Raw genomic sequence first — 56,712 nt, 5'->3', positions numbered from 1 at the left:
TCCACCAGGCTGCTTCGGCGCAGCAGCACCAGCAGCTGCATAAACAGCATCTCGCGGGTGGCAATCGCGTGCGTCTCCTGCCCGTCCTCGCTCTGCTCCATCTGGCTCACCAGCTGACGCACCTGCTGTAACGTGGATTGATTCACCCGCCAGTGCGACGGGTAGTGGCCGTCCTTCTCCTGCGGCAACAGCTGATTCAACCCGGAGAGAAACTGGAACGCGTCCGGGGAACGATAGAGCACGTTGGTCAGACACAGGTTGTCGGTATGTTCATACAGGTGTCTGTCGTGGTCGCGCACGAAGCACACCGTACCGCCGCTGATGGTATACGGCTGACCGTTGAACACGTGGATGCCTGTTCCGTGCTCAACAATCACAATCTCATGAAAATCATGATGATGCTCCGGGAACGCAGCCTGAGGAAGCCGTGGCTCAATCGCGACGGGAGAAGCCCCCGAAGGAAAAAAATCGACGCTGTGCAGTACGGTCATAACGGCCCCCACCAATGAGAAAAGTTCTCAAAATAGTAATTAAGGCCCTCCACGCTCACCTTAAATTTTTGACAGTAAACCGCGCAAAAGCTGCCGATTTTTCAAGAAACAGGCGGAAAGATCGGGAAATGCGGTCAGCGTCACACTGCCTGCAAACCCCGTCATTACTGGAAACTGTGAACTCCCTCACGTTCACCTTTGCTTTCTTGCCAGCGCGAGATTTGGGCTGTCAGTGGAGAGAAGGTGGCTATTTCTTCCCTTTCTTACACTCATCGCTAATGACTTAAGAAAGGACCCGACCATGACTTTTCGCCATTGTGTGGCTGTCGATTTAGGCGCATCCAGCGGCCGTGTAATGCTCGCCACCTGGGACTGTGACCAGCACACCCTTACGCTTCGCGAAATGCACCGTTTCGCCAATTGTCTGCAAAAACAGGACGGTTTTGTGACCTGGGATATTGATGCGCTGGAGGCGGAGATCCGCACCGGACTTCACAACGTCTGCGAAGACGGTATCCGCATCGACAGTATCGGCATTGATACATGGGGCGTGGATTACGTGCTGCTGGACAGTCACGGCGAACGCGTTGGCCTGCCCGTCTCCTACCGCGACAGCCGCACCGATGGGCTGATGGCGCACGCCATCGCGCAGCTTGGCAAAGAGAACATCTATGGTCGCAGCGGCATTCAGTTTCTGCCGTTTAACACGCTGTACCAGCTGCGCGCGCTGGTGGAGCAACAGCCAGAGCTGGTTGAAAAGGTGGCGCATGCGCTGCTGATCCCGGACTACTTAAGCTATCGTCTGACCGGCAACATGAACTGGGAATACACCAACGCCACCACCACGCAGCTGGTCAATATCAACACCGATAACTGGGATGAACACCTGCTGGCATGGACGGGCGCCTCGCCGTCCTGGTTCGGCGCGCCAACCCATCCGGGCAATGTGATCGGCCAGTGGATTTGCCCGCAGGGGAATGAAATTCCCGTTGTCGCCGTCGCCAGTCACGACACCGCAAGCGCGGTCATTGCCTCGCCGCTCGCCAGCAAAGACGCGGCCTATCTCTCCTCCGGCACCTGGTCGCTGATGGGTTTTGAGAGCAAAACGCCTTACACCAGCGACGCCGCGCTGGCCGCCAATATCACCAACGAAGGCGGTGCCGAAGGACGCTACCGCGTGCTGAAGAACATCATGGGCCTGTGGCTGCTCCAGCGGGTGCTGAAAGAGCAGAACGTCACCGACCTGCCCGCACTTATTGCGGAAACCGAAAAGCTGAAGGCCTGCACCTTCCTGATTAACCCGAACGACGACCGCTTTATTAACCCGGTGCACATGAGCGCTGAGATCCAGGCCGCCTGTTTTGACGCGGGGCAGCCGGTACCTTCCCGCCCCGCCGAGCTGGCGCGCTGTATTTTTGACAGCCTCGCCCTGCTCTATGCCGACATCCTGAGCGAGCTGGCTGACCTTCGCGGTAAACCGTTCAGCCAGCTGCACATCGTGGGCGGCGGCTGCCAGAACCAGCTGCTGAACCAGCTCTGCGCCGATGCCTGCGGCATTACGGTGGTGGCAGGCCCCGTAGAGGCTTCCACGCTCGGCAACATTGGCATTCAGTTGATGACGCTGGACGAACTATCAAACGTCGACGATTTCCGTTCGGTGGTGACGGCGAATAACAGCCTGACCACCTTCACCCCCAATCCCTGCCATGACATTGCCCGCTACCGGGCGCAGTTTCAGCAAAAACGACTGACTAAGGAGCTTTGCGCATGACCACTCAACTTGAACAAGCCTGGGACCTGGCTAAACAGCGTTTCGCCGCCGTCGGCGTGGATGTCGAAGAGGCGCTGCGCCAGCTCGACCGTCTGCCCGTCTCCATGCACTGCTGGCAGGGTGATGACGTCGCCGGTTTCGAGAATCCGGGCGGTTCCCTGACGGGTGGCATTCAGGCAACGGGTAACTACCCGGGCAAAGCGCGCAACGCCACCGAACTGCGTGCGGATCTTGAAATAGCGTTGAGCCTGATCCCAGGGCCAAAACGCCTGAACCTGCACGCGATTTATCTCGAATCCGACGCGCCGGTCGCGCGTAACGAAATCAAACCGGAACACTTTAAGAACTGGGTGGAGTGGGCAAAGGCCAACCGGCTGGGACTGGATTTTAACCCGTCCTGCTTCTCGCACCCGCTGAGCGCGGACGGGTTTACCCTTGCGCACGCCAGCGACGAAATCCGGCAGTTCTGGATCGACCACGTCAAAGCCAGCCGACGCGTCTCGGCGTATTTCGGCGAACAGCTTGGCACGCCGTCGGTGATGAATATCTGGATCCCGGACGGCATGAAGGACATCACCGTAGACCGACTGGCGCCACGCCAGCGCCTGCTGGCCGCGCTGGATGAAGCCATCAGCGAGAAGCTGGATCCGGCGCACCATATCGACGCGGTGGAGAGCAAGCTGTTCGGCATTGGCGCAGAGAGCTACACCGTGGGCTCAAACGAGTTCTACATGGGTTACGCCACCAGCCGCCAGACCGCGCTGTGCCTGGATGCTGGCCACTTCCACCCAACGGAAGTCATCTCCGACAAAATTTCCGCCGCCATGCTCTACGTGCCGCGCCTGCTGCTGCACGTCAGCCGTCCTGTGCGCTGGGACAGCGACCACGTGGTCCTGCTGGACGACGAAACCCAGGCGATTGCCAGCGAGATCGTCCGTCACGATCTGTTTGACCGCGTGCACATCGGCCTCGACTTCTTTGACGCCTCCATCAACCGCATCGCGGCGTGGGTAATCGGCACCCGCAACATGAAGAAAGCGCTGCTGCGCGCCCTGCTGGAGCCGACTGCTGCGCTGAAACAGCTTGAAGAAAACGGCGACTACACCGCGCGTCTGGCGCTGCTGGAGGAGCAAAAATCCCTGCCGTGGCAGGCGGTATGGGAGATGTACTGCCAGCGTCACGATGCGCCTGCGGGCAGCCAGTGGCTGGACAACGTGCGGGCGTATGAAAAAGACGTGCTCGCCGCTCGTCAGTAAAAAATATCGCCCGGCGGCGCGTTGCTTGCCGGGCCTACAGGTAAAAGCAGGCCGGGTAAGCGTAACGCCACCCGGCATTTTCAAAGGAAACACTGTATGCAGACCATCACCACCTCCTGGTTCGTCCAGGGCATGATCAAAGCCACCTCCGACGCCTGGCTGAAGGGCTGGGACGAGCGCAACGGCGGCAACCTCACGCTGCGCCTGGACGATGCGGACATCGAGCCGTACGCCGCCGATTTTCACCAGAAGCCACGCTATATTGCCCTGAGTCAGCCGATGCCGCTGCTCGCCAACACGCCGTTTATCGTTACCGGTTCCGGCAAGTTCTTCCGTAACGTTCAGCTGGACCCGGAAGCCAATCTCGGCGTCGTGAGGGTAGACAGCGACGGCGCGGGCTACCACATTCTGTGGGGGCTTACGGACGACGCGGTGCCGACCTCTGAACTGCCGGCGCACTTCCTCTCCCACTGCGAACGCATCAAGGCGACTGACGGCAAAGACCGCGTCATCATGCACTGCCACGCCACTAACCTGATCGCCCTGACCTACGTGCTGGAAAATAATTCTGATTTCTTTACCCGCAAGCTGTGGGAAGGCAGTACCGAATGCCTGGTGGTCTTCCCGGACGGTGTCGGTATTCTGCCGTGGATGGTGCCGGGTACCGACGAAATCGGTCAGGCGACCGCGACGGATATGCAAAAGCACGCCCTGGTGCTGTGGCCGTTCCACGGCGTCTTCGGCAGCGGTCCGACTCTGGATGAAACCTTTGGCCTGATCGACACCGCCGAGAAATCCGCGGAGGTGCTGGTGAAGGTCTACTCCATGGGCGGCATGAAGCAGACCATCACCCGGGAAGAGCTGATCGCGCTGGGCAAACGTTTTGGCGTTACCCCGATGCAGTCGGCCCTGGATTTATACGCGTAACGCCACAGGCGATAGTTAAGGAGAATTATCATGAGCTTTATGTTGGCACTTCCCAAAATTAGCCTGCATGGCGCGGGTGCAATCGGCGATATGGTCAACCTGGTAGCGACCAGGCAGTGGGGCAAAGCGCTGGTTGTCACCGACGGCCAACTGGTGAAACTGGGCCTGCTCGACAGCCTGTTTACCGCGCTGGACGCCCATCAAATGTCATATCAACTGTTCGATGAGGTGTTTCCGAACCCGACGGAAGCGCTGGTGCAAAAAGGATTTGCGGCTTACCGGGACGCGGAGTGTGATTACATCATCGCCTTTGGCGGCGGCAGCCCGATTGATACCGCCAAGGCGATTAAAATCCTCACTGCTAATCCAGGCCCGTCTACCGATTACTCCGGCGTCGGCAAGGTGATAAACCCAGGCGTGCCGCTGGTGGCGATCAACACTACCGCAGGCACCGCGGCAGAGATGACCAGCAACGCGGTGATCATCGACTCCGCGCGTCAGGTGAAAGAGGTGATTATCGACCCGAACATCATCCCGGATATCGCGGTGGACGATGCCAGCGTGATGCTTGATATTCCGGCCCCGGTGACCGCCGCGACCGGTATGGATGCGTTAACGCACGCCATTGAAGCCTACGTGTCCGTTGGCGCGCACCCGCTGACCGATGCCAACGCGCTGGAAGCGATTCGCCTGATCAACCTCTGGCTGCCGAAAGCGGTCGACGACGGTCATAACCTGGAAGCGCGCGAGCAGATGGCGTTTGGTCAGTACCTGGCAGGTATGGCGTTTAACAGCGCAGGGCTGGGGCTGGTACACGCTCTGGCGCACCAGCCGGGCGCAACGCACAACCTGCCGCATGGCGTGTGTAACGCCATCCTGCTGCCGATCATCGAAAACTTTAACCGCCCGAACGCGGTCGCGCGTTTTGCCCGCGTGGCGCAGGCAATGGGCGTCGATACCCGCGGGATGAGCGATGAAGCCGCAAGCATGTCCGCCATTCAGGCGATTCGCGACCTGAGCGCCCGCGTCGGCATTCCGTCCGGCTTCAGCCAGCTCGGCGTCACCAAAGCCGATATCGAAGGCTGGCTGGATAAAGCCCTCGCCGATCCGTGTGCGCCGTGTAACCCACGCACCGCCAGCCGCGACGAGGTCCGCGAGCTGTACCTGGAGGCATTATGATCCGCAAAGCGTTTGTGATGCAGATAAACCCGGACGCGCACGAGGAGTACGCGCGTCGCCACAATCCGATTTGGCCCGAGCTTGCAGCGGTGTTGAAAGACCACGGCGCACACCACTACGCCATTTATCTCGACAGAGAACGCAACCTGCTGTTTGCGACGGTGGAGATTGAGTCGGAGGAGCGCTGGAACGCGGTGGCGAATACCGACGTGTGCCAGCGCTGGTGGAAATATATGGCTGACGTCATGCCGTCGAACCCGGATAACAGCCCGGTGAGCGCCGGGCTGAAAGAGGTGTTTTACCTGGAGTGATGCGTTAACGCTGCCGCCCCTGTGGTGGCAGCAATCTCCCGCCTGCTGCTCAGCGTAAACGCCGACACCACCGTAATCGCCAGCACGAAACAGCCCAGCATCAGATACGTCTCCTGGAAGCCGATCCGGTCATACATATTCCCGGCAAAGGCGGAGAGGAAAATCGCTGCCGACTGTTTGGCAAACTGAAAACCAATCAGATAGATGGTGGCCGACAGGCGCGTATCAAACACTCCGGTAATGTATTTGAATGCCCCCACCAGCAGGAACGGGACCTCCAGCGCGTGCAGCATCTTCAGGGCGATGACCTCCACGGCGGTGGTGGCAAACGACGAGCCGATAATGCGCGTCGCCATAATCACCCCGGCGATCAGCAACGTGTTCTTCGCGCCGATGCGGTTAATGATCCATGGCGAGCAGAACATGATGATGGCGTTACAAATCTCCCCCGCCGTGGTGGCAAAACCAAAGGCGCGGGTCCCTTCCTGCGGCGTGGCGAAGAAGGTTTTAAAGAAGGTGGCAAACTGCTGGTCGAAAACGTCATACACGCAGGCCACGCCAATCACGTACAGGATGAACATCCACATTCTGCGCTGGCGGAACAGGTTGAACACGGTTTTAGCGGTGATCTGCGGCTGGTTCGCGCCCAGGGCGTTCATCACCTGCGCCGTCTGGTTGGGCTTCGGTTTCGCGACCACCAGCAACAGCATCAGCAAAAGTGCCGCCGCCGATCCCATCCAGAAAACATACGACGGATCGATGCCGAACAGGATGCCGCCCGTTGAGGCGCACAGCCCCCAGCCGAGGCAGCCAAACATGCGCGCCTTACCATATTCAAAGAGGCTGTTGCGGCTCACGCGTTCAATGTAGGCCTCAATGGCCCCGGATCCGGCTGAAAAAACAAAGCCGATATACAGCCCGCCGCTCAGCGCGCCCAGCCAGATATTGGTTTTCAACAGTGGCGCGAAGACGTACAGGAAAAACGGCGCGAACAGAAACAGCAGCACCGAGATGATCCACAGCAGGTGTTTTTTCAGCCCCAGCTTGTCCGAAATGACGCCCAGCACCGGCTGGAACGCGATGGCCGACAGCGAGATGCAGGAGAAGACAATCCCGGTATGGGTTTTATTCAGGCCAATGATGTCCGACAGCCAAATCGGCAGGAACGGAAAGCAGGTGGCCATGATGAAGAAGTAGAGAAAGAAGAACAGCCCGAAGATCCAGAAATTGGGGTTGTCTTTGTGGGTACAGGTTGTTGTGTTCATTATTTTTATCCTCAACGGAGGGCCGGTTGCCCGGCCCGTCACCTTTACACGCGTTCTACGCCAATCAGAATGGCGGTTTCCGGATCCAGAATCGGCAGCGCAATACCCGCCCGCATCAGCCATTCGCCGCTTGCCGTTTGCGGGGCTTCCATCCACGCTGGCAGCTTGCGCATGGTGTGCCCGCCCTCGCCCGTGATCTGAATGTTCGGGTGATCCAGCAGCGTGATGCGGTACTGCGCGCTGGCGTCTAACCCCGGCATGCGCAGCGGCATCATCAGGGTGTAATCCGGCATCGCGAGCTGGCTGACCATAAACAGCCCCTGCGCTTTGTCTTCACTCACTATACCCTGCGCCAGCGTGGTGGCATCCGGCATGTCCACGCGCCACTGGGTACCGTGATGAATCACCTCACGCCACCGCTTATACAGCGCGGCATAATGGCGATAGCCCTCACGCTCCTGCGCATCGACGGTGAGCGGATCCAGCTCCAGCCCCATATGCCCAAACAGCGCCGTCAGCCCACGGAAAGCGATGCTATGCTGGCGGAAGGTGGCGTGACATTTATGATGACCGATATGCGCCCCCATCACCTCCGGCGGGAAGAAATAGCTCATGCCGCGCTGGATCGTGTTGCGCTCCAGCGCGTCGTTGTTGTCGGACGCCCAGAAGCGATGGCTGCGGGTCAGCACTTCATAATCGATTCGCCCCCCGCCGGAGGAGCAGGATTCTAATTCAATGTGCGGAAAACGCTCGCCCAGCACGTCCAGCAGGCGGTAAAACTGGCGGGTCTGCGCGTCGGCGGCGGCTTTACCGTTGTGCCCGGGCTGCACCAGCTCGCGGTTCATGTCCCATTTCACGTAGTCAACCGCATGCTCACCCAGCAGCCAGCTCATGCGCTCCACGAGATAATCAAAGGCCTCTGGGATGTTGAGATTAAGCACCAGCTGGTGCCGTCCGGTCGCCTGCGCGTAGCCCGGCAGCGCCAGCACCCAGTCAGGATGCGCGCGATACAGATCGGAATCCGGGTTAATCATCTCCGGCTCGATCCAGATGCCAAACTCCATGCCGAGCCGTTTAACGTGACTGATTACCGGCGTCAGGCCGTTCGGGTATTTTTTCTCATCCAGGTACCAGTCGCCCAGCGCGGCATGGTCGTCGTTGCGGCCTTTGAACCAGCCGTCGTCAATGATAAAGCGCTCCACGCCCAGCGCGGCGGCCTCATCGGCCATACGCATGATGTACTCCGGATCGTGGCTGAAGTAGATCCCCTCCCAGGTATTGAGGTGTACCGGGCGCGGTTTGTTTTCCGGGAAGCGGATGATGCTGTCTCGCAGGTAGCGGTGGAACTGCTGGCTCATGCCGTTCAGCCCGTGCGGGGAGTAGCTGGCATACAGGCGCGGCGTCCAGAGCGTTTCGCCCTCTTCAATCGCCATTTCACCCGGCAGGTAAAGCGCTTCGGCCTGTATATAACGGCGACCATCGGTTTTCGCTTCGGCGCGCAGGCGGTGGTTGCCGCTCCAGCCCAGATGCACGCCCCAGACGTCGCCCTGCATTTCGCTGAACGATGGCGTACCGGCGATTAGCGCCGGGAAATGTTCGTGGGACGTTTTACCCCGACGGTTTTCAATGATAAAGCTGTCGTGTTCAAGCGTGACGCGGTGCGGCTGAAATTCTCTGATCCAGCGTCCGTGAAAGGCCATTACCTCCTGCGCGCGCTCGGCCACCGGCAGCGTGACGGCGAATCGGTCCACCTGCCACGCCAGCGCTTTCAGGTTGGTTAACCCATGGCGCACCACCAGCACGCCGCTGGCCTCCAGCGTCAGCTCGCTGGTCAGACGCAGTCCCGCGCATTCATCTTCGGCGGTTATCGTCAGGGTGTTTACGTCCTGCTGCACCTGCGTGGTTTTAAACACCGGGGAACCGTCCAGCCCCTGGCGATGTCCCTCAATACCGGGCGAGCCAAACAGCCCGTGCCCCAGTTCGGCCATCAGCGTTACCGGGGAGTCCACATCCAGCCTGCCGTTTGCCACCGGCCGCACCAGCGTAGCGACGTTCTGCGGCGAAAAGTGCTGAAGATGCGGCCCCCAGTAGAGAATTTCGGCGAACGGTTGGGTTTTTATCACCACATCAACGGTGGTGCTTTCGAGTCGTAAAATGGCATCTTGCATCAGACATCTCCTGTCGTCGGGATGCCTTGAGTGTTGATCCGAAACGTTTCGGATACAAACCAAAACGTTTCGGATCTGTGATCGGGTTTGGAAATTTACGCGGTTTAGGCCGTCTGGCCCGGGGAGAATTCGGGCTGCCAGAGCACCTGGAGCTGCTCGATCGCCTCGCCATTGATCAGCTGGCGCACCATATCGGCAATCTGTTTCCCGACGCCCTGACGAGTGGACTGGATCACTGCCGCCACGTCAGCATCAACGATGCTGTCCTGCGGAAGTCCGTCATAAACCACCAGCGCAACGGCGTTCTCGCCTGTCAGGCGGCCCAGTTCCGCCAGCGCCATCGCCGCGCCGTCGCCGTGGGTGTTGCAGTCGGTAATGATGGCCGTGGGGGGCTGCGGCAGGGAGAGAAGTTCTTTCGTGGTGGCATACCCCACGCGGCGAGAAGGGGGCATAGCGCGCAGCCATTCGCTGGAGAGCCCGGCTTCCCGCAGCGCGTCCAGGTAGCCCTGTCGCCGCTGGGTGATGAATGCCTGATTATTGCTTTCGCCCAGCAGGGCGATGCGCTGATGGCCTTTCTCAATCAGCCAGCGGGTGGCCTGGTACGTGCCAGCATAATTGTCGAAGTCGAACCACGCGTACGGCTGCGGCAGCTGGCTGCGGCCAAGCGCCAGAAAAGGGAATCCGACGGCCTGTAGCTGTTCAAGTCGCGGATCGCGATCCAGCGTGTGGGCCACAATCAGCGCATCCACGCGGCGGCTTTGCACCATGCGCATATAGCTGTGCTTATCCGCCAGATCATCGTCGGCGATGAGCAGCAGGTCGATCTCATGTCGCGCCAGTTCGTGGCTAATTTCGCCGACCATGTCCATAAAAACGCTGTTATTGAGCGGAACAGGATGCACGGGAAAAACGAGGCCGACGGCATCAATTTTGCCCATCTTCAGGCGGCGCGCAAACGTATTAGGTCGGTAACCACGGCGCTGGGCCTCCGCCTCCACGCGGGCGCGCGTCTCAGCAGAAACATCGTCATACCCGTTGAGGGCGCGGCTGACGGTAGTGACGGACAGCCCCAGTTCTTTAGCAATGGCTTTGAGCGACATGATTTTCCGTATCTTCGTTAATTTTGTTCCGCCACCAGAAGGGCGTGGGTGTCTGGCTCCAGCGCCTTAAAGATATGCGGCTGATCGGCAGGGTAGCAAATGTAATCGCCCGGGCCGAGTTCTTCCGCCGCGTCGATCAGGCCGACCATCGCCCGCCCCTGGGTCACGATAATATGCTCAACTGACCCCGGCGGATGCGGCTGGGAAATACGGTCTGCGCCCGGCTGCGTCAGCAGCAGATAGATATCACGACGCGCGCCCGGCGGACACGCCGCCAGCAAAATCGCCTCGTAGTTTGCCTGCCCGGCAACCACCTTGGTGCCCTCGCCGCGGCGGATCACCTGCGTGACGGGCTGCTGCGGCTCCAGTAACCGGGCAAATGGAATATCCAGCGCCACGCAAAGCGACCAGAGCGTTTCCAGGCTAGGATTGCCGTTGCCAGACTCCAGCTGAGAAAGCGTAGATTTGGCGATCCCGGCACGGCGGGCAATTTCCGCCAGTGACAGCCCGGTTCGCAGGCGTTCCCGCACCAGGCTTTTGGCGATCACGCTGATTGGCTGCGTCATAAAAACGGCCTCTTTTTCTCTATAACGAACGATTCGTTCATCTTGTAAAACGATTTTGATGCGTTCATTATAATGGAAATACGTTCGATATGGCTAAAATGATATGAAGAATTCCCTCTCTTGCCTGAAAGGCGACACGATAAAAGCGATAATTTTGGTCTGCCTCGCGGTAGGCGTGGTCGGCATGTCTTACGGCTCCCTGGCGATGGCCTACGGTTTTCCGCTGTGGGTGCCGTTTGTGCTTTCCCTCACGGTGCTGGCGGGCGCATCCGAGTTTATGTTTATCGGCATTGTGGCAAGCGGAGGTAACCCGCTGGCGGCAGCGGCCGCCGGTTTGCTGGTCAACGCGCGCCATGTGCCGTTTGGCGTGACGGTGCGTGAACTGGTGGGCAAACGGGGTTTGAGCTATCTCGGCTGTCACATCATGAACGATGAAAGCGTGGTGTTTGGCCTGTCGCAAAAAACGCCCGAGCAGCGTAAAGCGGCCTACTGGCTGTGCGGTTTAGGCGTGGCGATTATCTGGCCGGTGGGGGCGCTGCTGGGTGCCATGGTCGGTAAACTGCTGCCGGACCCGGAGACCATCGGGCTGGACGCGGTGTTTCCGGCGATCCTGCTGGCGTTAGTGGTACCCGCGTTTAAAAACCGTACCACGCTGATCCGCGCCTGCAGCGGTGCCGCGCTATCACTGGCTGCCGTGCCGTTTGCCCCGGTGGGTTTACCGGTTCTGCTCTCGTTACTCGGTCTCGCTGCGAGGAAAAAATAATGGGAAACATGACGTTTTTTATTCTCGGCATCGCCATCCTTTCTGCCGGAACCTACCTGATGCGTCTCGGCGGGGCAAAGCTGGGCAACCGGCTGGCTCTCTCTGAACGATCGCAGGCGCTGCTTTCCGATGCGGCTACCGTTTTGCTGTTCTCCGTCGCGCTGGCGACCACGTTTTATGAAGGGGAACATTTTGCGGGCATGGCGCGCGTGCTGGGCGTGGGGTTCGCGGTGTTCCTGGCATGGCGAAAAATGCCGTTAATTGTGGTGATCGTCGCGGCGGCGGTGGTGACGGCGCTGCTGCGTCTGGCGGGTATAAACTAAAAAAGCGCCCCAGGGGCGCTCTTTCGACGGTATAGCGAAATTATTTGTTCAGTTCAGCGGTCATGTGTACGCGGTTACCGGTGAACGCCTGGGTAATTTTGTAGGATGACGCGCCCGCTTCCTGAGCCTGAGCCGCGATTTTCGCTTCTGCGCTATCAATGGTGGAAGCAGAGGCGGTCACTGTCTGTGCAGCGAAAGAACCGAAAGAAGCAGCCAGAGCGATTACAGCGACAAAAGTTTTGATGCTTTTCATGATATAAACCCTTTCATTAAGTTGTTTAGGTAAGGCACCGTGCCTTGATGAGATAGATACTAGCCCTCATCCTTAACAACTAAAAGCGGAATGATTTGCTATTATCATTCAAAATTACTGATCAACCATTAACCGCTGCGGATGGGTATAAATCGTCGCCCTGCCCGGCTTGCAGAACCCCACCAGCGTCAGATTGCAGCGCTCCGCCACCTCCACCGCCAGCGTGGTTGCCGCCGACACTGCAAACAGAATTTCCACGCCGCACATCGCGGACTTCTGCACCATCTCATAGCTGGCGCGGCTGGAAACAAGCGCCGCGCCCTGCTGCCAGAGATCGCTCTCCCCCGCACGACGGCCTAATAGCTTGTCGAGCGCGACGTGGCGGCCCACGTCCTCATGCCCTCCAGCAATATCTCCTGACGGCAATACCCACGCCGCCGCGTGCGTGCAGCCGCTCAGTTGGCCGATGGGCTGAACATCGTTGAGATTTTCCAGCGCACGGTCGAGATGCGCCAGATTGAAGGTCTGGGTAAACGGCAGTGGCGCAACGGGCTTGCCAATATCATTAAGCTGCTCAACACCACAGACACCGCACCCGGTACGCCCGGCCAGCGCGCGGCGGCGCTCTTTCAGCCCCATAAAGCGGCGGCTGGAGAGTTCGATTTGCACTTCAAGACCGTTACACGCCTGAACCACGTCCATGCCGTAGATCTCCTGCGGATGCGCAATGATGCCTTCCGAAAGGGAAAAACCGATGGCGAACAGTTCGAGATCTTTAGGTGAGGCCATCATCACCACGTGCGAAATACCGTTGTAAACGAGGGCAACGGGCACTTCTTCAGCCAGAAAATCGGGTGTGGCATGGGTAATGTGGGGCGGTCTGCGTACCGACATTTCCACAATGCCCGCAGGCAGTGGCGATGAGCGGGTAGCACGGTTTTGTTTAGACACAGCGGTATTCCTGAACAACCACGGAAGTAGGCCTGCTATTGCAGCATAAACCGCAGGCCTTACGCATAGTATGGATCAACTTTTCGACACTCATTGTCCTACTCATTAAGAAGAGGTGCAACCCGACCCCCGCTACACCCCTTTAACATGCAGAGCTTATAGTGTGATCAGTGTCACACTTTATAATCAACACAGTGATAATACGTTCACTTTGTATTAACGCCGTTGGAACAGGTATACCGACATTGTGGTATTCTGATGATATCCCTCGGAGAAATGAGGGATTAACGCAAATTTTTCTCCTTTGCGGTCAATTCTCAACCGCGAAGTTAAAACTACATATATAAGCAATGTCGAACAAGGAGTGACCCATGCAGGTCAGCAGAAGGCAGTTCTTTAAGATCTGCGCTGGCGGTATGGCAGGCACCACGGCGGCGGCACTGGGCTTTGCGCCCGGCGTAGCGCTGGCGGAAACGCGGCAGTACAAACTGCTGCGCACCCGCGAAACCCGTAACACCTGTACGTACTGCTCCGTCGGCTGTGGGCTGTTGATGTATAGCCTCGGCGACGGTGCGAAAAACGCCAAAGCGTCTATTTTCCATATCGAAGGCGACCCGGACCATCCGGTCAACCGCGGCGCGCTGTGCCCGAAAGGGGCCGGTCTGGTGGACTTTATCCACTCCGAAAGCCGTCTGAAATTCCCGGAATATCGCGCACCTGGCTCCGATAAATGGCAGCAAATCAGCTGGGAAGAGGCGTTTGACCGCATCGCAAAACATATTAAAGAAGACCGCGATGCCAACTTTATTGAGAAGAACGCCGACGGCGTCACGGTCAACCGCTGGCTCTCCACCGGGATGCTGTGTGCTTCTGCCTCCAGCAACGAAACCGGCTATTTAACCCAGAAATTCACGCGCGCACTCGGTATGCTCGCGGTCGACAACCAGGCGCGTGTCTGACACGGACCAACGGTAGCAAGTCTTGCTCCAACATTTGGTCGCGGTGCGATGACCAACCACTGGGTCGACATCAAGAACGCCAACCTCATTGTGGTGATGGGCGGTAACGCCGCTGAAGCGCACCCTGTCGGGTTCCGCTGGGCGATGGAAGCCAAAATCCACAACGGTGCGAAACTGATTGTGATCGATCCCCGCTTTACGCGTACTGCGTCAGTGGCGGATTTCTACACCCCTATTCGTTCAGGTACTGACATCACTTTCCTGTCAGGCGTACTGCTGTACCTGATGACCAACGAAAAATATAACCGCGAGTACACCGAAGCCTATACCAACGCCAGCCTGATCGTGCGTGAGGATTACCACTTCGAAGATGGCCTGTTCAGCGGTTATGACGCGGAAAAACGCAAGTACGACAAAACCAGCTGGAACTACGAGCTGGATGAGAAAGGCTTTGCGAAGCGCGACACCACTCTTCAACACCCGCGCTGCGTATGGAACCTGCTGAAAGAGCACGTTTCCCGCTACACGCCGGACGTTGTCGAGAACATCTGCGGCACGCCGAAAGCAGACTTCCTGAAGGTCTGTGAGCTGATCGCGGAGACCAGCGCGAAGGACAAAACCGCGTCGTTCCTGTATGCACTCGGCTGGACGCAGCACTCCATCGGCGCGCAGAACATCCGTACCATGGCAATGGTGCAGCTGCTGCTCGGCAACATGGGGATGGCAGGCGGCGGCGTGAACGCCTTGCGCGGTCACTCTAACATCCAGGGTTTGACCGACCTCGGCCTGCTGTCTCAGAGCCTGACGGGTTACATGAACCTGCCGAGCGAGAAACAGACTGACCTGCAGACCTACCTGACGGCCAGCACGCCAAAACCGCTGCTCGAAGGCCAGGTGAACTACTGGGGCAACTATCCGAAGTTCTTCGTCTCGCTGATGAAAGCTTTCTACGGCGACAAAGCGACGGCGGAAAACAGCTGGGGCTTTGACTGGCTGCCGAAGTGGGACAAAGGTTACGACGTTCTCCAGTACTTCGAAATGATGCACCAGGGCCAGGTCAACGGCTATATCTGCCAGGGCTTTAACCCGGTGGCGTCGTTCCCGAACAAGAACAAGGTTGTTGAATCCCTCTCGAAGCTGAAGTTCCTGGTGACGATTGACCCGCTCAACACCGAGACCTCGACCTTCTGGCAGAACCACGGCGAATCAAACGACGTCGATCCGTCGAAGATTCAGACCGAAGTGTTCCGCCTGCCGTCCACCTGCTTCGCGGAAGAGAACGGTTCTATCGTCAACTCCGGCCGCTGGCTGCAGTGGCACTGGAAAGGCGCGGACGCCCCGGGCATCGCCATGAACGACGGCGAGATCCTGGCCGGTATCTTCTTACGCCTGCGTAAGATGTATGCGGCAGAAGGCGGCGCGAACCCTGAGCCGGTGCTGAACATGACCTGGAACTACTCGACGCCGGAAAATCCTGCGCCGGAAGAAGTGGCCATGGAGAGCAACGGTAAGGCGCTGGCGGACGTTATCGACCCGGTCACCGGCGCGGTTCTGGCGAAGAAAGGCGATCAGCTCAGCACCTTCGCGCACCTGCGCGATGACGGTACCACCTCCAGCGGCTGCTGGATCTTTGCCGGTAGCTGGACGCCGAAAGGCAACCAGATGGCCAACCGCGACAACGCCGACCCGTCGGGCCTCGGCAATACGCTGGGCTGGGCATGGGCATGGCCGCTGAACCGCCGCATCCTCTATAACCGTGCCTCCGCTGACCCGCAGGGTAACCCGTGGGATCCGAAGCGTCAGCTGCTGAAGTGGGACGGCGCGAAATGGGGAGGCGTGGATATTCCGGACTACAGCACTGCCGCACCAGGCAGCGACGTTGGGCCGTTTATCATGCAGCCTGAAGGGATGGGGCGTCTGTTTGCTATCGACAAGATGGCGGAAGGGCCGTTCCCGGAACATTACGAGCCGTTTGAGACGCCGCTGGGCACCAACCCGCTGCACCCGAACGTGGTCTCTAACCCGGCAGCGCGTATCTTCAAGGGCGACTTTGAAGCGCTGGGTAAAAAAGACAAGTTCCCGTACGTGGGCACCACTTACCGTCTGACCGAACACTTCCACTACTGGACCAAGCACGCGCTGCTTAACGCCATCGCGCAGCCGGAACAGTTTGTGGAGATCGGCGAGAAGCTGGCGAACAAGCTCGGCATTGCCCATGGCGATACCGTGAAGGTCTCCTCTAACCGCGGCTACATCAAGGCCAAGGCGGTGGTGACCAAGCGTATTCGCACGCTGAACGTTCACGGTCAGCAGGTGGATACCATCGGCATCCCAATTCACTGGGGCTATGAGGGCGTGGCGAAGAAAGGGTTCATTGCGAACACCCTGACGCCGTTCGTCGGCGATGCGAACACGCAGACGCCGGAGTTTAAGGCCTTCCTCGTGAACGTGGAAAAGGTGTAACGGAGACGACTTATGGCTTATCAATCTCAAGACATTATCCGTCGTTCCGCGACTAACGGTTTCACGCCCGCGCCTCAGGCGCGGGACCACCAGCAGGAAGTGGCGAAGCTGATCGACGTGACCACCTGTATCGGCTGTAAAGCCTGTCAGGTGGCCTGCTCTGAGTGGAACGACATCCGTGACGAAGTGGGTCACAACGTCGGGGTGTACGACAACCCGGCAGACCTGACCGCCAAGTCCTGGACGGTAATGCGTTTCTCGGAAGTGGAGCAGAACGACAAACTGGAATGGCTTATCCGCAAAGACGGCTGTATGCACTGCGCGGATCCGGGCTGCCTGAAGGCGTGTCCGTCAGAAGGGGCTATCATTCAGTATGCCAACGGCATCGTCGACTTCCAGTCCGAGCAGTGCATTGGCTGCGGCTACTGCATCGCGGGCTGTCCGTTCGACGTGCCGCGCATGAACCCGGAAGACAACCGCGTCTACAAATGCACCCTGTGCGTGGACCGCGTTAACGTGGGCCAGGAGCCTGCATGCGTGAAGACCTGCCCAACCGGCGCTATCCACTTTGGCTCAAAAGAGGATATGAAAACTCTGGCGGCAGAGCGCGTGGGCGAGTTGAAAACCCGTGGTTACGACAACGCGGGCCTGTACGATCCGGCCGGGGTTGGCGGTACGCACGTGATGTACGTGCTGCACCACGCCGACAAGCCGAACCTGTATCACGGCCTGCCGGAGAACCCGGAAATCAGCGCCACCGTGAAGTTCTGGAAAGGCATCTGGAAACCGCTGGCCGCGGTGGGCTTTGCTGCCACCTTCGCAGCGAGCATCTTCCACTACGTCGGCGTCGGTCCGAACCGTGCGGAAGAGGAAGACGACAACCTGCATGAAGAGAAAGACGAGGTGCGCAAATGAGAAAACGTGACACCATCGTGCGCTACACCGCGCCGGAACGCATCAACCACTGGGTCACCGCCTTCTGCTTCATGCTGGCGGCGATAAGCGGGCTGGGGTTCTTCTTCCCCTCCTTCAACTGGCTGATGCAGATCCTGGGCACGCCGCAGCTGGCGCGCATCCTTCACCCATTCGTGGGTGTGGTGATGTTTGCCTCGTTTATCATCATGTTTTTCCGTTACTGGCACCATAACCTAATCAATCGGGATGATATCTTTTGGGCGAAGAATATTCGTAAGATCGTCGTCAACGAGGAAGTAGGTGATACCGGGCGTTATAACTTCGGCCAGAAATGCGTATTCTGGGCGGCGATTATCTTCCTGGTCCTGTTGCTGGTGAGCGGCGTGATCATCTGGCGTCCGTACTTTGCGCCTGCTTTCTCAATCCCGGTGATCCGATTTGCGCTAATGCTGCATTCATTTGCCGCAGTGGCGTTAATTGTGGTTATCATGGTGCATATTTACGCCGCCCTCTGGGTGAAAGGCACCATTACCGCGATGGTGGAAGGATGGGTAACCAAAACGTGGGCGAAGAAACATCACCCGCGCTGGTACCGTGAAGTCCGCCAGAAACAGGAAAAGTCATCTGAATGAGTATTCGCATAATCCCGCAAGATGAGCTGGGGTCGAGCGAGAAACGTACGGCGGAGTATATTCCGCCGTTGTTATTCCCCAGACTCAAGAACCTCTACAACCGCCGCGCAGAGCGTCTGCGCGAGCTGGCAGAGAACAACCCGCTGGGCGATTTTCTGCGTTTTGCCGCGCTGGTCGCCCATGCGCAGGAGGTGGTGCTGTACGACCACCCGCTGCAAATGGACCTGACCGCGCGCATCAAGGAAGCTAACGAGCAGGGCAAGCCGCCGCTGGATATTCACGTCCTGCCGCGCGACAAGCACTGGCATAAGCTGCTTCATTCGCTGATTGCCGAGCTGAAGCCGGAGATGAGCGGCACCGCGCTGGCGGTCATTGAGAACCTGGAAAAAGCCTCTGACCTGGAGCTGGAAGAGATGGCGAGCGCGCTGTTTGCCTCCGACTTCTCGCTGGTCAGCAGCGATAAAGCGCCGTTTATCTGGGCCGCGCTGTCGCTCTACTGGGCGCAAATGGCGAGTCTGATCCCGGGCAAAGCCCGCGCCGAATACGGCGAAGCGCGCCAGTTCTGCCCGGTGTGCGGCTCAATGCCGGTCTCCAGCATGGTGCAGATTGGGACCACGCAGGGGCTGCGCTACCTGCACTGCAACCTGTGTGAAACCGAGTGGCACGTGGTGCGCGTGAAGTGCAGCAACTGCGAGCAGACTCGCGATCTCAACTACTGGTCGCTGGAAAATGAAGACGCGGCGGTGAAAGCCGAAAGCTGCGGCGACTGCGGAACCTACCTGAAGATCCTGTATCAGGAAAAAGACCCGAAAGTCGAAGCGGTGGCCGACGATCTCGCCTCGCTGATTCTGGATGCGAAGATGGAGCAGGAGGGCTTTGCCCGTAGCTCGATTAACCCGTTCCTGTTCCCGGGTGAAGGGGAGTAATCTCCATAAAAGCCCGGTGAGCCTCAGTGCAACCGGGCTAATTACTGCGATAGCGCAGGGATGACATGTTGAGGATCGTTAGCAATAGCGCGCAAAAGCGCTTTAGCCGGGCCTGTAGGCGAGCGTCTGCCTTGTTCCCAGTTACGCAATGTATCAACGCTGACAGAGATTAAGGTCGCGAATTTACTCTGCGACAACCCGGATGCCTGACGAATTTCTTTTATTTTCATCGCATCGATTTGAAAGATACGCGACGGCTCGCGTTGGCCCTCGGCAATCTCGTTCATTTGCCCAACGCTTTGGGTTAATCGCTCAAACAGCGCCTTATCCATTTACCACCTCTCTATCATCTTTTTCAGAATAGCTTTCTCCCCCGCAGACAGGTCATCTTTAATCCCTTTGCGATAGATGAGCAGCAGTCTGATTTCAAACTCACACGTACGGTAAAAATAGATAACTCTGACTCCACCACGCTTTCCCTTTCCGCCAGCAAGCCAGCGAATCTTTCGCAAGCCTCCCGTATTCTGGATAACATCGCCGTACTCCGGTTGTGTCGCCAGGAATATCTGGAACCGATGATATTCGTCGTCATCCAGTAACGTTTTGACGTCTTCTGTGAAAATGTCCGTTTCAATGAATAGCATTAAACATACGCCGTTGGCTTATAGTAACAAATGTCTAATGTACGTCAATGACGTACCCCTTGCTGATTACGTTAATGGGATACGCCGAATAAAGCGAAGGATACGTCCTGCTACGATGTGTATTTGCAAGCCGCTTTCCAGAAGACCGTTATTCTTCCTCGTTCCCCCCCTCTTCATACGCCCCATACGGCTTCGCAGGAAGAACGATATAGGTGCCTTCAAACACCGCGCCCGGCGTTTCATCGCCGAACAGCTCAACCTGCATTTGCACGCGCGCTTTGCGGCCACGTGCCAGACGATCAAGATCGCCGCCCAGCGCGCCAAGGTCCGCCACCGCGCTCGGCTTGCCGCTGATCGGCGCGCTGTAGCGAATGTGGGCATCGGCCAGAATAATGGTGCCGCCAAGATGCCGCTCGCGCAGCATTAGCCAGATCAGCCCCCAGCCGGTGAGCGTCGCCAGGGAAAACAGGCTGCCGGCAAACAGGGTGTGGTGAGGGTTCTGATTGCCGGTTTCCGGCATGGTGGTAATGAATTTTTGCCCGGTGTACTGCTGAATGCGCACGCCCATCTTTTCACTCAGAGGGATGTGTTCATACCAGGCCTGCTGCAGCTGCCCGCACCAGTCCGCGCGATGAAGAATATCGTCCAGCGTGGCGATGGGTTTGATCATCAAAAAGTGGCGAATCGGCGTGGTTTGCGGAGCGGTGATTTCACCCTGGTTAACAAAACCGAGTTTGGCAAAAAACTCCACGGCATCTTCCCGGGCGCTACAGGTGACGCGCTTAACGCCTTCCTGACGGGCGACGGACTCCAGCGTCATCGCCATTAGCGTCCCCAGCCCTTTATCCTGCACGGAAGGGTGAACCGCCATAAAACGAATAGACGCTTCGTTATCAGCGTTGATATACAGTCGCCCGACGGCGACGAGGTTGCCCTCTTCGTCCATCACCATCTGATGATGGGCCATCGCATCCCAGGCGTCGCGTTCAGATCCTTTTGGCTGATGCAGTGGCTTGCGCAGCATTTCCCAGCGGAACTGGTAATACGCTTCTAACTCTTCTTCCGTTTGCGGTACTCGAAGGTGATACATAGCTGTACTCTCTCTTGTTACCCGCGGCCACGCCGCCAGTTGGCTCATACCTGGAGCCAGAATGTGACGGGGCCATCGTTCACCAGCGAGACCTGCATATCTGCAGCGAATCGTCCGGTTTGCGTATTCATTTCCTGTTGGCGACAACGCTCAACAAAGTATTCGTAAAGTGCTTCTGCACGATCCGGCGCGGCGCCTTTAGAGAAACTTGGGCGCATGCCGCGCTCGGTATCCGCTGCCAGCGTAAACTGGGAAACCACCAGCACGCTGCCGCCCGCCTGCTGGACGTTCAGATTCATCTTGCATTCCGCATCGCTGAATATGCGGTAGCCCAGCACGCGCTCGCATAAGCGGTTCGCTTTTTGTTCGTCATCATCCTTTTCGACACCTAACAACACCAAAAGTCCTGGGCCAATTTCACCCGTCACCTCTCCCTCCACGGTGACGCTGGCACGGGTTACGCGCTGTATCAATGCAATCATGGTTGGTCTGCTTCTAATTGTTTTTCAGCTTCTGCTGCTTTTTTAAGTTCGCGGTATACGCCGAGAGTGACAGTTATTTCGGCACCAAGCAAGACGATACACCAGGTCCAGTAAACCCAGACAAATAAAATGGGGATCACCGCCAGCACGCCGTAAATCAGCTGATAAGACGGGAACATGGTGATGTAAAGGGCAAACCCTTTTTTACCCAGTTCAAAAAGCACTGCCGCCACCAGCGCCCCAACTACCGCATCGCGGTTAGGCACGCGCGTGGTCGGTACAACGCTATAGAGCAGCCAGAACGAGAGCCAGGACAGGATCAGCGGAAAAATACGCAGCACGTTATCAATCACGCTGTTTAAATCACTCGCCCAGCGCAAGGAGAGAAGATACGAACTGATTGCCAGACTCGCCCCAGCCAGCAACGGCCCCAGCGTTAAAATCATCCAGTAGACGGCAAAGGAATAGACCTTAGGACGGATTTTTTTGCTTCGCCAGATGGTGTTAAGCGCGCTGTCGATAGAGTACATCAGCAGCAGCGCGGTAACGATAAGGCCGCACGCCCCCACCGCCGTCATTTTGCTGGAGTTGGCAACAAACTGCTCGATGTAGTTCTGGATAACATCCCCGGTGGCCGGGATGAAGTTCGCGAAGACGAAATGGCGAAGCTGCAGGCTAACGTCCGCGAACATCGGGAAAGCGGAAAAGAGCGCAAAGATCACCGCCACCAGCGGCACTAATGAGAGCAACGACACGTAGGCGAGGTTACCCGCCAGCGTGGTCATGTTGTCCTCATCAATGCGGTGCCAGAGCAACTTCAGCCAGGCCCTCAGCGGGCGAGTATGATGCGTGGCTTTTTGATGAACGGTTTTTAGCATAACTGCTTCGCAAAGTAGTTCGGTATCGTCTCTTTTCCGGTCACCAGAATTGACGTGATACCCAACTGGTTAGCTCCCTCTATATTATCGGCGTTGTCATCGAAAAAGACCGCATCGGCCGCGGTGAATCCCTCTGCCTGCAAAACAGCCTGATAAATTCGCGCTTCAGGCTTACGCATACCCATCTCTTGCGAAAGATAGATCTTATCTGCCGCCGCCTTAACTTCGGGATATTCCTCTGGCCAGAAGGTCGTGTGCAGACGGTTGGTGTTAGACAGTACGACCACCCGGTGCCCCTGCTCGCGTAGTTTGTGCATAATGTCGATCACTTCCGGACGGATCGCGACGAATACCGCCTGCCAGCCGTGAGAAAATTGTTCATAGCTTAACGAAAGCCCCATCTCCTGGCAGAAGCGTTCAGCAAACTCTTCATCGCTAATCTCGCCGCGTTCATGCTGATGGAAGGTCTCACCCATCGCGAAATCCTGCTTTAACGTCGCCAGCGGCACACGGCTAAAGTCGCTCCAGGCACCCAGCACCCGGTTAAAATCGATATCGACGATTACGTTTCCTAAGTCAAAGATATAAAGCATGTTTATCTCCTTTCGCCGTGGAGAGATAACTGTAGCGGGAATCACGAGATTTGACTATGCGTGCCGTCTAAGGTGTGCGATTGATTTTTACGGCGCGTTTTTACGGCAGTACAGCGAAGGGACGTTCGACGCGGCAAAAAGCCACGCTCCACGGTACTCATCAATCATCAGGCTCAGATCTCTTCCCGGCGTGCGATAAAAACCCGGTAGCGTTGCATTGATATCAGCCTCATCCGCACTATCGGCGAAGGTTTTAACAATACGATCGTTATTCAATACGCGCGCGTTCTGGTGATCGCTGTAGTGGAAATAGATGGTGCGGTTGACTTCAGAAACCACGTGACCAATCAGTTTACCGTTAATGACAGCGGTCCCTTCCCGATGCTGCATTCGCCATGAAACCGTTCCTACAAATCGGTTTTTACCAATCGTCCACTCCACATCACCTGTACAGCGTATCGGCGCACTCGAAAAATGCGAATACGCTAGCCAGCCGCTGGTAATAGCAGCCCCCAGCAACGCCGCCAGCAAAATAATACGATTCCCGAGTGTCATCATTGCTCATGCGCCCAAAAATAATGCGTGGTACATAACGCTGCCGCGTCATGTCGCGCATCGTTATTACAGACAAACGCCGCGATTCGCTCCGTTTTACTATAGCCGATGAGAAAAATGTATCGGTTTCCGGCACACAGGCTGGGGTAATTTTTTAACAAGCGAAGGTAATGGTCCTGCATATGTTCATTAGGTGCATAAAAGAGTTGGCAGGCGTTGGTCGTGCTGCCCATTGAAAGTGGAATGTAGTGACTAAACGGCATGTTCTGGTGATGTTTATATAATATGACCCCGTTAATAAGCGCGATCAGAAAAAGCGTAGCGGTGGCTATTATTAACCACGCCGGCTTCTTCATCGCGGTGCCCTCGGCTATTGCCGCGTCTTCACTGGCAATTACCGGCTCGGCGGTTGGGGTAAATACTTCAACCTGGGTGGCTTCGGAAAGCGTCAACCCGCGACGCGAAATCGTTTTTACCGTATCGCGCGGTAACCCCACTTCAGCCAGCGCATTGCGCAATGTCAAAATGGCCTGGTAAAAGGTATTCGGTGTGGTGACATCGTTACGCTCACCCCATCCCACCACCATTAACTGATTTTGCGAAATTATTTCGCCAGGATGGGTAACGAGATAAAGAAAGCAGAGATTGGCAGGAAGCTGCAAATGTATCGTGCGCCCGGTAATATGATTCGCCAGGGTTTTGTTTTCCGGGTCATACTCGACCAGCTTGTTAATAAGATACAATTTTACTTTCCTCTGCAATAACAATATTTAACCTCACAAACCCAAAAAACATACGTATATTTAACAACAGTATAGGTCAGAAGGATCAGAGCGCGACACACCCGTACCTAAGATTAGAAACATCGCATTATTTTTCAATTGATTACAAATCGGTTTTCTTAGGTGAGCCTCAGCTAAAAGGACATAATGAGATTTCATTACACTTCACCAGGTCAAATAATTATATTGAGCCACACGTTGAGAAAAGACTGACGTTCAGGCAGAACGAGGTGACGAATCTTTAGCTATTAGTGCTATTTCGTCAATTTCCTTCCGGGGTTGTTTTTGCCGAATAATCTTAATGGATTGATGAATATTCCTGGGTAAGGTCTGGCAATCAATGTTCTGTCGCTATGTCTGCGGCCTGCAAGAATAGAGACAGCCAGGAATTTATTTTCTCTGGCATTATTTCTCATAAATACGACAGAAACGCTGGATATGTTTCAAGATTGACACATTTGAAAGGCAGTGAAATATTGATAATGAAAATAAGACAGGAGTGGACTGGATGATAACATCGTCGCAAAAGGTTGTCCGCTGTATAAGCTGCGAATTGTCCTGTCAGTTATTTCCGGATAACACGGTGCGCTCACAATACTGTGGCAGCGCCTCCTTCGCAGTTTGGCCGGTGGGAAATCATTTCCTGCAACTTGCAGTAGAAAATAAAATATTATCTGGGAACAAGAATCATTTATTACGCGGATTTATTTTTGTAGATTTTTCGATGTATAACCTGCGCCTGCTTGTCGATCCGCAATGGATTGAACATCTGGCGATGACTAACATGCACATCGTGCTTATCGCGGACCGTAAACTGGAGGCGTTGGCTCACTATTTTTTCGCTCACCACAGTGAAATAAAGGGAACTATTTATGCAGATGACGATGACGCTATATTGCAGGAAAAAATTAACCATCTTTTTTCCGGCAGGCGAGTGAGCAGCAGGCGTGGTAATACCCTGAACACTGTTGAATTCACTTTACTTAACAGACTTATTTCAGGGGTGTGTCTCCGGGAGATAATAAAAACAACCAGCGTTGATGTGAAAAAAATTTACGTTCATAAAATACGATTAGAGAGGAAGTTAGGTACCAGCATTCATAAAATTCTCGTTTCTATTTTGTAATTTCAACTTCTTAACATACCCACATTTAATGGTGTGGAGGATGTTTTACGCCTGAAAGAAAGGGGGCAGTTATGCCATATTTATTGAAACATTCACCTGTCGCCGTTGCGATTTCGCTGGCACTATCGTCAGCGCTATTTACCGCGAATGCTGCAGTTATCGATTTTGCTAATTTACCAGCCACCGGAGCAGTAACGGATTTGCCTGCGGAAATACAGGCGCTGATTCCTGCAACGGCAAACGCGAACTTTAGCAAAAATACCAGCGATCCTAACTATGTCTACCAGTACAGCCCTGGCAATATTCCAGTCTACGGGGATGGGATCACTCTCGAAGGGCCGGGGGCGGAAGCCTTTGAGCACTCCGTGACCGTTATTCAGAACTCCACGTCCGGCAGCCCGGGGGTGATATTTGGTGACGACCTGACTATTCGTACCCAGTCAAAAGTGGCTGCCAATAACGGTAAAGATGTCGACGGTATTCGTACCCACGGTATGAACACGCCGAATAACCCAGTGTTTATCATTACCGGCGACCGCACCCACATTTACGTTAATGGCCAAAGCGGCGATGGCATCAATGCCGGGTACAGCTCCTTCAGCCAGGGTTCTCTCGGCTCCGCCAATATTTATGTGGGTGACGATCTCTATATCGAAACCACTGGCAGTACCGGTCGCGGTATTAGCGCCTATGCACTGAATGATGCCTCGAAGGCCAAAAATAACATTGTCGTCGGCGATCGTGCGCATATTGTGACGCGGGGTACCTACGCCGAGGGAATTCGTACCAACCAGAGCGGCTCATCCGTCCGTCTGGGGGATGAGGCCACCATCGAAACGTTTGGCACCTCGGCCTACGGCCTGTATGCGGGTTCTGCCTCCAGAATCGAGCTGGGAAAAAAAGCGACCATTACCACCGACGCAGCCAGTGCCTCCGGCGTGTACTCTACCGGCTCGTCAACCATCACCCTTGATGAAGGCGCGACCATCACCACCAACGGTGCCAGCGCGCATGGCATCTACGCTTATACAGCAGCGGTAAATGTGGGAGATAACGTCACCATTGCGGTCAACAGCAGCGAGAAAACCAGCAGCTCCGCCCAGGCACCGCACGGGATGTATGCCTGGTCACGCGGCGTGATAACGCTCGACGGTGGGGCAACCATTACCACCGCAGGCCAGCGCGACCAGGGTAGCTATGCCCTGAACGCCAGCAATGGCGGAATTATTGATGCCTCTGCAGGCGGAAAATTCCTCCTTAACGGCGATATCCTCGCCGCAGGTGGCGTCGCGGCCAACAGTACCCTTCCGGCACAAAACAGTACCATTACGCTGACAATGGGTAACAGCTCGCTGTGGAACGGAGCATCGTACATAGAAAGCAACGCTGCTGGGACCGGTACTCTCGCGCTTACGATGAATGATGCCGTCTGGAATATGCGCGACAGCTCAACGTTGACCAGCCTGACCCTGAACGCGGGCGGCACGATAAATTTCCAGCATGCTGAGGACGCGGCCTGGCAAACCCTGACCATCAACGAGGATTACACAGGCAACGGCGGCAAGCTGGTTTTCAATACCGTGCTGTCTGACGATACCTCTGAAACTGACAGGCTGATTATTGAAGGAAACACATCTGGTCGTACCGCGGTTGACGTAAACAACATTGGTGGTGCAGGCGCACAAACCGTTGAAGGGATTGAAATAGTCAGCGTTGGCGGCAACTCGGAGGGAACGTTTGAGAAAGCCAGCCGTATCGTAGCGGGGGGTTATGACTATAACGTTGTGCAGAAAGGTAAGAACTGGTTTCTGACCAGCCTGGCTGAACCCGTTGACCCACCGATCGACCCGGTAGATCCTCCTGTTGACCCGGTAGACCCACCGGTCGACCCCGTCGACCCGCCTGTTGACCCGGTGGATCCACCTGTTGACCCTGTCGACCCGCCTGTCGTCCCGGTAGATCCGCCCGTCGACCCGGTGATTCCGCCACAAGAACCGGTACCGCCACCTGCGCCGCCGAAAAGCGAGCATCAGTATCGCCCAGAATTTGGCAGCTATCAGGCAAACAGCTATGCGGCAAATACGCTGTTTATGACCCGCCTGCACGATCGTCTGGGTGAAACGCAGTACACCGACATGCTCACCGGCGAGCAAAAAGTGACGAGCCTTTGGATGCGTAACGTCGGCGGGCATGCGCGTTTCAACGACGGCAGCGGCCAGCTAAAAACGACAGCCAACCGTTACGTGCTGCAGTTGGGTGGCGATATCGCCCAATGGAGCACAGATGGCCTGGACCGCTGGCATCTTGGCCTGATGGCGGGCTACGGTAACAGCCAGAGCCGGAGCGCTTCCAGCCTGACCGGATACCACTCACGTGGCGAAGTGAATGGCTATAGCGTAGGTCTGTACGGTACCTGGTACGCAAACGAAGCCGATAAAAGCGGCACCTACGTTGATAGCTGGGTGCTGTATAACTGGTTTGACAATAAGGTGATGGGGCAGGACCAGGCGACCGAGCGTTATCGCTCCAGCGGCATAACCGCCTCTGTCGAAGCGGGCTATAGCGTTAAGGTGGGTGAAAGCGGCCGCAACAGTTACTGGATCCAGCCGAAGGCGCAGGCCGTTTGGATGGACGTGCAGGCTGACGACCATCGCGAGCGTAACGGCACGCGGGTGAAAGACGAAACCCAGGGCAACCTGATGACGCGTCTCGGCGTGAAGGCCTATATCAGCGGACATAACGCGATGGATGACGCTAAATCACGCACCTTCCAGCCGTTTATTGAAGCGAACTGGATCCACAATACCCAGACCACGCGCATCCGCATGGATGACGTCAGCAATGAGATGCGCGGTACGCGCAATATTGGTGAGTTAAAGACGGGCGTAGAGGGGCAGATTACCCCGCAGCTTAGCGTCTGGGGCAATGTGGCACAGCAGATTGGCGATAAAGGCTACAGCGATACGCAGGGAATGCTGGGAATAAAATACAGCTTCAAATAACAAAAAAAGCCGCTGAGAAATCAGCGGCTTTTTGCTTCAGGCGATATCATCGCTGGTACAGGCCAGCACCGTTTCAACCTTGCTGGATTTCAGATGATTTTGCAGCGCCGAGCCGGGCATCTCATCGGTGAAAAGAGCCGTTGTCTGCGCCACGTTGCCAATTTCCACCGCGGCGGATGCGTTAAATTTCGTATGATCGGCCGCCAGCAAAATGTGGCGAGAGTGGGCCATCATGGTTTTCACCACGCTGGCTTCATTCACGTCAAACTCCATCATCGCGCCGTCGTGCTCAATCGCACCGACGCTGGTCACGAGATAGTCCGCCCGAAAACCAGACACAAACGCCGTCGCCGCAGGCCCGATAATGCCGCCGTTGTGCGGGCGCAGCGTGCCGCCCGGCACCATCACTTCAAAGCGCGGGTTCTTATACAGAATATGCGCCACCCGCAGGCTGTTGGTGATGATGCGCAGATGATTATGGTTAAGCAGCGCCCGGGCAACGTGCTCTACAGTCGTGCCGATGGTGATGAAAATAGTTGAGCCGTCGGGAATATAGTCCGCAATCGCCTCGGCAATCGCCCGCTTCTCTTCGGTAAGCGACACTTCGCGCTGTTCGAACGCCGTGTTCACCACGCTGGATGCCCTGCCCGCGCCGCCGTGATGACGCGTGATCAGCCCCTGCTCGCTGAGCTTACGGATATCCCGGCGCACCGTTTGCGTCGACACGTCCAGCAGCTGCGCCAGTTCATCAATGTTCATATAGCCGCGATCGGCAATCAGCGTTAGCAGCTGATCGTGACGCGGGTTGCCGGTCAGTTCGGTAAGGCTCATGGGCTGTCCTCTGAAAACCATCACGCCCCGCATTTTATACAAAAAGTGACAAAAAAGAGCGGGTTTGATCACAGTCGGGTATACCCGCGCGCCCGCCGGGCTTTGTGCATTTCAGGGCTGCGACGGCGCTGGCAAAACGCACGGCGTCTGCGGCGGTGGATTGCTGTCCCAGGCTGAACGCCAGCGCGCCGTGGAAAACGTCGCCCGCGCCGGTGGTATCCACCACGTTCACCTCAAAGCCGGATTGATGACACAAGGCGCCGTTTTCCAGCCAGTAGCAGCCGTCTCGCCCCTGAGTGACATACACATGTCCATTTGTGAGCGTTTGTGCTTTTTTCAGGGCATCTTCTGCTTTATCCAACTGAGTTAGTCGCCGCAGGCCCGGCGCGGAGAAGGCCGCGTGGTCGCTTAAGGCTATCAGCTCCGCGATGTCCTGCGGGGTAACGTCAGCATCAAGCAAAGTAGGAACGCCCTGCTGACGGGCCAGCGTAAACGCCTGTTTTGCCCCGTCATGCCAGCGCACGTCTGCTAACACGATATCCCATTGCGAGAAGTCGATTTCATGCAGCCAGTCTGCCTCGGCGGGCAGATCGGGGCTGGGGTAGTTGGCAATCACTCGTTCTCCGCCTGCGTCCACCAGCACCGCGGATTGTGACGAGCGGGCACCTTTAAACACGCGTGTATAGCGGGTGTTCACCCCCAGGGATTCCAGCTCCGCCAGCAGCCGTCTGCCGGTATCGTCGTCCCCCACCCGGCCAATAAAATCCACTTCCGCACCCAGTTTTGCCGCGGCCACCGCCGCCGTGGCCGCCGGGCCGCCGCCCACTTCCGTATAGTCTTTTGCGACATATTTCCCTCCTTCCTTAGGTAAATCATCGAGATACCAGATGCGATCCAGCACGGTAATGCCGACACAAACGATGCGAGTCATGGTGATTCCTTCTGCGATTTCTGATGCCTTCATTTTAATTTCACCAAATGTTTAAAAAGTGACCCGTGTCAATTTTTTGACTATAAATTACAAATACGATCAAAAACAGACAACACAAACGCGCAGAAATTGACACGATGTGACAGGAGAGAGGCATGTCAGCGATCGCATTTATCGGTTTAGGGCAGATGGGCGCGCCAATGGCGAAGAATCTGTTGAAGCAAGGCCACCAGCTTAACGTGTTTGACGTGAACCCGCAGGCGGTTCAGGCGCTGGTAGAGAGCGGCGCACGGGCGGCGGCTACGCCTGCTCAGGCCGCAACGGACGCCGAATTCGTCATTACCATGCTGCCAAACGGCGACCTGGTGCGCAGCGTGCTGTTCGGCGAGCACGGCGTGTGCGAAGGGTTATCCCGCGACGCGCTGGTGATTGATATGTCCACCATCCACCCGCTGCAAACCGACGCGCTGATCCGTGACATGGCTGAACGCGGCTTCAGCCTGATGGACGTGCCCGTGGGACGCACGTCCGACCATGCCATCGCCGGCACGCTGCTCCTGCTGGCGGGCGGCACCGCGCAGCAGGTGGAACGCGCCACCCCCGTCTTAATGGCGATGGGCAATGAGCTGATTAACGCCGGCGGGCCAGGCATGGGCATCCGCGTGAAGCTCATCAACAACTACATGAGCATCGCCCTGAACGCGCTTTCCGCCGAGGCGGCGGTGCTGTGTGAAGCGCTTGGTCTCTCCTTTGAGGTGGCGCTGAAGGTGATGAGCGGCACGCCGGCGGGTAAAGGCCACTTCACTACCTCATGGCCGAACAAGGTGCTGAAAGGCGATCTTTCACCCGCCTTCATGATCGACCTTGCGCATAAAGATCTGGGGATCGCCCTGGACGTGGCTAACCAGCTCCACGTTCCGATGCCGCTGGGCGCGGCGTCCCGCGAAGTTTACAACCAGGCTCGCGCCGCCGGGCGTGGGCGCGAAGACTGGACGGCCATTCTTGAACAGGTTCGCGCATCTGCCGGGCTGAAAAAATCACACTGATACGAAAGGACTGAGGAATGACGATGTACACCCTGAAAGATATCACCCGACCTTCCGGCGGTTTTGCAATGCTGGCCGTGGATCAGCGCGAAGCGATGCGCCTGATGTTTGCCGCCGCAGGCGCGCCGGTGCCGGTAACCGACCAGCACCTGACGGATTTTAAGGTCAACGCGGCGAAGATTCTGTCGCCGTACGCCTCTGCCATTCTCGTCGACCAGCAGTTCTGCTATCGCCAGATTGTGGAGCAGCAGGCCGTAGCCAACAGCTGCGCGATGATTGTGGCGGCCGACGAGTTTATTCCGGGGAACGGTATTCCGGTCGACAGCGTGGTGATCGACAAAAGCATCGACGCGCAGGCGGTCAAACGCGACGGCGGCAAGGCGCTCAAGCTGCTGGTGCTGTGGCGTAGCGATGAAGATCCGCAGCAGCGCCTGGAGATGGTGAAAGCGTTCAATACGCTGTGCCACGACAACGGGCTGCTGAGCATTATCGAGCCTGTGGTGCGTCCGCCGCGTCACGGAGCCGAATTTAACCGCGAACAGGCGATTATCGATGCGGCTAAAGAGCTGGGCGACAGCGGTGCCGACCTCTACAAGGTGGAGATGCCGCTGTTTGGTAAGGGCACGCAGCAGGAACTGCTGGCGGCCTCGCAGAAGCTGAACGAGAACATCGCCATGCCGTGGGTGATCCTCTCCTCCGGTGTGGACGATAAGCTGTTCCCGCGCGCCGTGAGCGTGGCGATGCAGGCTGGGGCATCGGGCTTTTTAGCCGGTCGCGCCGTCTGGTCATCGGTGATTGGCCTGCCGGATACCGAGCTGATGCTGCGTGATATTTCCGTACCCAAACTTCAGCGCCTGGGTGAGATCGTCGACGAAATGATGGCTCGCCGTTAAGAAAGGACCCGAACATGAAATGGTTTAACACCCTGAGCCACAACCGCTGGCTCGAACAAGAGACCGACCGCATTCTCGATTTCGGCAAAAACGCCGCCGTACCGACCGGCTTTGGCTGGCTGGGCAATAACGGGCAGGTTCGCAGCGATATGGGCACCCATCTTTGGATCACCGCCCGCATGCTGCACGTGTACGCGGTGGCGGCAAACATGGGCCGTCCCGGCGCGTATGCCCTGGTTGAACACGGCATTAATGCCCTGAACGGTCCGCTGCGCGACAAGCAGCACGGCGGCTGGTACGCCTGCGTAAACGATGAAGGCGTGATTGATGCCTCCAAGCAGGGCTATCAGCATTTCTTCGTCCTGCTGGGCGCGGCGAGCGCCGTCACCACCGGCCACCCGCAGGCACGCAAGCTGCTGGACGATGCCATCGAGGTGATTGAGCGCTACTTCTGGAGCGAACAGGAGCAAATGTGCCTTGAGTCCTGGGATGAAGCCTTCAGCAAAACGGAAGATTACCGCGGCGGTAACGCCAACATGCACGCCGTGGAAGCCTTCCTGATTGTCTATGACGTGACCCACGACCGGAAATGGCTCGACCGCGCCCTGCGCATCGCCTCGGTGATTATTCACGACGTGGCGCGCAAAGGTGAGTATCGCGTTAACGAGCATTTCGACACCGACTGGAACCCGATCCGCGATTACAACATCGATAACCCTGCTCACCGCTTCCGCGCCTACGGCGGCACGCCGGGGCACTGGATTGAGTGGGGCCGCCTGATGCTGCATCTGCGCGCCGCGCTGGAAGCGCGCTTTGAAACCCCGCCGGAGTGGCTGCTGGAAGATGCAAAAGGCCTGTTCCACGCCACCATCCGCGACGCCTGGGCACCCGACGGCGCCGACGGGTTTGTCTACTCCGTGGGCTGGGACGGCAAGCCTATCGTGCGGGAACGCGTGCGCTGGCCAATCGTCGAGGCGATGGGCACGGCCTATGCCCTCTATACCGTGACCGGCGAGGCGCAGTACGAAGCCTGGTATCAGAAGTGGTGGGATTACTGCATCAAGTACCTGATGGATTACGAAAACGGTTCCTGGTGGCAGGAGCTGGACACCAATAACGAAGTGACCACCAAAGTCTGGGACGGCAAGCAGGATATTTACCATCTGCTGCACTGCCTGGTGATCCCCCGCCTGCCGCTGGCGCCGGGCTTAGCGCCTGCCGTCGCCGCCGGATTGCTGGACAGCCAGGCCAAATAATAAAGACGGAGTTTTTATGCGTACCCTACACAATATTGACCTGAAAAATAACGAACGTGGCTTCACCCTGCGCTGGCAGGATCGCCTGATTTTGTCCCACTCCGAAGAAGCGCCTTGCCTGTGGATCGGCGCAGGCGAGGCCGATATCGAGATGTTTCGCGGCAACTTCAGCATCAAAGACAAGCTAAACGAAAAGATTGCCCTGACGGACGCGACCGTCACGCAGCAAAGCGCGGGCTGGGCGATCCGCTTTACCCGCGGCGATGCGGTGAGCGCCACGCTGCTGGTGGCCGTGGATGCGGAAGGCCGTCTGGAGCTGAAGCTGAAAAATGATGCTCCCGGCCACAACCGCATCTGGCTGCGGCTGGCGGCGCAGCCGGAAGATCATATCTACGGCTGCGGCGAGCAGTTCTCGTATTTCGATCTGCGCGGCAAGCCGTTCCCGCTGTGGACCAGCGAGCAGGGCGTGGGCCGCAACAAGCAGACCTACGTCACCTGGCAGGCCGACTGCAAAGAGAACGCGGGCGGCGATTACTACTGGACCTTCTTTCCGCAGCCTACCTTCGTGAGCACCCAGAAGTACTACTGCCACGTGGATAACAGCTGCTACATGAACTTTGACTTCAGCGCGCCGGATTTCCACGAGCTGGCGTTCTGGGAAGATAACGCCACGCTGCGCTTCGAATGTGCACAAACCTACGTCGATCTGCTGGAAAAACTGACCGGCCTGCTGGGACGTCAGCCTGAGCTGCCGGACTGGGTGTACGACGGCGTGACGCTGGGCATACAGGGCGGCACCGAGGTGTGCCAGCAGAAGCTCGACGCTATGCGCGAGGGCGGCGTGAAGGTAAACGGCATCTGGGCGCAGGACTGGTCCGGCATCCGCATGACCTCCTTCGGCAAACGCGTGATGTGGAACTGGAAGTGGAACAGCGAACTCTATCCGCAGCTTGATGAACGGATTGCGAAGTGGAGACAGGAAGGGGTGCAGTTCCTCTCCTATATCAACCCGTACGTCGCCAGTGATAAAGATCTCTGCGAAGAGGCGGCGAAACGCGGCTATCTGACCAAAAACGCCAACGGTGAGGACTACCACGTTGAATTCGGCGAGTTCTACGCGGGCGTTATCGACCTGACCAACCCGGAAGCCTACGGCTGGTACAAAGAGGTCATTAAAAAGAACCTGATCGAACTGGGCTGCGGCGGCTGGATGGCCGATTTCGGGGAATATCTGCCGACCGATACCTTCCTGCACAACGGCGTGAGCGCAGAGATCATGCATAACGCCTGGCCTGCCCTGTGGGCGAAATGTAACTACGAGGCGCTTCAGGAGACCGGCAAACTCGGCGAGATCCTGTTCTTCATGCGCGCGGGCTACACCGGCAGCCAGAAGCACTCGGTGATGATGTGGGCGGGGGATCAGAACGTCGACTGGAGCCTGGATGACGGCCTGGCGTCCGTCATCCCTGCGGCGCTGTCGCTGGCGATGACCGGGCACGGCCTGCACCACAGCGACATCGGCGGCTATACCACCCTGTTCGAGATGAAGCGCAGCAAGGAGCTGCTGCTGCGCTGGTGCGACTTCAGCGCCTTTACGCCGATGATGCGTACCCACGAGGGCAACCGCCCTGGCGACAACTGGCAGTTCGACGGCGATGCGGAAACCATCGCGCACTTCGCGCGCATGACCACCGTGTTCACCACCCTGAAGCCGTACATCAAAGCTGCGGTTGCGCAGAACGCGAAAAGCGGCCTGCCGGTGATGCGTCCGCTGTTCCTGCACTACGAGGACGACGCGCGCGCCTACACGCTGAAGTACCAGTACCTGTTTGGCCGCGATCTGCTGGTGGCACCGGTTCATGAAGAGGGCCGCCGGGACTGGTCGCTCTATCTGCCGCAGGACAGCTGGGTCAATGCGTGGACCGGGGAAACCTGCCAGGGCGGTGACGTGACCGTTGATGCCCCGATCGGCAAACCGCCGGTCTTCTATCGCCAGCACAGCGAATGGGCAGATCTGTTTAGCACCTTACGTGATATCTGATAAGGCTCGCCCGCAGGGAAACCTGCGGGCAGACGGAGAACAATAATGAGTCAACATACTTCCGATCCGGCAACCCTACGCCTGCCGTTTAAAGAAAAACTCGCCTACGGGATGGGCGATCTCGGCTCTAACATCCTGCTGGATATCGGCACGCTTTATCTGCTGAAGTTTTACACCGACGTGCTGGGGCTGCCGGGCACCTACGGCGGGATTATCTTCCTGATTGCGAAGTTCTTTACCGCCTTCACCGATATGGGCACCGGAATCATGCTCGACTCCCGGCGCAAGATTGGCCCGAAAGGGAAATTCCGCCCGTTCGTGCTGTATGCCGCCTTCCCGGTGACCTTACTGGCGATTGCCAACTTCGTCGGCACGCCGTTTGAGATGACCGGCAAAACGGTGATGGCAACGGTGCTGTTCATGCTGTACGGCCTGTTCTTCAGCATGATGAACTGCTCTTACGGCGCGATGGTGCCCGCCATCACCAAAAACCCGGATGAGCGCGCCTCGCTGGCGGCCTGGCGTCAGGGCGGTGCCACGCTCGGCCTGCTGCTCTGTACGGTGGGCTTTGTCCCGGTGATGAACCTGATTGAGGGTAACGACCAGCTTGGCTACATCTTTGCCGCAACCCTCTTCTCGCTGTTCGGGCTGTTCTTTATGTGGTGGTGCTATAAGGGCGTTACCGAGCGTTACGTCGAGACGCAGCCTGCTAATCCAGCGCAAAAGCCGGGGCTGCTGCAGTCGTTTCGCGCCATTGCCGGGAACCGTCCGCTGTTTATCCTGTGTATCGCGAACCTGTGCACGCTGGGCGCGTTTAACGTTAAGCTCGCCATTCAGGTCTACTACACGCAGTACGTGCTGAACGACCCGATCCTGCTGTCGTACATGGGCTTCTTCAGCATGGGCTGTATTTTTATCGGCGTCTTTATGATGCCCGGCGCGGTGCGGCGCTTCGGCAAGAAAAAGGTCTACATCAGCGGGCTGGCAATTTGGGTGGCGGGCGACCTGCTCAACTACTTCTTCGGCGGCGGCTCGGTGAGCTTTGTGGCGTTTTCCTGCCTGGCGTTCTTCGGCTCCGCGTTCGTGAACAGTCTGAACTGGGCGCTGGTGTCCGATACCGTGGAATACGGCGAGTGGCGCACCGGCGTGCGCTCCGAAGGGACGGTCTACACCGGCTTTACCTTCTTCAGGAAGGTATCCCAGGCGCTGGCCGGCTTCTTCCCGGGGATCATGCTCACGCAGATCGGCTATGTGCCCAACGTGGTGCAGTCCGCCGGGACGGTTGAAGGGCTGCGGCAGCTGATATTTATCTACCCGAGCCTGCTGGCGGTCATCACCATCGTGGCGATGGGCTGCTTCTACAACCTCAACGAGAAGATGTATGTGCGCATCGTGGAAGAGATCGAACTGCGCAAACGTACGGCCTAAATGACGTGATAGAGCGCCCTGCGGGGCGCTCTGAGGATCGACCATGACACACAATACTGATCCGTTAACCCTGAAATTGAGCCTGCGAGAGAAGTGCGCCTACGGGATGGGCGATTTTGGCTCTAACCTGATGCTGTGTATTGGCACGCTGTACCTGCTGAAGTTTTACACCGATGAACTGGGGATGCCCGCGTTCTACGGCGGCATAATTTTCCTGGTGGCGAAGTTTTTCACCGCGTTTACCGACATGCTGACCGGCGTGCTGCTGGATTCCCGGCGAAACATCGGCGCGCGGGGAAAATTCCGGCCATTCATTTTGTATGCCTCCGTGCCGGTGGCGCTGGTCGCGACGGCGCAGTTTATGGCCAACGACTTTAGCCTGACGGTGAAAACGGCGCTCGCCACCGTGCTCTTCATGATGTTTGGGCTCTGCTATAGCCTGATGAACTGCGCCTATGGTGCGATGGTCCCTGCCATCACCAAAAACCCGAACGAGCGCGCGCAGCTGGCGGCGTGGCGACAGGGCGGCGCAACGGTGGGGCTGTTGCTCTGCACCGTCGGCTTTATGCCCATTCAGGCGCTGTTCGTCCACCAGCCCTCCCTCGGCTATCTGGTGGCTGCGCTGGTGTTCGCCACTGGCGGCCTGTTCTGCATGTGGTGGTGCTACAGCGGGGTGAAAGAGCGCTATGTCGAGATAACGCCCGATCACCATAAGCCCGGCATTCTGAAATCGTTCTGCGCGATTTTCCGCAATCCGCCGCTGCTGGTGCTGTGCATTGCCAACCTGTGTACTCTCGCCGCGTTCAACATCAAGCTGGCGATTCAGGTCTATTACACCCAGTACGTGCTGAACGACCTGCATCTGCTGTCGTGGATGGGCTTTTTCAGCATGGGCTGCATTCTGATTGGCGTGTTTCTGGTACCCGGCGCGGTGAAGCGCTTTGGCAAGAAGCCGGTCTATCTGGGCGGGCTGGCGCTGTGGGCGGTGGGCGACGTGCTGAACTTCTTCTGGGGAACCAGCTCCCTGCTGTTCGTGCTCTTTTCCTGCATGGCCTTTTTCGGCACCGCGTTTGTGAACAGCCTGAACTGGGCGCTGGTGCCGGATACCGTTGATTACGGCGAGTGGAAAACCGGCATTCGCGCCGAGGGATCGGTTTACACCGGCTACACCTTCTCGCGCAAAATCTCCGCCGCCCTCGCCGGCTTCCTGCCCGGCATCATGCTGACCCAGATCGGCTACGTTCCCCACGCCGTGCAAAGTGCGGGCACGCTGCTGGGTTTGCGTCAGCTTATTTTCCTCTGGCCGTGCGGCCTGGCAATCGTCGCCGCCGTGACCATGGGGCTGTTTTATAAACTCAACGAAGCGCGCTTCGCCTTTATCATCGAGGAGATTGGAAAACGGAAAAAACAGTCAGCGAATACCCCTGAGATAACACCCAACAATAAAGCGTCAGCAGTCACTTTATAACAATAAATTCGGCCCGTATTTCCTTCCTGTTCATCAGGAGGGAGGCCTTTCTGTACCTGATACATGGACAAATTATGAAAAGAATCATCACTGTACTGATCGTGTCGTCTGTGTCCTGCCCGGTATTCGCCGGGGCCTATGTCGAAACCCGTGAAGCCTACAATACGGCCTCTGAGCTGCACGAAGTGATCCTGCGTGCCGGCTATAACTTCAATATGGGCGCGGGGTTGATGTTCACCAACGCCTACAACGTGGGGAGGTGGGATGAGCTCAAGCACAGCTATAACGAAATAGAGGGGTGGTATCCGCTCTTTAAACCGACGGACAAACTAACCTTCCAGCCGGGCGGGTTGATCAACGACAGCAGCGCCGGTTCGGGTGGCGCGGTTTATTTAGATACCAACTATAAATTCACGGACGGGTTTAATCTGACGTTCCGCTATCGCTATAACCATAACAATTACGATACGCCGGACTATAACGGGCAGATGGATAAGAACGACACGCACGAATTTGCCAACTACTGGAATTTCAAGGTGACCGATGCGTTTTTCTATACCTTTGAGCCGCATTTTTTCCAGCGGATAAATGATTACCACAGTAAAAATGGCAAAGACCATCACTGGGAAATTACCAACAAGTTCAGCTATAAGATCGACAGAAACTGGCTGCCGTACCTCGAACTCCAGTGGCTGGACAGATGGAATGATTACAACCGCGAGCAGTACAGGATCCGCCTGGGGTTACGTTATTCGTTCTAATAAAAAAGCCGCTGATTTCTCAGCGGCTTTTTTTACTACGGATTGACCGTATTAGTCTTCTTTCGCACCGCGCATAGCACGTTTACGATCGTTCTCGGTCAGGTGACGTTTACGGATACGAATTGACTGTGGAGTCACTTCTACCAGTTCGTCATCATCGATGAACTCCAGAGCCTGCTCCAGGGTCATCTTGATCGGTGGAACCAGAACCGTTGCTTCGTCAGTACCGGACGCACGCATGTTGGTCAGCTTCTTACCGGTCAGGCAGTTTACCGTCAGGTCGTTAGAACGGCTGTGAATACCGATGATCTGGCCTTCGTAAACTTCAGCACCGTGACCCAGGAACAGCTTACCGCGATCCTGCAGACCGAACAGCGCAAACGCAACCGCTTTACCCTGACCGTTGGAGATCAGTACGCCGTTGTTACGCTGGCCCACTTCGCCCGGACGAACGTCGTCGTAGTGGCTGAAGGTGGAGTACAGCAGGCCGGTACCGGAGGTCATGGTCATGAACTCAGAACGGAAGCCGATCAGGCCACGGCTTGGGATCACGTAGTCGAGACGTACGCGGCCTTTGCCATCTGGATTCATGTTTTTCAGGTCGCCTTTACGCTCGCCCAGTGCCTGCATCACAGAACCCTGGTGCTGCTCTTCTACGTCCAGCGTTACGTTTTCGAACGGCTCTTGTTTACGGCCATCGATTTCACGGAAGATTACTTTCGGACGGGAAACCGCCATCTCGAAACCTTCACGACGCATGTTTTCGATCAGAACAGACAGGTGCAGCTCACCACGACCGGAAACGCGGAATGCATCAGCGTCTTCGGTTTCTTCAACGCGCAGCGCAACGTTGTGCACCAGCTCTTTGTTCAGACGGTCAAGGATCTGACGAGAGGTAACGAACTTACCTTCTTTACCACAGAACGGAGAGGTGTTGACGTTGAAGAACATGGATACGGTTGGTTCATCAACGGACAGGGCTGGCAGCGCTTCGACGTTCTGCGGATCGCAGATGGTGTCGGAGATGTTCAGTTCACCCAGACCGGTGATCGCGATGATGTCGCCCGCTTCAGCGATGTCGCTCTCGATACGCTCAAGACCCAGGTGAGTCAGGACTTTACCGACTTTACCGTTACGGGTTTTGCCTTCGCTATCGATGATAGTGACCTGCTGGTTAGGCTTCACTTTACCGCGCTTGATACGGCCAATGCCGATTACGCCAACGTAGTTGTTGTAGTCGAGCTGGGAGATCTGCATCTGCAGGGTGCCTTCCAGATCAACGTTTGGCGCAGGAACACGGTCAACAATCGCCTGATACAGCGGGGTCATGTCTTCAGCCATGTCTTCGTGGTCCAGACCTGCGATACCGTTCAGCGCAGAGGCGTAAACGATAGGGAAGTCCAGCTGCTCGTCGGTCGCGTCGAGGTTAACGAACAGGTCGAAGACCTGGTCAACAACCCAGTCAGGACGCGCGCCAGGGCGGTCAACTTTGTTGATAACAACGATTGGCTTCAGACCATGGGCAAAAGCTTTTTTGGTCACGAAGCGCGTCTGTGGCATTGGGCCATCCATTGCGTCAACGACCAGCAGAACGGAGTCTACCATGGACATTACACGTTCAACTTCACCACCGAAGTCGGCGTGCCCTGGGGTATCAACGATGTTGATACGGTAGTCATTCCATTTAATCGCGGTGTTTTTCGCGAGGATGGTAATCCCACGCTCTTTCTCCAAATCGTTGGAGTCCATCACGCGTTCTTGGGTTTCGGCACGAGCATCAAACGTACCGGATTGCTGCAGCAGCTTATCAACCAGGGTAGTTTTACCATGGTCAACGTGCGCGATGATGGCGATGTTACGCAAATTTTCGATCACAACTTTGCCTCAGGCATTTAGAAATAGCGCGTTATTGTACACGGATTAATCGCACTACAAAACAGGATCACAAACATCCCCCGCAAACAAGTATTGCAGAGATGCTTTGTGATCGCTTTCACGGAGCGGTAAAAGGGCACTTTAACGTAAATTGCACCAATATGGTGCTTAATGTTCACATTGAAGCACTATACTGGTGCAACAAATCCATCATGGTGCAGCCCTTTTGCACTATGGTGCGCATGATAACGCCTTTTTGGGGTGTTTTAAAAGTTGGCACAGATTTCGCTTTATAAAAAATACATGGCAACAGCCAGTACCAACAGAAATTGAAGACCTCGTTACCACGACGACAATGACCAATCTGGAGAGTTAAGTATGTCCGCTGAACACGTTTTGACGATGCTGAACGAACATGAAGTGAAGTTTGTTGATCTGCGCTTCACCGATACCAAAGGTAAAGAACAGCACGTCACAATCCCTGCTCATCAGGTGAACGCCGAATTCTTTGAAGAAGGCAAAATGTTTGACGGCTCCTCCATTGGTGGCTGGAAAGGCATTAACGAATCCGACATGGTTCTGATGCCAGACGCAACCACTGCGGTCATTGATCCGTTCTTCGAAGAACCAACCCTGATCATTCGCTGCGACATCCTCGAGCCTGGCACGCTGCAGGGCTACGACCGCGACCCACGTTCTATCGCTAAACGCGCTGAAGAGTACCTGCGTTCCACCGGCATCGCGGACACCGTTCTGTTCGGGCCAGAGCCAGAGTTCTTCCTGTTCGACGACATCCGCTTCGGTGCCTCTATTTCTGGCTCCCACGTGGCTATCGACGATATCGAAGGCGCATGGAACTCTTCCACCAAATACGAAGGTGGTAACAAAGGTCACCGTCCTGGTGTAAAAGGCGGTTACTTCCCGGTTCCTCCGGTCGACTCTGCGCAGGACATTCGTTCCACCATGTGTCTGGTGATGGAAGAGATGGGCCTGGTTGTTGAAGCGCACCACCACGAAGTGGCGACTGCGGGTCAGAACGAAGTGGCAACCCGCTTCAACACCATGACCAAAAAAGCGGACGAAATTCAGATCTACAAATACGTTGTGCACAACGTTGCGCACCGTTTCGGTAAAACCGCGACCTTCATGCCAAAACCAATGTTTGGCGACAACGGTTCCGGTATGCACTGCCACATGTCTCTGTCCAAGAACGGTACCAACCTGTTCTCTGGCGACAAATATGCCGGTCTGTCCGAGCAGGCGCTGTATTACATCGGTGGTGTTATCAAACACGCTAAAGCGATCAACGCCCTGGCGAACCCAACCACTAACTCCTACAAGCGTCTGGTCCCGGGCTACGAAGCGCCAGTCATGCTGGCCTACTCTGCGCGTAACCGTTCTGCTTCCATCCGTATCCCGGTGGTGGCGTCTCCGAAAGCGCGTCGTATCGAAGTGCGCTTCCCGGACCCAGCGGCTAACCCATACCTGTGCTTCGCTGCGCTGCTGATGGCCGGTCTGGACGGTATCAAGAACAAGATCCACCCAGGCGAAGCGATGGACAAAAACCTGTACGACCTGCCGCCAGAAGAAGCGAAAGAGATCCCACAGGTTGCTGGCTCTCTGGAAGAAGCCCTGCAGGCGCTGGATGCAGACCGCGAGTTCCTGACTGCGGGTGGCGTATTCACTGACGACGCTATCGATGCTTACATCGCCCTGCGTACTGAAGAGAACGACCGCGTGCGTATGACTCCGCATCCGGTTGAGTTCGAACTGTACTACAGCGTTTAATTTAGTTGTTTTACCCGGCGTCAAAAGCGCCGGGGGTAGTTGCCGTGGAAACTTTTAGCCCATCTCCGGATGGGCTTTTTTCTCCACCAACAACCTGATCTCACGCGCTTTTTACGCTGAAACCGCTATACTGCACTAAAACAGTGCAACGACTCCAGGAGACTGCTGAATGGCAACTGGCACGCTGCCCGATGCTGGGCAGATCCTCAATTCTTTGATTAACAGCATCCTGCTGGTCGACGACGAGCTGGCCGTCCATTACGCCAACCCGGCGGCGCAACAGCTGCTCGCCCAGAGTTCACGCAAACTGTTTGGCACCCCGCTTCCTGAGTTGTTGAGCTATTTCTCGCTGAATATTGGCCTGATGCAGGAAAGTTTGCAGGCCGGTCAGGGGTTCACCGATAACGAAGTCACGCTGGTGATCGACGGGCGCTCACATATTCTTTCCCTTACTGCGCAACGTTTGCCGGAAGGACTGATCCTGCTGGAAATGGCGCCGATGGATAATCAGCGTCGCCTGAGCCAGGAGCAGCTTCAGCATGCGCAGCAAATTGCCGCCCGTGACCTGGTGCGCGGTCTGGCGCATGAAATCAAAAACCCGCTGGGTGGGTTACGCGGCGCGGCGCAGCTTCTGACCAAGGCGCTGCCCGATCCCGCGCTGGCGGAGTACACCAACGTCATCATTGAGCAGGCGGACCGCCTGCGTAACCTGGTCGATCGCCTGCTCGGGCCGCAGCAGCCGGGTATGCACGTTTCAGAAAGCATTCATAAAGTCGCTGAACGGGTGGTGAAGCTCGTCTCTATGGAGCTGCCGGAGAACGTCACGCTGGTGCGTGATTACGACCCAAGCCTGCCGGAACTGGCGCATGACCCGGACCAGATTGAGCAGGTTCTGCTGAATATTGTGCGCAATGCCCTGCAGGCGCTGGGGCCGGAAGGCGGCGAGATTATTTTACGCACCCGCACCGCCTTCCAGCTCACGCTGCACGGTGTGCGCTATCGTCTGGCGGCACGCATCGACGTTGAGGATAACGGGCCTGGCATTCCTTCTCATCTGCAGGACACCCTGTTCTACCCAATGGTAAGCGGGCGCGAAGGCGGTACGGGACTGGGCTTATCTATCGCCCGCAGCTTGATCGATCAGCACTCCGGAAAAATTGAATTTACCAGTTGGCCGGGACATACCGAGTTTTCGGTTTTCCTGCCGATTAAAAAATAAAGGTGACGTTTATGCAACGAGGGATAGTCTGGGTAGTCGATGACGATAGCTCCATCCGTTGGGTGCTTGAACGCGCGCTCACAGGGGCAGGTTTAAGCTGCACGACGTTTGAGAGCGGCAGCGAGGTGCTCGACGCACTCACCACCAAAACGCCGGACGTTCTGCTGTCGGATATTCGCATGCCGGGCATGGACGGGCTGGCGCTGTTAAAGCAGATCAAACAGCGCCATCCTATGCTTCCGGTCATCATAATGACGGCTCATTCCGACCTGGATGCCGCGGTGAGCGCCTATCAGCAAGGGGCATTCGATTATCTGCCCAAACCGTTCGATATCGACGAAGCGGTGGCGCTGGTTGAGCGCGCGATTAGCCACTACCAGGAGCAACAACAGCCGCGCCACGCACCCGATTTTGGGCCAACCACTGACATCATCGGCGAAGCGCCGGCGATGCAGGACGTGTTTCGCATTATTGGCCGTCTGTCCCGCTCGTCCATCAGCGTGTTGATTAACGGGGAATCGGGTACAGGTAAAGAGCTGGTGGCGCATGCGTTACATCGCCACAGCCCGCGGGCAAAAGCGCCGTTTATCGCCCTCAATATGGCGGCGATCCCGAAGGATTTGATTGAGTCCGAGCTGTTCGGCCACGAAAAAGGGGCGTTTACCGGCGCGAATACCATTCGCCAGGGGCGCTTTGAGCAGGCTGACGGCGGCACGCTGTTCCTGGACGAGATCGGCGATATGCCGCTGGACGTTCAAACTCGCCTGCTGCGCGTGCTGGCCGACGGGCAGTTTTACCGCGTGGGCGGCTATGCGCCGGTGAAGGTGGACGTGCGTATTATCGCCGCGACGCACCAGAACCTGGAGCTGCGCGTGCAGGAGGGCAAATTCCGTGAGGATTTATTCCATCGCCTGAACGTGATCCGCGTCCACCTGCCGCCGTTGCGCGAGCGTCGGGAAGATATCCCGCGCCTGGCGCGTCATTTCCTGCAGGTGGCGGCCCGCGAGCTGGGCGTTGAAGCCAAGCAGCTTCACCCTGAAACCGATGCCGCCCTCACCCGTCTGGCGTGGCCGGGCAACGTACGCCAGTTGGAAAACACCTGCCGCTGGCTGACCGTGATGGCCGCCGGCCAGGAAGTGTTGATTCAGGATCTCCCTGCCGAACTGTTTGAGGCCACCGCGCCCGAAAGCAGCACCGGGCACGCGCTTCCAGACAGTTGGGCAACGCTGCTGGCGCAGTGGGCCGACCGCGCGCTGCGTTCCGGTCATCAAAACCTGCTGTCTGAGGCTCAGCCAGAGATGGAGCGTACGCTGTTGACCACCGCGCTTCGTCATACGCAGGGCCATAAGCAGGAAGCCGCGCGCCTGCTGGGATGGGGACGTAATACCCTGACGCGCAAGCTGAAAGAGTTGGGAATGGAGTGATCGTACGCCGCTGTGTAAAGGTTATTAATTGAGCGCAAATTGCCGTTATTTTGCGCTTTACTGTTCCGATGAGTTTTGTATGATCGTGCCCGGAAATTGGGGGAACCATCATGCTGGAATCATTAGTGACTTTACTGTCGAGCGGAGCAGCTGAAAGCCACACGCCGCAAACCGCTGTTGCTGCGGTATTATGTGCGGCGCTGGTTGGGCTGTTTAGCTAGCAGGTTGAAATGTAAAAGCCGGGTAGCGGCTTCGCCTTACCCGGCTTTGCGCCTTAAATCACCCGTGAAAACTGCTGCATACGCGCCTTCTGGCGCAGATACGCGTCAAAGCACATGCAGATATTACGGATTAACAGACGCCCTTTCGGCGTGACCTCAATCGCGTTCTCCGACACATCCACCAGCCCGTCTTTCGCCAGCGGCGCAATCAGCTTCAGGTCTTCCGCAAAATATTCGCTGAATGTCAGATCCCACTGTGCTTCCAAGTCGCTAAAGTCGAGACGGAAGTTGCAGATAAGCGCCTTAATCACATCACGACGAATGCAGTCGTCACGGGTCAGCGCGATGCCGCGCCATAGCGCGTTGCCGGTTGCATCAACTTGCTGGTAGTAGAGCTTCAGCTCTTTCTGGTTCTGCGCGTAGCAGTCACCGATCATGCTGATGGCGGAGACACCCATGCCGAGCAGATCGGTATCGCCCTGTGTGGTATAACCCTGGAAGTTACGGTGCAGTACGCCTTCGCGCTGGGCAATCGCCAGCTCGTCATCCGGACGGGCAAAGTGATCCATGCCGATAAATTGATAGCCGCTCTCGGTCAGAGAGGTGATTGTTTCCTGCAGGATATCCAGCTTCTGCTGGGCAGAAGGCAGATCGGCATCTTTGATTTTGCGCTGGGCTGCGAATAGCGTCGGCAGGTGCGCATAGTTAAAGACGCTCAGGCGGTCCGGGCTAAGTTCAGCCACGCGCTTCAGCGTGAAGGCGAAGCTCTCCGGCGTCTGCTTTGGCAGGCCGTAAATCAGGTCGATGTTGGTCGAGGTAAAGCCAATGTCGCGTGCGTGGTTGAGTAAGGCGAAGATAAACTCTTCGTCCTGCTCGCGGTTGACCAGACGCTGCACCTCTTTATTGAAATCCTGCACGCCCATGCTCAGACGATTAAAGCCTTCGGCGCGTAAGTGATCCAGTACATCCAGCTCAATTTCACGCGGATCGACTTCGATCGAGATTTCAGCGTCGTCGTTAAAATTGAAATTTCCGCGCAGCAGCGTCATCAGGCGGCTTATTTGCGCCTTATTGAGATACGTTGGCGTGCCGCCGCCCCAGTGAAGCTGGCTGACGTGACGACCTTTAAAAAGCGGTGCGCGGTGCACAATTTCCTGTTCGAGCGCATCGAGGTATTGGTCGGCTTTATGCTGCTGACGGGTCACGATTTTATTGCAGCCGCAGAAGTAGCAGAGCTTGTGGCAGAACGGAATATGGACGTAGAGCGACAGCGGACGCTCTGGATAGCGCGCGACGGCCTGCTGAAAATCCTCCTCGCCGAAGGCATCGGAGAACTCTAGCGCGGTGGGGTATGAGGTATAACGCGGCCCAGAATAGTTATACTTCTGGATTAGGGCCAAATCCCAGTCGATAGTTGGTGCTGACATGCTCACTCCTTCCGTTGGTGTCGCGTTCGTATACGGCGGCCCGTTCTGGCCCCATCGCGGGCCATCATTCGGGTGCGCAGCCACTTCTGTCGCCGCGACAACCGCCGTAGTTTAACGAATAACCACACCAGATAACATATAACCGGAAGGGTTATAAGCAGGACTATCGTGCCTGCCGGGTGCAAATGTTAGTTTCCACCTTTCAGAAGACGCATCATATCTTCCTGCTTTTCTTCTTCCTCTTCGTCGTCTTCGTCATCGTAAGACAGACCCAGCTTCTGCATTAGCTCATCAATGCGGTCCAGTTTGGCATCTACCCATGACTGCTCTTCGGCGGTCAGGGTTTCACCCTCTTCAAGACGTTCCAGCAGCGCGTCCAGGCGCTCATCGTTCTCCAGCATATCCAGCTCAGCCTGCGGTGAAAGCATAGGTTTCTCGCTCTTTGGTTTGTGCTGCTTAGTGACCGGGGTGTCTGTCACGCCCAGTGGAATGGGAGTTTTACTGCCGATACGAGGGTCTTTCTGCTGTTTGCCTTTTGCAGAGGCGCCCGTTGCACCAACGCCGTTGGCACGGCTACCCGCAGCATGACCGCGATGTTTTTTGTCGCGTTTGCGATCGCGCGCTTCCTGGTTCAGTTCTTCGCGCGTTTTGCGGCGTGCTTTTGCAGGGCGTTTCGCGCCCGCAGCGGAGGTTGGTTTTTTCATGATGTTTTATCTTAAAGTCGTTTTCTTCAGTATAGAATTGCGGCGAAATCTAGCAGAAAGCAAGCAAAGAAAAAAGGCGACAGAGCAATCTGTCGCCTTTTTTCCTGACTCACAACCCTTAACGGGTCAGACATTCCATGTTTACCAACAACACACCCTGTTTATCCTTTGGCTGATACCGTCCGTGTATGGTTCCATTTCCTGTTAAAACGCCTCCAGGCGCTGGTCGTCCTGACTATCCTGCGTCTTCGCCTCCTGGCGCTCCTGACCCTAATCCTTAAGTCGATTTCCTGTTGGCTTCCTCGCCTTGCCGCATACTTTACCTTGTTCCGTTAAACTAACAAGCAACGAAACGGTACAAATACGGATTTTCAGATAATTACCTGGAAATAAGATTATGATTTAAAACAGTTTGCATTTTTTGACGCCTGCGAATTCTCTGAAATCTCCCATAGCAACATTAGCCGATCTCTTACAGCCGTTTGGGCATTCGCCTGCAAGCCTCGTGCAATGAGAAAAGCCTTTTGCCCGCATTCGGGTATAATCCCTCCAGATTACGATTTTTGGAGACGACCACGTGACTACCTGGAACTACCAACAGACGCATTTTGTCACCAGTGCGCCCGATATTCGCCACCTGCCTTCTGATACCGGTATTGAAGTGGCATTTGCTGGCCGCTCAAATGCGGGGAAATCCAGCGCCCTGAATACGCTGACCAATCAGAAAAACCTGGCGCGTACCTCAAAAACACCTGGCCGTACCCAGCTGATTAACCTCTTTGAAGTGGCTGAAGGCAAACGCCTCGTAGACTTGCCGGGATACGGTTATGCGCAGGTGCCTGAAGAGATGAAGATCAAGTGGCAGCGTGCGCTGGGCGAATACCTGGAAAAACGCATGTGCCTGAAAGGTCTGGTGGTGCTGATGGATATTCGTCACCCGCTAAAAGATCTCGATCAGCAGATGATCGACTGGGCCGTAGCAAGCGATATTGCCGTGCTGGTGCTGCTGACGAAAGCCGACAAGCTGGCAAGCGGCGCGCGTAAAGCGCAGGTGAATATGGTTCGCGAAGCGGTACTGGCCTTCAATGGCGATGTACAGGTTGAGCCTTTCTCTTCGCTGAAAAAACAGGGCGTGGACAAGCTGCGTCAGAAGCTCGACAGCTGGTTTAACGAGCTGGAACCCGCGACGGAAGCGGAAGAAGAGTAATACCGAGCGCGGCGATGTCCGCGCTTTTTTTTGCCCGAACTTTTCTTTGCCGCAATAAAAAACGCCCCAGTCATTACTGACTGGGGCGGCTAAAATATTCAGCCAAATCCGATTACGTGAAGTAAAAGGTCTGAAAGATAGAACATCTTACCTCTGTACCCTACGTCGATAACTCTACCCCTTTTTGTGCTGCAGAAAAAGCACTTTTTGTAGTTTTTTTTCATTCTTTACATAGGGAATTCTAATGATCGTCACAAAACGCGCTTTCTTATGTTGCAAACTTACATAAACAGCGCGTTATGCGAAGAACCTTTAGTGAGCCTGATCCCAGTTTTCACCACTTCCCACTTCCACCAGCAACGGGACGTCCAGCGTCATGCTGCTTTCCATCAGTTCGTGGATCTTTTTCGACACAATATCGAGATCGTCTTTGTGCACTTCAAATACCAGTTCATCGTGTACCTGCATGATCATTTTCACGCGCGGCTTCTCTTTCTCCAGCCAGGCATCAACAGCGATCATTGCGCGCTTGATGATGTCCGCTGCGGTACCCTGCATCGGGGCGTTGATCGCCGCACGCTCTGCGCCAGCGCGGCGCGCCGCGTTGCTGGATTTGATGTCCGGGAGATAGAGACGACGGCCATCCAGGGTTTCAACGTAACCTTTCTCTTTCGCCTGCGCGCGGGTGCGTTCCATATATTCCAGAACGCCCGGATAACGCTCGAAGTAAAGATCCATATACTTCTGCGACTCTTTGCGCGGAATGTTTAGCTGGCGTGAAAGGCCAAACGCGCTCATGCCGTAGATTAGACCGAAGTTGATCGCTTTTGCACTGCGGCGCTGTTCGTTGGTCACGTTGTCCAGCGGTAAACCAAAGACCTCCGCCGCGGTCGCCCGGTGGATGTCTTTTCCTTCCGCAAATGCCGTCAGCAGACCTTTATCGCGGGACAGGTGCGCCATAATGCGCAGTTCAATTTGCGAGTAGTCAGCCGAGACAATCAGGTAGTCATCAGGAGCTATAAAGGCCTGACGAATGCGGCGCCCTTCCTCATTACGCACCGGAATGTTCTGCAGGTTAGGATCGGTTGACGAGAGACGCCCGGTTGCCGCTACCGCCTGATGATACGACGTGTGCACACGGCCCGTTTTCGGGTTGATCATCAGTGGAAGTTTGTCCGTGTAGGTAGACTTCAGCTTCGCGAGACCGCGGTACTGCAGAATCACTTTTGGCAGCGGGTAGTCCAGCGCCAGCTCTTCCAGCACCTCTTCAGAGGTTGACGGCGCGCCGCCAGGGGTTTTCTTCAGCGGCTTGATGCCCTGCTTTTCAAACAGAATGGTTTGCAGCTGCTTCGGTGAAGAGAGGTTAAACGGCTCGCCTGCAAGCTCATGCGCTTTCTGCTCGAGCTCGGTCAAACGCTGCGCGAGCTCGCCAGAGTGGTTATGCAGCACCGTTGGATCGATCTTAACGCCATTGCGTTCGATACGGGACAGAACGGGCACCAGCGGCATTTCAATATGCTGGAATACGTTCAGCGGACCTTCGTGCTTCTGCAGTTTCGGCCACATCTTCAGATGCAGTTGCAGCGTGACGTCGGCATCTTCCGCCGCGTAGCGCCCTGCTTCTTCAAGAGCAATCTGGTTAAAGGTGAGCTGATTTTTCCCTTTACCGGCAATCTCTTCAAAGGTAATGGTTTTGTGCTTGAGCCAGCGGTCAGATAAGGAATCCATATCATGACGGCCCGCCACGCTGTCCAGAATGTAGGATTCGAGCATAGTGTCAAAGGCAATCCCGCGCAGCTCAATGCCGTAGTTCTGCAGAATGCCGCGGTCGTACTTGAGGTTTTGCCCAACCTTCAGCGCCTTTTCGTCTTCCAGAATCGGCTTCAGTAGCTCGAGCGCGCGCTCGCGGGAGATCTGCTCCGGCGCATCCAGGTAGTCGTGCGCCACGGGAACGTAGGCGGCAATACCCGGCTCTGTCGCAAAGGACAATCCCACCATATTGGCTGAGATGTTGTCGAGGCTGTCTGTTTCGGTGTCAAAGGCAAAGACCGGCGCTTTTTTCAGTTTCTCGATCCAGGCGATCAGCTGTGACTCTTCCAGAATGGTTTCGTAGTTGTCGAAGGAGAGCGCTGCGGCTTCTTCTTCCGCCTGATCTTCGGCATCAACGACAATCGTCTCTTTCGGCTTAGCAGCAGGTTTGGCCCCTTTAGCCTGCAGCCATTTACCGGCTTCCACGTCAGTGGTCCAGCGCTTGAATTCGTATTTCTTAAACAGGCTCAGCAGGTCGTCAGCGGAAGGCTGTTGCACTTCCAGCTGCTCACAGCCCAGCTCCAGCTCCACATCGGTTTTGATTGTTGCCAGCTTATAGGAGAGATAAGCCACCTCTTTGTTCTCTTCCAGCTTCCCGGCCATGGTTTTTGCGCCACGGAAGGAAAGTCCGGCGATTTTGTCGGATTCCGCGTAGAGCGTGTCCAGACCACCCAGCCCCTGAAGCAGCGCCTGCGCGGTTTTTTCACCGACGCCAGGAACGCCAGGAATGTTATCCGAGGAGTCGCCCATCAACGCGAGGAAGTCGATAATCAGCTCTGGCGGCACGCCATACTTAGTGACTACTTCTTCTGGCCCCAGAATGGTGTTGGTCATGGTGTTGATCAGGGTAATACCTGGCGTCACCAGCTGCGCCATATCTTTATCACCGGTGCTGATCAGCACCGGACGGCCCATTTTTTCAGCTTCACGCGCCAGCGTACCGATGACGTCGTCAGCCTCCACGCCAGAGACGGCCAGCAGCGGCAGGCCCATTGCTTTCACCATGGCGTGCAGTGGCTCAATCTGCGCACGCAGATCGTCAGGCATTGGCGGACGATGGGATTTGTAATGTTCGAACAGCTCATCGCGGAAGGTTTTGCCTTTCGCATCAAAAACGACAGCCGCATGGGTGGGCTGATATTGAAGAATCAGGCTGCGCAGCATATTCAGCACGCCGTACATCGCGCCGGTAGGTTCCCCTGCGCTATTGGTCAGAGGAGGAAACGCATGGTACGCCCGATACAGGTAAGAAGAGCCGTCGACGAGAATAAGTGGGTTTTCTGGGATCTGAACCATAATGTCCGTGCCTTTAATCAATTTATGCGTAAAGGATGCCACAGAAGGATGAAAACATCAGTTATTCAGGTTCGATACAGGAAAAGATTTTGCGATCGTGAGGATCGCTCGCAAAATTCAAACTGTGGATAAGTTTGTGAATATTTTCACTTCAAATGAAAAACAGATACTAAAAGCAGGCACGCGTTGATAATAAATTATTACATATCATAATGTTAACAACTAACACTGCATGAAAATAGCCTGCTGATGGCAATTTAGTCTATGTGGATATAAGTTCTGATTAGCGCACAATAATAGAGAAATCTTCTGCTTCAGGGGAAAAGCCGTCTATTGACGATATGAAAGCGCCATAATTTTGTCACTTTTCTGATAAAATCAGCCCCCAGCGCCGTATCATCGGCGGGTCCATTAAAGCTAACCATCTGAAAAAGCTCATCATGTCGAGATTGCTCGCTGCAATAACATTACCGCTAAGCATCATTTTAACTATTCTGGTGACGATTGCGTGTTCTGTGCCAATCATTATCGCCGGGATCGTTAAACTTCTGCTGCCTGTGCCTGCGGTGTGGCGATCCGTCTCTGCGTTTTGTAATTTCATGATGTATTGCTGGTGTGAAGGGTTAGCGATCCTGCTGTGCCTGAATCCGCATCTTAAGTGGGATGTCGAAGGGCTGGAGAGCCTCAACAAAAAGAACTGGTACCTGCTGATTTGCAATCATCACAGCTGGGCGGACATCGTGGTGTTATGCGTGCTTTTTCGCAAACATATCCCGATGAACAAGTACTTCCTGAAGCAGCAGCTCGCCTGGGTGCCCTTTATCGGGCTGGCCTGCTGGGCGCTTGATATGCCGTTTATGAAACGCTATTCGCGCAGCTATCTGATTCGTCATCCGGAGCGTCGCGGTAAGGATGTGGAAACCACCCGCCGCTCCTGTGAAAAGTTTCGCGCACATCCAACGACCATCGTGAACTTTGTTGAAGGCTCACGGTTTACGGAAGATAAACGTCAACAAACACGCTCCCCTTATCAGAACCTGCTTCCGCCAAAGGCGGCGGGTATTGCGATGGCGCTTAACGTGCTGGGTGCACAGTTCGATAAACTTCTGAACGTTACGCTCTGCTATCCGGAAAATGACAGGACGCCATTCTTCGATATGCTCAGCGGCAAGCTGACTCGCATTGTTGTTCGGGTGGATTTAGTGCCGATCGATGCCGGGCTGCACGGTGACTACGTTAACGATAAGAATTTCAAACGTGGTTTCCAGCAGTGGCTTAATACGCTCTGGAAAGAGAAAGACGAACAGATAGACAGCATTAAATCTTCATACAAAAACGCCGGTCAGTGACCGGCGTTTTTGTATCAACGAAATTACTTCTTCTCAACCAGGTATTTCACGGTATCAGCATACTGCTGTACGAAAATATCCATGCTGCTGGTATCCATGCCCTGCATGTTCAGCTGATATTTGCCGTTAACAAACATCGCCGGAACGCCCTGAAGCTGCAGATCAGCGGCCGCTTTTTCCTGCTGAGCAACCAGAGATTTCACTACAAAGCTGTTCCACGCGGCGTCGTACTCTTCACCTTTCACACCGGCATCAACGAACACTTTGCGGATATCCGCAGTGGTCTGAACGGTCTGGGTTTTCTGTACGGCCTCGAACATTGGAGCAGTGATTTTATCTTCCACGCCCAGCGCCATCGCAACCGCCCACGCCTGAGTCAGGTCTTTACCCAACGGGCCCAGGAACTCAACGTGGTACTTGGTCATTTTGGTGCCTTCCGGCAGCTTCTTCTTCACGTTGTCAGAAACATGCAGCACCTCTTCGAATTGATAGCAGTGCGGGCAATAGAATGAGAAGAACTCCAGAACCTGTGGCTCGCCAGCAACCGGCTTTTCCAGCGTGATAAACTGTTTACCGTCGGTAAACTGCGCAGCAGAAGCGCTAAATGCCAGAATCATACCTGCCAGCGCCAGCCAAATTTTTTTCATGATTAACTCTCTCCTGGGTGTGTCCAATTAATACATCGGCGTTAATTGCAGAGGGGGTTCCTGAAGAACCTTAACCTGCTGAGTGAATGTAGATATCTGGCTGCGCCAGTAATCTTCTCCGGTAAGCCACGGGAAATTACGATGAAATGCGGGGTCGTCCCAACGCCTGATTAACCATGCGAGATAATAAACAAAACGCATCGCACGTAAAGGCTCAATCAGGGCAATTTCGTCTGAATTAAACGGGCTAAATTCTTCATAGGCTTCAATAATCGTTTCAAGCTGCATACGCTGCTCGGCTTTGTCGCCATTGAGCAGCATCCACAGATCCTGAACCGCTGGTCCCATGCGCGCATCGTCGAGATCGACAAACAGCGGACCATCGCGCCAGAGAATATTTCCGGCATGACAATCGCCATGCAGGCGCAGAACGGAAATATCATCACGCCAGCAGGTTTTCACCGCAGCAATAAGCTTATCGGTGGCGTTGAGGAAATCATCCTTTAACGCAGCGGGGATCAGCGCAGACGTTTCGAATATCTGACGTGGTTCGGTGAGATATTCATGAATCCCGATCGTTGGTCGGGCAGTGAACGCTGTTTTACGTCCCGTCTGATGAATGCGTCCCAGATAGCGAGCAACCCACTCCATCTGATCGATATTATCCGCTTCAAACTGGCGGCCACCCAGACTGGGGAATACGGCGTAGTAAAACCCTTCATGCGTGAGCAGCGTTTGGTTATTGAACTTTATCGGCGCGGCAACGGGAACGTCATCAACCAGCAGATCGTGAGCAAACTGGTGCTCCTCCTGAATTTGCTGTGCAGACCAACGTTCAGGGCGATAGAACTTTACGACGAAGCGCTGACGATCCTCGTCCTGAAATTGATAGACGCGGTTTTCGTAGCTGTTTAACGGAGTTAGCCCGGAATCCACACGAATACCCTGTTCAAACAGGGCATCCATAATGGTATCCGGGTGTAGTGTCTGGAAAGTAAAAGCCTGGTCGTTCATCCGATCATCCGGAAATTATACGAATGATTCAGGATATCATCTTGTAGCGATTTCGGTGGCTCCGCTTACAAGCTTTTACTCTTTAATTACGCCTCGGGCGCGCAGCAATGCAGTTTTAAAATCTTCCTCATAATCCTTCTGAATACCAGGAATAACAGCATCTTTGGCTGAGTCGCGCATTTTGAGGTGGTAGATCAGGATGTCGTCAGAAAGGTCTGCCAGATCGCCGTCAAAACCTGACTCTTTTGCCAGTTTCTGTAAGAATCGCATCAGATTCAGCTCTGGCTCTTTTTGCCAGGCCGGCTGGAGGAGTTCAATGACTTCATTCAGACGTTTACATTTCATGGTGGTGCTCCTTTCATTTAGAGTGACACGTTAGCAGGGTCAATCCCACAATAAAAGAGGCGATATTCGTGAATCTTAGCCTGGAAATCACTGGGGTCGTTCTGGCAGGCGGCAGAGCTACACGTATGGGCGGGGAAGATAAGGGACTTCAGCTCCTGAAAGGCAAGCCCTTATGGCAGCATGTCGCTGATACGCTTGTCGATCAGGTGTCAGCAATGGCGCTGAGCGCAAATCGCCATATCGATATTTACCAGCGCAGCGGGTTTCCCGTTTATCAGGATAATCTCGCAGATTTTCCGGGGCCGCTGGCCGGCATGCTTTCGGTGATGCAGCAGTCGCAGGGAGAGTGGTTTCTCTTTTGTTCGTGTGATACGCCATTTATACCCACCTGCCTGGTGGAACGGATGCTGCAACAGCGAGGTGATTCACCCGTGGTCTGGGTGCATGACGGCGAGCGCGACCACCCAACTATCGCGCTCATTAACCGATCCTTGATTCCTGCTATGAGCGACTATCTGGCCTCCGGAGAGCGAAGAGTGATGGTATTTATGCGTAAGGTCGGCGGACATGCTGTTGATTTTAGCGACATGAAAACATCGTTCGTGAATGTGAACACAATAGAAGATTTACAGGCCATGCAGGAGAAGAGATGAACTCTGTTTTAGCCATTTCCGCCTGGAGTGGGACAGGAAAAACCACGTTGCTGAAAAAACTGATACCCGCGCTGTGCGCCCGCGGTATTCGTCCTGGCTTGATTAAGCATACTCACCATAATATGGATGTCGATAAGCCGGGCAAAGATAGCTATGAGCTGCGCAAAGCGGGTGCCGCGCAGACAATGGTAGCAAGCAACCAGCGTTGGGCATTGATGACAGAAACGCCGGATGAGGCACCGCTGGATCTCGCGTATCTGGTGAGCCGGATGGATCACTCCACGCTGGATCTGGTGCTGGTTGAGGGATTTAAGCATGAGGCCGTGCCTAAGATCCTGCTGTTCAGAAGCGATGCCGGGCATGACATCAGCGAGTTAACGCTGGATGAGCATGTGATTGCGGTGGCCAGCGATGTTGCTCTCGATATTGAGGTTCCGGTGCTGGATTTAAATGATGAGGATGGGATTGCTGAGTTTATTGTGAAGTGGTGTGCGGTCTGACTTGCCGGGTGGCTGCTTCGCCTTACGCGGCCTACATTTCGCGGTATGTAAACGCAAAAAGGCCATCCTTTCGGATGGCCTCTTCACTTAATTGATGCCTGGCAGTTCCCTACTCTCACATGGGGAGACCCCACACTACCATCGGCGCTACGGCGTTTCACTTCTGAGTTCGGCATGGGGTCAGGTGGGACCACCGCGCTAAAGCCGC

54 protein-coding genes and 1 rRNA gene (1 of these 55 only partly in view) are annotated in these 56,712 nt (G+C 55.9%); 28 read left to right on the top strand and 27 right to left on the bottom strand.

Annotated features, from left to right (window positions below; genetic code table 11):
- On the bottom strand, window positions 1-491 hold the 5' portion of the coding sequence (gene rhaS, locus ACTJI7_RS14980) for an HTH-type transcriptional activator RhaS (protein WP_192979113.1). It extends 346 nt beyond the left edge of the window; the window shows 491 of its 837 coding nt (coding positions 1-491); its start codon is at window positions 489-491; its stop codon lies beyond the left edge, outside the window.
- A gap of 301 nt (window positions 492-792) precedes the next feature.
- Here rhaS and rhaB point away from each other — a divergent pair, with 301 nt between their 5' ends.
- The 5 genes from rhaB (at window position 793) to rhaM (ending at window position 5,935) form a co-directional block, all read left to right on the top strand.
- A complete protein-coding gene (gene rhaB, locus ACTJI7_RS14975) occupies window positions 793-2,262 on the top strand; it encodes a rhamnulokinase (RefSeq protein ID WP_192979114.1) in 1,470 nt (489 codons plus the stop codon).
- A complete protein-coding gene (gene rhaA / locus ACTJI7_RS14970; RefSeq protein ID WP_126818675.1) occupies window positions 2,259-3,518 on the top strand; it encodes an L-rhamnose isomerase in 1,260 nt (419 codons plus the stop codon). The genes rhaB and rhaA overlap by 4 nt, the downstream gene beginning before the upstream one ends.
- 96 nt (window positions 3,519-3,614) lie before the next feature.
- On the top strand, window positions 3,615-4,445 hold the full coding sequence (rhaD, locus tag ACTJI7_RS14965) for a rhamnulose-1-phosphate aldolase (RefSeq protein WP_045260243.1): 831 nt from the start codon (window positions 3,615-3,617) through the stop codon (window positions 4,443-4,445).
- Window positions 4,446-4,475: 30 nt separating this feature from the next.
- Window positions 4,476-5,624 (top strand): lactaldehyde reductase, encoded by a 1,149-nt coding sequence (gene fucO / locus ACTJI7_RS14960; RefSeq protein ID WP_222563566.1) that lies wholly within the window; start codon window positions 4,476-4,478, stop codon window positions 5,622-5,624.
- A complete protein-coding gene (gene rhaM / locus ACTJI7_RS14955) occupies window positions 5,621-5,935 on the top strand; it encodes an L-rhamnose mutarotase (protein ID WP_063155517.1) in 315 nt (104 codons plus the stop codon). Before fucO ends, rhaM begins: the two co-directional genes overlap by 4 nt.
- On the opposite strand, the gene ACTJI7_RS14950 is transcribed toward rhaM, so the two are convergent.
- From ACTJI7_RS14950 to ACTJI7_RS14935, 4 genes are all read right to left on the bottom strand, one after another.
- On the bottom strand, window positions 5,923-7,200 hold the full coding sequence (locus ACTJI7_RS14950; RefSeq protein ID WP_059357403.1) for an MFS transporter: 1,278 nt from the start codon (window positions 7,198-7,200) through the stop codon (window positions 5,923-5,925). The genes rhaM and ACTJI7_RS14950 overlap by 13 nt on opposite strands.
- Window positions 7,201-7,244: 44 nt before the next feature.
- Window positions 7,245-9,368 carry an alpha-galactosidase gene (locus ACTJI7_RS14945; RefSeq protein ID WP_440670953.1) on the bottom strand — a complete coding sequence of 708 codons (2,124 nt, stop codon included), beginning with the start codon at window positions 9,366-9,368 and terminating at the stop codon, window positions 7,245-7,247.
- A gap of 104 nt (window positions 9,369-9,472) precedes the next feature.
- A complete protein-coding gene (locus ACTJI7_RS14940) occupies window positions 9,473-10,468 on the bottom strand; it encodes a LacI family DNA-binding transcriptional regulator (protein ID WP_192979117.1) in 996 nt (331 codons plus the stop codon).
- A 17-nt stretch (window positions 10,469-10,485) separates the two neighbouring features.
- Window positions 10,486-11,034, bottom strand: a complete 549-nt coding sequence (locus tag ACTJI7_RS14935) for a helix-turn-helix domain-containing protein (RefSeq protein WP_003861973.1) — start codon at window positions 11,032-11,034, stop codon at window positions 10,486-10,488.
- A 103-nt stretch (window positions 11,035-11,137) separates the two neighbouring features.
- On the opposite strand from ACTJI7_RS14935, the gene ACTJI7_RS14930 reads away from it, so the two are divergent.
- Both ACTJI7_RS14930 and ACTJI7_RS14925 read left to right on the top strand, forming a co-directional pair.
- Window positions 11,138-11,797: an AzlC family ABC transporter permease gene (locus tag ACTJI7_RS14930; RefSeq protein ID WP_219260559.1), complete on the top strand. Its 660-nt coding sequence runs from the start codon at window positions 11,138-11,140 to the stop codon at window positions 11,795-11,797.
- Window positions 11,797-12,120, top strand: coding sequence for an AzlD domain-containing protein (locus ACTJI7_RS14925; protein WP_028014868.1), 324 nt, complete (start codon window positions 11,797-11,799; stop codon window positions 12,118-12,120). Before ACTJI7_RS14930 ends, ACTJI7_RS14925 begins: the two co-directional genes overlap by 1 nt.
- Before the next feature lie 40 nt (window positions 12,121-12,160).
- Here the strand turns inward: ACTJI7_RS14925 and ACTJI7_RS14920 are convergent, their stop codons facing one another.
- Together ACTJI7_RS14920 and fdhD are read right to left on the bottom strand one after the other, a co-directional pair.
- The gene (locus tag ACTJI7_RS14920) at window positions 12,161-12,373 is read right to left on the bottom strand and encodes a DUF1471 domain-containing protein (RefSeq protein ID WP_041911778.1); all 213 of its coding nucleotides are present in this window, start codon (window positions 12,371-12,373) and stop codon (window positions 12,161-12,163) included.
- Between the two features lie 114 nt (window positions 12,374-12,487).
- A complete protein-coding gene (gene fdhD / locus ACTJI7_RS14915; protein ID WP_047366787.1) occupies window positions 12,488-13,324 on the bottom strand; it encodes a formate dehydrogenase accessory sulfurtransferase FdhD in 837 nt (278 codons plus the stop codon).
- Between the two features lie 371 nt (window positions 13,325-13,695).
- Here fdhD and fdnG point away from each other — a divergent pair, with 371 nt between their 5' ends.
- Genes fdnG through fdhE form a run of 4 tightly spaced genes read left to right on the top strand, consistent with a single transcriptional unit; the run spans window position 13,696 to window position 19,219 of the window.
- Window positions 13,696-16,746 carry a formate dehydrogenase-N subunit alpha gene (gene fdnG / locus ACTJI7_RS14910; RefSeq protein WP_120266897.1) on the top strand — a complete coding sequence of 1,017 codons (3,051 nt, stop codon included), beginning with the start codon at window positions 13,696-13,698 and terminating at the stop codon, window positions 16,744-16,746.
- 12 nt (window positions 16,747-16,758) lie between these two features.
- Entirely contained in the window at window positions 16,759-17,661 is a 903-nt protein-coding gene (gene fdxH, locus ACTJI7_RS14905) for a formate dehydrogenase subunit beta (RefSeq protein WP_003861960.1), read from the top strand.
- Entirely contained in the window at window positions 17,658-18,293 is a 636-nt protein-coding gene (gene fdoI, locus ACTJI7_RS14900) for a formate dehydrogenase cytochrome b556 subunit (RefSeq protein WP_015569914.1), read from the top strand. The genes fdxH and fdoI overlap by 4 nt, the downstream gene beginning before the upstream one ends.
- The gene (gene fdhE, locus ACTJI7_RS14895) at window positions 18,290-19,219 is read left to right on the top strand and encodes a formate dehydrogenase accessory protein FdhE (RefSeq protein ID WP_028014872.1); all 930 of its coding nucleotides are present in this window, start codon (window positions 18,290-18,292) and stop codon (window positions 19,217-19,219) included. Before fdoI ends, fdhE begins: the two co-directional genes overlap by 4 nt.
- A 41-nt stretch (window positions 19,220-19,260) precedes the next feature.
- On the opposite strand, the gene nadS is transcribed toward fdhE, so the two are convergent.
- The 8 genes from nadS to ACTJI7_RS14855 form a co-directional block, all read right to left on the bottom strand.
- Window positions 19,261-19,551 carry a NadS family protein gene (nadS, locus tag ACTJI7_RS14890; protein WP_047366785.1) on the bottom strand — a complete coding sequence of 97 codons (291 nt, stop codon included), beginning with the start codon at window positions 19,549-19,551 and terminating at the stop codon, window positions 19,261-19,263.
- Window positions 19,552-19,863 carry a hypothetical protein gene (locus ACTJI7_RS14885; RefSeq protein WP_047366784.1) on the bottom strand — a complete coding sequence of 104 codons (312 nt, stop codon included), beginning with the start codon at window positions 19,861-19,863 and terminating at the stop codon, window positions 19,552-19,554.
- Window positions 19,864-20,011: 148 nt separating this feature from the next.
- Entirely contained in the window at window positions 20,012-20,953 is a 942-nt protein-coding gene (fabY, locus tag ACTJI7_RS14880) for a fatty acid biosynthesis protein FabY (RefSeq protein ID WP_028014875.1), read from the bottom strand.
- A 44-nt stretch (window positions 20,954-20,997) separates the two neighbouring features.
- Window positions 20,998-21,435, bottom strand: coding sequence for a D-aminoacyl-tRNA deacylase (dtd, locus tag ACTJI7_RS14875; protein WP_440670957.1), 438 nt, complete (start codon window positions 21,433-21,435; stop codon window positions 20,998-21,000).
- Entirely contained in the window at window positions 21,432-22,313 is an 882-nt protein-coding gene (locus ACTJI7_RS14870; protein WP_045260235.1) for a virulence factor BrkB family protein, read from the bottom strand. The genes dtd and ACTJI7_RS14870 overlap by 4 nt, the downstream gene beginning before the upstream one ends.
- Window positions 22,307-22,906, bottom strand: coding sequence for a glucose-1-phosphatase (gene yihX, locus ACTJI7_RS14865; RefSeq protein ID WP_045260234.1), 600 nt, complete (start codon window positions 22,904-22,906; stop codon window positions 22,307-22,309). The genes ACTJI7_RS14870 and yihX overlap by 7 nt, the downstream gene beginning before the upstream one ends.
- A gap of 87 nt (window positions 22,907-22,993) precedes the next feature.
- Window positions 22,994-23,464, bottom strand: a complete 471-nt coding sequence (locus ACTJI7_RS14860) for a hypothetical protein (protein ID WP_063155519.1) — start codon at window positions 23,462-23,464, stop codon at window positions 22,994-22,996.
- On the bottom strand, window positions 23,461-24,204 hold the full coding sequence (locus ACTJI7_RS14855; RefSeq protein ID WP_063155520.1) for a winged helix-turn-helix domain-containing protein: 744 nt from the start codon (window positions 24,202-24,204) through the stop codon (window positions 23,461-23,463). Before ACTJI7_RS14855 ends, ACTJI7_RS14860 begins: the two co-directional genes overlap by 4 nt.
- A gap of 547 nt (window positions 24,205-24,751) precedes the next feature.
- Here ACTJI7_RS14855 and ACTJI7_RS14850 point away from each other — a divergent pair.
- Together ACTJI7_RS14850 and ACTJI7_RS14845 are read left to right on the top strand one after the other, a co-directional pair.
- Window positions 24,752-25,369 (top strand): hypothetical protein, encoded by a 618-nt coding sequence (locus tag ACTJI7_RS14850; protein ID WP_063155521.1) that lies wholly within the window; start codon window positions 24,752-24,754, stop codon window positions 25,367-25,369.
- Window positions 25,370-25,440: 71 nt separating this feature from the next.
- Window positions 25,441-28,371, top strand: a complete 2,931-nt coding sequence (locus ACTJI7_RS14845) for an autotransporter outer membrane beta-barrel domain-containing protein (RefSeq protein WP_440670960.1) — start codon at window positions 25,441-25,443, stop codon at window positions 28,369-28,371.
- A gap of 36 nt (window positions 28,372-28,407) precedes the next feature.
- Here ACTJI7_RS14845 and ACTJI7_RS14840 read toward each other — a convergent pair whose 3' ends face one another.
- Both ACTJI7_RS14840 and ACTJI7_RS14835 read right to left on the bottom strand, forming a co-directional pair.
- A complete protein-coding gene (locus tag ACTJI7_RS14840; protein ID WP_032644939.1) occupies window positions 28,408-29,202 on the bottom strand; it encodes a DeoR/GlpR family DNA-binding transcription regulator in 795 nt (264 codons plus the stop codon).
- Between the two features lie 34 nt (window positions 29,203-29,236).
- Complete coding sequence (locus tag ACTJI7_RS14835) at window positions 29,237-30,133, bottom strand: sugar kinase (RefSeq protein WP_088204722.1); 897 nt, start codon at window positions 30,131-30,133, stop codon at window positions 29,237-29,239.
- Between the two features lie 155 nt (window positions 30,134-30,288).
- Between ACTJI7_RS14835 and yihU the strand changes: the two genes are divergently transcribed.
- The 7 genes from yihU (at window position 30,289) to ompL (ending at window position 39,026) form a co-directional block, all read left to right on the top strand.
- Complete coding sequence (gene yihU, locus ACTJI7_RS14830; protein WP_126818684.1) at window positions 30,289-31,179, top strand: sulfolactaldehyde 3-reductase; 891 nt, start codon at window positions 30,289-30,291, stop codon at window positions 31,177-31,179.
- Window positions 31,180-31,196: 17 nt separating this feature from the next.
- Window positions 31,197-32,072: a sulfofructosephosphate aldolase gene (gene yihT / locus ACTJI7_RS14825; RefSeq protein WP_126327359.1), complete on the top strand. Its 876-nt coding sequence runs from the start codon at window positions 31,197-31,199 to the stop codon at window positions 32,070-32,072.
- A 14-nt stretch (window positions 32,073-32,086) separates the two neighbouring features.
- On the top strand, window positions 32,087-33,328 hold the full coding sequence (gene yihS, locus ACTJI7_RS14820; protein ID WP_023345127.1) for a sulfoquinovose isomerase: 1,242 nt from the start codon (window positions 32,087-32,089) through the stop codon (window positions 33,326-33,328).
- A 16-nt stretch (window positions 33,329-33,344) separates the two neighbouring features.
- A complete protein-coding gene (locus ACTJI7_RS14815) occupies window positions 33,345-35,369 on the top strand; it encodes an alpha-glucosidase (RefSeq protein WP_126327360.1) in 2,025 nt (674 codons plus the stop codon).
- A 45-nt stretch (window positions 35,370-35,414) separates the two neighbouring features.
- Window positions 35,415-36,797 carry an MFS transporter gene (locus ACTJI7_RS14810; RefSeq protein WP_022649848.1) on the top strand — a complete coding sequence of 461 codons (1,383 nt, stop codon included), beginning with the start codon at window positions 35,415-35,417 and terminating at the stop codon, window positions 36,795-36,797.
- 43 nt (window positions 36,798-36,840) lie between these two features.
- Complete coding sequence (locus ACTJI7_RS14805; RefSeq protein ID WP_258150944.1) at window positions 36,841-38,265, top strand: MFS transporter; 1,425 nt, start codon at window positions 36,841-36,843, stop codon at window positions 38,263-38,265.
- 74 nt (window positions 38,266-38,339) lie between these two features.
- Window positions 38,340-39,026: a porin OmpL gene (ompL, locus tag ACTJI7_RS14800; protein WP_258150945.1), complete on the top strand. Its 687-nt coding sequence runs from the start codon at window positions 38,340-38,342 to the stop codon at window positions 39,024-39,026.
- Window positions 39,027-39,077: 51 nt separating this feature from the next.
- On the opposite strand, the gene typA is transcribed toward ompL, so the two are convergent.
- A complete protein-coding gene (gene typA, locus ACTJI7_RS14795; protein WP_028014891.1) occupies window positions 39,078-40,901 on the bottom strand; it encodes a ribosome-dependent GTPase TypA in 1,824 nt (607 codons plus the stop codon).
- Between the two features lie 378 nt (window positions 40,902-41,279).
- Here typA and glnA point away from each other — a divergent pair, with 378 nt between their 5' ends.
- The 4 genes from glnA to ACTJI7_RS14775 all read left to right on the top strand — a co-directional run bounded on the left by glnA (window position 41,280) and on the right by ACTJI7_RS14775 (window position 45,553).
- Window positions 41,280-42,689 carry a glutamate--ammonia ligase gene (glnA, locus tag ACTJI7_RS14790; protein ID WP_008501856.1) on the top strand — a complete coding sequence of 470 codons (1,410 nt, stop codon included), beginning with the start codon at window positions 41,280-41,282 and terminating at the stop codon, window positions 42,687-42,689.
- A 169-nt stretch (window positions 42,690-42,858) separates the two neighbouring features.
- Window positions 42,859-43,908: a nitrogen regulation protein NR(II) gene (gene glnL, locus ACTJI7_RS14785; RefSeq protein ID WP_014172250.1), complete on the top strand. Its 1,050-nt coding sequence runs from the start codon at window positions 42,859-42,861 to the stop codon at window positions 43,906-43,908.
- An 11-nt stretch (window positions 43,909-43,919) separates the two neighbouring features.
- The gene (gene glnG, locus ACTJI7_RS14780) at window positions 43,920-45,332 is read left to right on the top strand and encodes a nitrogen regulation protein NR(I) (protein ID WP_028014893.1); all 1,413 of its coding nucleotides are present in this window, start codon (window positions 43,920-43,922) and stop codon (window positions 45,330-45,332) included.
- 110 nt (window positions 45,333-45,442) lie between these two features.
- Window positions 45,443-45,553, top strand: coding sequence for a YshB family small membrane protein (locus tag ACTJI7_RS14775; RefSeq protein WP_017382667.1), 111 nt, complete (start codon window positions 45,443-45,445; stop codon window positions 45,551-45,553).
- A gap of 53 nt (window positions 45,554-45,606) precedes the next feature.
- On the opposite strand, the gene hemN is transcribed toward ACTJI7_RS14775, so the two are convergent.
- Both hemN and yihI read right to left on the bottom strand, forming a co-directional pair.
- Window positions 45,607-46,980: an oxygen-independent coproporphyrinogen III oxidase gene (gene hemN / locus ACTJI7_RS14770; protein ID WP_440670965.1), complete on the bottom strand. Its 1,374-nt coding sequence runs from the start codon at window positions 46,978-46,980 to the stop codon at window positions 45,607-45,609.
- Between the two features lie 188 nt (window positions 46,981-47,168).
- Window positions 47,169-47,684: a Der GTPase-activating protein YihI gene (gene yihI / locus ACTJI7_RS14765; protein ID WP_192987463.1), complete on the bottom strand. Its 516-nt coding sequence runs from the start codon at window positions 47,682-47,684 to the stop codon at window positions 47,169-47,171.
- Between the two features lie 577 nt (window positions 47,685-48,261).
- Here yihI and yihA point away from each other — a divergent pair.
- Window positions 48,262-48,891 (top strand): ribosome biogenesis GTP-binding protein YihA/YsxC, encoded by a 630-nt coding sequence (gene yihA / locus ACTJI7_RS14760; RefSeq protein WP_014885764.1) that lies wholly within the window; start codon window positions 48,262-48,264, stop codon window positions 48,889-48,891.
- Window positions 48,892-48,989: 98 nt separating this feature from the next.
- Here the strand turns inward: yihA and ACTJI7_RS14755 are convergent, their stop codons facing one another.
- The 3 genes from ACTJI7_RS14755 to ACTJI7_RS14745 all read right to left on the bottom strand — a co-directional run bounded on the left by ACTJI7_RS14755 (window position 48,990) and on the right by ACTJI7_RS14745 (window position 52,597).
- Window positions 48,990-49,037 (bottom strand): spot 42 RNA, inhibition of DNA synthesis, encoded by a 48-nt coding sequence (locus ACTJI7_RS14755; RefSeq protein ID WP_071892919.1) that lies wholly within the window; start codon window positions 49,035-49,037, stop codon window positions 48,990-48,992.
- Window positions 49,038-49,203: 166 nt separating this feature from the next.
- Complete coding sequence (polA, locus tag ACTJI7_RS14750) at window positions 49,204-51,996, bottom strand: DNA polymerase I (RefSeq protein WP_028014897.1); 2,793 nt, start codon at window positions 51,994-51,996, stop codon at window positions 49,204-49,206.
- Window positions 51,997-52,357: 361 nt separating this feature from the next.
- On the bottom strand, window positions 52,358-52,597 hold the full coding sequence (locus ACTJI7_RS14745) for a hypothetical protein (RefSeq protein WP_226840437.1): 240 nt from the start codon (window positions 52,595-52,597) through the stop codon (window positions 52,358-52,360).
- Between ACTJI7_RS14745 and ACTJI7_RS14740 the strand changes: the two genes are divergently transcribed.
- A complete protein-coding gene (locus ACTJI7_RS14740; RefSeq protein WP_252017107.1) occupies window positions 52,494-53,345 on the top strand; it encodes an acyltransferase in 852 nt (283 codons plus the stop codon). The genes ACTJI7_RS14745 and ACTJI7_RS14740 overlap by 104 nt on opposite strands.
- A 23-nt stretch (window positions 53,346-53,368) precedes the next feature.
- Here the strand turns inward: ACTJI7_RS14740 and dsbA are convergent, their stop codons facing one another.
- From dsbA to ACTJI7_RS14725, 3 genes are all read right to left on the bottom strand, one after another.
- On the bottom strand, window positions 53,369-53,992 hold the full coding sequence (gene dsbA, locus ACTJI7_RS14735; protein WP_028014899.1) for a thiol:disulfide interchange protein DsbA: 624 nt from the start codon (window positions 53,990-53,992) through the stop codon (window positions 53,369-53,371).
- A 27-nt stretch (window positions 53,993-54,019) separates the two neighbouring features.
- Window positions 54,020-55,006 (bottom strand): serine/threonine protein kinase, encoded by a 987-nt coding sequence (locus ACTJI7_RS14730; protein ID WP_236279021.1) that lies wholly within the window; start codon window positions 55,004-55,006, stop codon window positions 54,020-54,022.
- Window positions 55,007-55,081: 75 nt separating this feature from the next.
- On the bottom strand, window positions 55,082-55,351 hold the full coding sequence (locus tag ACTJI7_RS14725) for a YihD family protein (protein WP_252017105.1): 270 nt from the start codon (window positions 55,349-55,351) through the stop codon (window positions 55,082-55,084).
- A 68-nt stretch (window positions 55,352-55,419) separates the two neighbouring features.
- Here ACTJI7_RS14725 and mobA point away from each other — a divergent pair, with 68 nt between their 5' ends.
- Window positions 55,420-56,004 (top strand): molybdenum cofactor guanylyltransferase MobA, encoded by a 585-nt coding sequence (mobA, locus tag ACTJI7_RS14720; RefSeq protein WP_048958073.1) that lies wholly within the window; start codon window positions 55,420-55,422, stop codon window positions 56,002-56,004.
- Window positions 56,001-56,504, top strand: coding sequence for a molybdopterin-guanine dinucleotide biosynthesis protein MobB (gene mobB, locus ACTJI7_RS14715; RefSeq protein ID WP_048959965.1), 504 nt, complete (start codon window positions 56,001-56,003; stop codon window positions 56,502-56,504). The genes mobA and mobB overlap by 4 nt, the downstream gene beginning before the upstream one ends.
- A gap of 96 nt (window positions 56,505-56,600) precedes the next feature.
- Here the strand turns inward: mobB and rrf are convergent.
- Window positions 56,601-56,712 (bottom strand): 5S ribosomal RNA (gene rrf, locus ACTJI7_RS14710).

It is taken from the genome of Enterobacter sp. 22499, assembly GCF_052044815.1.
Lineage (GTDB): Bacteria > Pseudomonadota > Gammaproteobacteria > Enterobacterales > Enterobacteriaceae > Enterobacter > Enterobacter bugandensis.
The sequence above is the reverse complement of the archived record's forward strand: the minus strand, read 5'-3'. Positions and strand labels throughout refer to the sequence as shown.

What these genes read in the sequence shown, in the direction of transcription:
- rhaB (WP_192979114.1), top strand. Translation starts at nt 793, where the DNA reads ATGACTTTTCGCCATTGTGTGGCTGTCGATTTAGGCGCATCCAGCGGC.
- rhaA (WP_126818675.1), top strand. Translation starts at nt 2,259, where the DNA reads ATGACCACTCAACTTGAACAAGCCTGGGACCTGGCTAAACAGCGTTTC.
- rhaD (WP_045260243.1), top strand. Translation starts at nt 3,615, where the DNA reads ATGCAGACCATCACCACCTCCTGGTTCGTCCAGGGCATGATCAAAGCC.
- fucO (WP_222563566.1), top strand. Translation starts at nt 4,476, where the DNA reads ATGAGCTTTATGTTGGCACTTCCCAAAATTAGCCTGCATGGCGCGGGT.
- rhaM (WP_063155517.1), top strand. Translation starts at nt 5,621, where the DNA reads ATGATCCGCAAAGCGTTTGTGATGCAGATAAACCCGGACGCGCACGAG.
- ACTJI7_RS14950 (WP_059357403.1), bottom strand. Translation starts at nt 7,200, where the DNA reads ATGAACACAACAACCTGTACCCACAAAGACAACCCCAATTTCTGGATC.
- ACTJI7_RS14945 (WP_440670953.1), bottom strand. Translation starts at nt 9,368, where the DNA reads ATGCAAGATGCCATTTTACGACTCGAAAGCACCACCGTTGATGTGGTG.
- ACTJI7_RS14940 (WP_192979117.1), bottom strand. Translation starts at nt 10,468, where the DNA reads ATGTCGCTCAAAGCCATTGCTAAAGAACTGGGGCTGTCCGTCACTACC.
- ACTJI7_RS14935 (WP_003861973.1), bottom strand. Translation starts at nt 11,034, where the DNA reads ATGACGCAGCCAATCAGCGTGATCGCCAAAAGCCTGGTGCGGGAACGC.
- ACTJI7_RS14930 (WP_219260559.1), top strand. Translation starts at nt 11,138, where the DNA reads ATGAAGAATTCCCTCTCTTGCCTGAAAGGCGACACGATAAAAGCGATA.
- ACTJI7_RS14925 (WP_028014868.1), top strand. Translation starts at nt 11,797, where the DNA reads ATGGGAAACATGACGTTTTTTATTCTCGGCATCGCCATCCTTTCTGCC.
- ACTJI7_RS14920 (WP_041911778.1), bottom strand. Translation starts at nt 12,373, where the DNA reads ATGAAAAGCATCAAAACTTTTGTCGCTGTAATCGCTCTGGCTGCTTCT.
- fdxH (WP_003861960.1), top strand. Translation starts at nt 16,759, where the DNA reads ATGGCTTATCAATCTCAAGACATTATCCGTCGTTCCGCGACTAACGGT.
- fdoI (WP_015569914.1), top strand. Translation starts at nt 17,658, where the DNA reads ATGAGAAAACGTGACACCATCGTGCGCTACACCGCGCCGGAACGCATC.
- fdhE (WP_028014872.1), top strand. Translation starts at nt 18,290, where the DNA reads ATGAGTATTCGCATAATCCCGCAAGATGAGCTGGGGTCGAGCGAGAAA.
- nadS (WP_047366785.1), bottom strand. Translation starts at nt 19,551, where the DNA reads ATGGATAAGGCGCTGTTTGAGCGATTAACCCAAAGCGTTGGGCAAATG.
- ACTJI7_RS14885 (WP_047366784.1), bottom strand. Translation starts at nt 19,863, where the DNA reads ATGCTATTCATTGAAACGGACATTTTCACAGAAGACGTCAAAACGTTA.
- fabY (WP_028014875.1), bottom strand. Translation starts at nt 20,953, where the DNA reads ATGTATCACCTTCGAGTACCGCAAACGGAAGAAGAGTTAGAAGCGTAT.
- dtd (WP_440670957.1), bottom strand. Translation starts at nt 21,435, where the DNA reads ATGATTGCATTGATACAGCGCGTAACCCGTGCCAGCGTCACCGTGGAG.
- ACTJI7_RS14870 (WP_045260235.1), bottom strand. Translation starts at nt 22,313, where the DNA reads ATGCTAAAAACCGTTCATCAAAAAGCCACGCATCATACTCGCCCGCTG.
- yihX (WP_045260234.1), bottom strand. Translation starts at nt 22,906, where the DNA reads ATGCTTTATATCTTTGACTTAGGAAACGTAATCGTCGATATCGATTTT.
- ACTJI7_RS14860 (WP_063155519.1), bottom strand. Translation starts at nt 23,464, where the DNA reads ATGATGACACTCGGGAATCGTATTATTTTGCTGGCGGCGTTGCTGGGG.
- ACTJI7_RS14850 (WP_063155521.1), top strand. Translation starts at nt 24,752, where the DNA reads ATGATAACATCGTCGCAAAAGGTTGTCCGCTGTATAAGCTGCGAATTG.
- ACTJI7_RS14845 (WP_440670960.1), top strand. Translation starts at nt 25,441, where the DNA reads ATGCCATATTTATTGAAACATTCACCTGTCGCCGTTGCGATTTCGCTG.
- ACTJI7_RS14840 (WP_032644939.1), bottom strand. Translation starts at nt 29,202, where the DNA reads ATGAGCCTTACCGAACTGACCGGCAACCCGCGTCACGATCAGCTGCTA.
- ACTJI7_RS14835 (WP_088204722.1), bottom strand. Translation starts at nt 30,133, where the DNA reads ATGACTCGCATCGTTTGTGTCGGCATTACCGTGCTGGATCGCATCTGG.
- yihU (WP_126818684.1), top strand. Translation starts at nt 30,289, where the DNA reads ATGTCAGCGATCGCATTTATCGGTTTAGGGCAGATGGGCGCGCCAATG.
- yihT (WP_126327359.1), top strand. Translation starts at nt 31,197, where the DNA reads ATGACGATGTACACCCTGAAAGATATCACCCGACCTTCCGGCGGTTTT.
- yihS (WP_023345127.1), top strand. Translation starts at nt 32,087, where the DNA reads ATGAAATGGTTTAACACCCTGAGCCACAACCGCTGGCTCGAACAAGAG.
- ACTJI7_RS14815 (WP_126327360.1), top strand. Translation starts at nt 33,345, where the DNA reads ATGCGTACCCTACACAATATTGACCTGAAAAATAACGAACGTGGCTTC.
- ACTJI7_RS14810 (WP_022649848.1), top strand. Translation starts at nt 35,415, where the DNA reads ATGAGTCAACATACTTCCGATCCGGCAACCCTACGCCTGCCGTTTAAA.
- ACTJI7_RS14805 (WP_258150944.1), top strand. Translation starts at nt 36,841, where the DNA reads ATGACACACAATACTGATCCGTTAACCCTGAAATTGAGCCTGCGAGAG.
- ompL (WP_258150945.1), top strand. Translation starts at nt 38,340, where the DNA reads ATGAAAAGAATCATCACTGTACTGATCGTGTCGTCTGTGTCCTGCCCG.
- glnA (WP_008501856.1), top strand. Translation starts at nt 41,280, where the DNA reads ATGTCCGCTGAACACGTTTTGACGATGCTGAACGAACATGAAGTGAAG.
- glnL (WP_014172250.1), top strand. Translation starts at nt 42,859, where the DNA reads ATGGCAACTGGCACGCTGCCCGATGCTGGGCAGATCCTCAATTCTTTG.
- glnG (WP_028014893.1), top strand. Translation starts at nt 43,920, where the DNA reads ATGCAACGAGGGATAGTCTGGGTAGTCGATGACGATAGCTCCATCCGT.
- ACTJI7_RS14775 (WP_017382667.1), top strand. Translation starts at nt 45,443, where the DNA reads ATGCTGGAATCATTAGTGACTTTACTGTCGAGCGGAGCAGCTGAAAGC.
- hemN (WP_440670965.1), bottom strand. Translation starts at nt 46,980, where the DNA reads ATGTCAGCACCAACTATCGACTGGGATTTGGCCCTAATCCAGAAGTAT.
- yihI (WP_192987463.1), bottom strand. Translation starts at nt 47,684, where the DNA reads ATGAAAAAACCAACCTCCGCTGCGGGCGCGAAACGCCCTGCAAAAGCA.
- polA (WP_028014897.1), bottom strand. Translation starts at nt 51,996, where the DNA reads ATGGTTCAGATCCCAGAAAACCCACTTATTCTCGTCGACGGCTCTTCT.
- ACTJI7_RS14745 (WP_226840437.1), bottom strand. Translation starts at nt 52,597, where the DNA reads ATGAAATTACAAAACGCAGAGACGGATCGCCACACCGCAGGCACAGGC.
- dsbA (WP_028014899.1), bottom strand. Translation starts at nt 53,992, where the DNA reads ATGAAAAAAATTTGGCTGGCGCTGGCAGGTATGATTCTGGCATTTAGC.
- ACTJI7_RS14730 (WP_236279021.1), bottom strand. Translation starts at nt 55,006, where the DNA reads ATGAACGACCAGGCTTTTACTTTCCAGACACTACACCCGGATACCATT.
- ACTJI7_RS14725 (WP_252017105.1), bottom strand. Translation starts at nt 55,351, where the DNA reads ATGAAATGTAAACGTCTGAATGAAGTCATTGAACTCCTCCAGCCGGCC.
- mobB (WP_048959965.1), top strand. Translation starts at nt 56,001, where the DNA reads ATGAACTCTGTTTTAGCCATTTCCGCCTGGAGTGGGACAGGAAAAACC.